At 46.6% G+C, this 57,671-nt stretch carries 45 protein-coding genes and 1 tRNA gene (1 of these 46 running past the window's edge); 35 read left to right on the top strand and 11 right to left on the bottom strand.

All coding sequences use genetic code 11. The annotated features are described in order from the left end of the window. The 17 genes from edeL to HP401_RS31660 all read left to right on the top strand — a co-directional run. On the top strand, nt 1-2,072 hold the 3' portion of the coding sequence (gene edeL, locus HP401_RS31740; RefSeq protein WP_173606381.1) for an edeine non-ribosomal peptide synthetase EdeL. 1,219 nt of this gene lie to the left of the window's left edge; 2,072 of the gene's 3,291 nt are visible here — the last part of the coding sequence; its start codon lies beyond the left edge, outside the window; it ends in the stop codon at nt 2,070-2,072. Between the two features lie 33 nt (nt 2,073-2,105). Further along, nucleotides 2,106-6,089: an edeine non-ribosomal peptide synthetase EdeK gene (edeK, locus tag HP401_RS31735; protein WP_173606380.1), complete on the top strand. Its 3,984-nt coding sequence runs from the start codon at nt 2,106-2,108 to the stop codon at nt 6,087-6,089. Between the two features lie 30 nt (nt 6,090-6,119). Next, a complete protein-coding gene (gene edeJ, locus HP401_RS31730) occupies nt 6,120-8,810 on the top strand; it encodes an edeine non-ribosomal peptide synthetase EdeJ (RefSeq protein WP_173606379.1) in 2,691 nt (896 codons plus the stop codon). A gap of 1 nt (nt 8,811) precedes the next feature. Further along, nucleotides 8,812-17,469, top strand: coding sequence for an edeine biosynthesis hybrid PKS-NRPS EdeI (gene edeI / locus HP401_RS31725; RefSeq protein ID WP_173606378.1), 8,658 nt, complete (start codon nt 8,812-8,814; stop codon nt 17,467-17,469). 16 nt (nt 17,470-17,485) lie between these two features. Beyond that, nucleotides 17,486-18,754: an ACP S-malonyltransferase gene (fabD, locus tag HP401_RS31720; RefSeq protein ID WP_173606377.1), complete on the top strand. Its 1,269-nt coding sequence runs from the start codon at nt 17,486-17,488 to the stop codon at nt 18,752-18,754. A 41-nt stretch (nt 18,755-18,795) separates the two neighbouring features. Next, nucleotides 18,796-22,164: an edeine polyketide synthase EdeG gene (gene edeG, locus HP401_RS31715; protein ID WP_173606376.1), complete on the top strand. Its 3,369-nt coding sequence runs from the start codon at nt 18,796-18,798 to the stop codon at nt 22,162-22,164. 43 nt (nt 22,165-22,207) lie between these two features. Then, nucleotides 22,208-23,251: a BtrH N-terminal domain-containing protein gene (locus HP401_RS31710; protein ID WP_173606375.1), complete on the top strand. Its 1,044-nt coding sequence runs from the start codon at nt 22,208-22,210 to the stop codon at nt 23,249-23,251. Nucleotides 23,252-23,275: 24 nt separating this feature from the next. Beyond that, nucleotides 23,276-23,512 carry a phosphopantetheine-binding protein gene (locus HP401_RS31705; RefSeq protein ID WP_064199219.1) on the top strand — a complete coding sequence of 79 codons (237 nt, stop codon included), beginning with the start codon at nt 23,276-23,278 and terminating at the stop codon, nt 23,510-23,512. Between the two features lie 65 nt (nt 23,513-23,577). Further along, the gene (gene sbnA / locus HP401_RS31700) at nt 23,578-24,546 is read left to right on the top strand and encodes a 2,3-diaminopropionate biosynthesis protein SbnA (protein ID WP_173606374.1); all 969 of its coding nucleotides are present in this window, start codon (nt 23,578-23,580) and stop codon (nt 24,544-24,546) included. Nucleotides 24,547-24,591: 45 nt separating this feature from the next. After that, nucleotides 24,592-25,560 carry a 2,3-diaminopropionate biosynthesis protein SbnB gene (gene sbnB / locus HP401_RS31695; RefSeq protein WP_173606373.1) on the top strand — a complete coding sequence of 323 codons (969 nt, stop codon included), beginning with the start codon at nt 24,592-24,594 and terminating at the stop codon, nt 25,558-25,560. Nucleotides 25,561-25,584: 24 nt separating this feature from the next. Beyond that, nucleotides 25,585-26,346 carry a ParB N-terminal domain-containing protein gene (locus HP401_RS31690; protein ID WP_309145146.1) on the top strand — a complete coding sequence of 254 codons (762 nt, stop codon included), beginning with the start codon at nt 25,585-25,587 and terminating at the stop codon, nt 26,344-26,346. A gap of 166 nt (nt 26,347-26,512) precedes the next feature. After that, nucleotides 26,513-29,572: a cyclic peptide edeine export ABC transporter EdeA gene (gene edeA, locus HP401_RS31685; protein ID WP_173606371.1), complete on the top strand. Its 3,060-nt coding sequence runs from the start codon at nt 26,513-26,515 to the stop codon at nt 29,570-29,572. Nucleotides 29,573-29,724: 152 nt separating this feature from the next. Next, nucleotides 29,725-29,798 (top strand) — tRNA-Gly (locus tag HP401_RS31680). 131 nt (nt 29,799-29,929) lie between these two features. After that, a complete protein-coding gene (locus HP401_RS31675; protein WP_173606370.1) occupies nt 29,930-30,916 on the top strand; it encodes a phosphotransferase in 987 nt (328 codons plus the stop codon). Between the two features lie 324 nt (nt 30,917-31,240). After that, nucleotides 31,241-31,708 (top strand): MarR family winged helix-turn-helix transcriptional regulator, encoded by a 468-nt coding sequence (locus tag HP401_RS31670; RefSeq protein WP_173606369.1) that lies wholly within the window; start codon nt 31,241-31,243, stop codon nt 31,706-31,708. Nucleotides 31,709-31,724: 16 nt separating this feature from the next. Continuing rightward, nucleotides 31,725-32,696, top strand: a complete 972-nt coding sequence (locus tag HP401_RS31665) for an acetyl-CoA carboxylase carboxyltransferase subunit alpha (protein ID WP_173606368.1) — start codon at nt 31,725-31,727, stop codon at nt 32,694-32,696. 289 nt (nt 32,697-32,985) lie between these two features. Beyond that, a complete protein-coding gene (locus HP401_RS31660) occupies nt 32,986-33,903 on the top strand; it encodes an aldo/keto reductase (protein WP_173606367.1) in 918 nt (305 codons plus the stop codon). A gap of 121 nt (nt 33,904-34,024) precedes the next feature. On the opposite strand, the gene HP401_RS31655 is transcribed toward HP401_RS31660, so the two are convergent. The 4 genes from HP401_RS31655 to HP401_RS31640 form a co-directional block, all read right to left on the bottom strand. Then, on the bottom strand, nt 34,025-34,417 hold the full coding sequence (locus HP401_RS31655) for a YkvA family protein (protein ID WP_173606366.1): 393 nt from the start codon (nt 34,415-34,417) through the stop codon (nt 34,025-34,027). 131 nt (nt 34,418-34,548) lie between these two features. After that, nucleotides 34,549-35,532, bottom strand: coding sequence for a zinc-dependent alcohol dehydrogenase family protein (locus tag HP401_RS31650; RefSeq protein ID WP_173606365.1), 984 nt, complete (start codon nt 35,530-35,532; stop codon nt 34,549-34,551). Between the two features lie 251 nt (nt 35,533-35,783). Then, complete coding sequence (locus HP401_RS31645; RefSeq protein ID WP_016743559.1) at nt 35,784-35,993, bottom strand: CDGSH iron-sulfur domain-containing protein; 210 nt, start codon at nt 35,991-35,993, stop codon at nt 35,784-35,786. 327 nt (nt 35,994-36,320) lie between these two features. Then, on the bottom strand, nt 36,321-36,677 hold the full coding sequence (locus HP401_RS31640; RefSeq protein WP_173606364.1) for a DoxX family protein: 357 nt from the start codon (nt 36,675-36,677) through the stop codon (nt 36,321-36,323). A gap of 220 nt (nt 36,678-36,897) precedes the next feature. Here HP401_RS31640 and HP401_RS31635 point away from each other — a divergent pair, with 220 nt between their 5' ends. Then, complete coding sequence (locus tag HP401_RS31635) at nt 36,898-37,227, top strand: winged helix-turn-helix transcriptional regulator (RefSeq protein WP_015891469.1); 330 nt, start codon at nt 36,898-36,900, stop codon at nt 37,225-37,227. Between the two features lie 84 nt (nt 37,228-37,311). Here the strand turns inward: HP401_RS31635 and HP401_RS31630 are convergent, their stop codons facing one another. Beyond that, nucleotides 37,312-37,839, bottom strand: coding sequence for an isochorismatase family protein (locus HP401_RS31630; protein ID WP_173606363.1), 528 nt, complete (start codon nt 37,837-37,839; stop codon nt 37,312-37,314). Nucleotides 37,840-38,160: 321 nt separating this feature from the next. Here HP401_RS31630 and HP401_RS31625 point away from each other — a divergent pair, with 321 nt between their 5' ends. The 15 genes from HP401_RS31625 to HP401_RS31555 all read left to right on the top strand — a co-directional run bounded on the left by HP401_RS31625 (nt 38,161) and on the right by HP401_RS31555 (nt 51,713). Further along, the gene (locus HP401_RS31625) at nt 38,161-38,862 is read left to right on the top strand and encodes a YjjG family noncanonical pyrimidine nucleotidase (RefSeq protein ID WP_173606362.1); all 702 of its coding nucleotides are present in this window, start codon (nt 38,161-38,163) and stop codon (nt 38,860-38,862) included. A 73-nt stretch (nt 38,863-38,935) separates the two neighbouring features. After that, nucleotides 38,936-40,765, top strand: a complete 1,830-nt coding sequence (locus HP401_RS31620; RefSeq protein WP_173606361.1) for a UbiD family decarboxylase — start codon at nt 38,936-38,938, stop codon at nt 40,763-40,765. 151 nt (nt 40,766-40,916) lie between these two features. Then, nucleotides 40,917-41,966, top strand: coding sequence for a hypothetical protein (locus HP401_RS31615; RefSeq protein ID WP_254457137.1), 1,050 nt, complete (start codon nt 40,917-40,919; stop codon nt 41,964-41,966). A 184-nt stretch (nt 41,967-42,150) separates the two neighbouring features. Beyond that, entirely contained in the window at nt 42,151-44,121 is a 1,971-nt protein-coding gene (locus HP401_RS31610; RefSeq protein WP_173606359.1) for a BglG family transcription antiterminator, read from the top strand. Further along, on the top strand, nt 44,081-45,226 hold the full coding sequence (locus HP401_RS31605; protein WP_173606358.1) for an amidohydrolase/deacetylase family metallohydrolase: 1,146 nt from the start codon (nt 44,081-44,083) through the stop codon (nt 45,224-45,226). Before HP401_RS31610 ends, HP401_RS31605 begins: the two co-directional genes overlap by 41 nt. Next, nucleotides 45,217-45,588 (top strand): hypothetical protein, encoded by a 372-nt coding sequence (locus HP401_RS31600; RefSeq protein WP_173606357.1) that lies wholly within the window; start codon nt 45,217-45,219, stop codon nt 45,586-45,588. Before HP401_RS31605 ends, HP401_RS31600 begins: the two co-directional genes overlap by 10 nt. Before the next feature lie 32 nt (nt 45,589-45,620). After that, entirely contained in the window at nt 45,621-45,983 is a 363-nt protein-coding gene (locus HP401_RS31595; protein ID WP_173606356.1) for a glycine-rich SFCGS family protein, read from the top strand. Between the two features lie 3 nt (nt 45,984-45,986). Further along, nucleotides 45,987-46,325 (top strand): DUF4312 family protein, encoded by a 339-nt coding sequence (locus HP401_RS31590; RefSeq protein WP_173606355.1) that lies wholly within the window; start codon nt 45,987-45,989, stop codon nt 46,323-46,325. 21 nt (nt 46,326-46,346) lie between these two features. Continuing rightward, nucleotides 46,347-47,135 carry a DUF4311 domain-containing protein gene (locus tag HP401_RS31585; protein WP_015891458.1) on the top strand — a complete coding sequence of 263 codons (789 nt, stop codon included), beginning with the start codon at nt 46,347-46,349 and terminating at the stop codon, nt 47,133-47,135. Beyond that, complete coding sequence (locus tag HP401_RS31580) at nt 47,135-47,785, top strand: DUF4310 family protein (RefSeq protein ID WP_041749462.1); 651 nt, start codon at nt 47,135-47,137, stop codon at nt 47,783-47,785. The genes HP401_RS31585 and HP401_RS31580 overlap by 1 nt, the downstream gene beginning before the upstream one ends. A 40-nt stretch (nt 47,786-47,825) precedes the next feature. After that, nucleotides 47,826-48,941 (top strand): DgaE family pyridoxal phosphate-dependent ammonia lyase, encoded by a 1,116-nt coding sequence (locus HP401_RS31575; protein ID WP_173606354.1) that lies wholly within the window; start codon nt 47,826-47,828, stop codon nt 48,939-48,941. A gap of 5 nt (nt 48,942-48,946) precedes the next feature. Next, a complete protein-coding gene (locus tag HP401_RS31570; protein WP_173606353.1) occupies nt 48,947-49,669 on the top strand; it encodes a KDGP aldolase in 723 nt (240 codons plus the stop codon). A gap of 33 nt (nt 49,670-49,702) precedes the next feature. Then, the gene (locus HP401_RS31565) at nt 49,703-49,960 is read left to right on the top strand and encodes an HPr family phosphocarrier protein (RefSeq protein ID WP_173606352.1); all 258 of its coding nucleotides are present in this window, start codon (nt 49,703-49,705) and stop codon (nt 49,958-49,960) included. 314 nt (nt 49,961-50,274) lie between these two features. Then, nucleotides 50,275-51,279, top strand: coding sequence for an aldo/keto reductase (locus tag HP401_RS31560; protein ID WP_173606351.1), 1,005 nt, complete (start codon nt 50,275-50,277; stop codon nt 51,277-51,279). Between the two features lie 20 nt (nt 51,280-51,299). Continuing rightward, nucleotides 51,300-51,713: an SRPBCC family protein gene (locus HP401_RS31555; protein WP_173606350.1), complete on the top strand. Its 414-nt coding sequence runs from the start codon at nt 51,300-51,302 to the stop codon at nt 51,711-51,713. A 124-nt stretch (nt 51,714-51,837) separates the two neighbouring features. On the opposite strand, the gene HP401_RS31550 is transcribed toward HP401_RS31555, so the two are convergent. From HP401_RS31550 to HP401_RS31530, 5 genes are all read right to left on the bottom strand, one after another. Beyond that, nucleotides 51,838-52,533: a DUF4386 domain-containing protein gene (locus HP401_RS31550; protein ID WP_173606349.1), complete on the bottom strand. Its 696-nt coding sequence runs from the start codon at nt 52,531-52,533 to the stop codon at nt 51,838-51,840. Nucleotides 52,534-52,696: 163 nt separating this feature from the next. Then, nucleotides 52,697-53,041, bottom strand: coding sequence for a YkgJ family cysteine cluster protein (locus HP401_RS31545; RefSeq protein WP_173606348.1), 345 nt, complete (start codon nt 53,039-53,041; stop codon nt 52,697-52,699). Nucleotides 53,042-53,328: 287 nt separating this feature from the next. Beyond that, nucleotides 53,329-53,619 carry a GNAT family N-acetyltransferase gene (locus HP401_RS31540; protein ID WP_254457136.1) on the bottom strand — a complete coding sequence of 97 codons (291 nt, stop codon included), beginning with the start codon at nt 53,617-53,619 and terminating at the stop codon, nt 53,329-53,331. A gap of 80 nt (nt 53,620-53,699) precedes the next feature. Continuing rightward, entirely contained in the window at nt 53,700-54,191 is a 492-nt protein-coding gene (locus HP401_RS31535) for a GNAT family N-acetyltransferase (protein ID WP_173606347.1), read from the bottom strand. Nucleotides 54,192-54,362: 171 nt separating this feature from the next. Further along, nucleotides 54,363-55,037: an O-methyltransferase gene (locus tag HP401_RS31530; RefSeq protein ID WP_015891446.1), complete on the bottom strand. Its 675-nt coding sequence runs from the start codon at nt 55,035-55,037 to the stop codon at nt 54,363-54,365. Nucleotides 55,038-55,647: 610 nt separating this feature from the next. Here HP401_RS31530 and HP401_RS31525 point away from each other — a divergent pair. Then, the gene (locus HP401_RS31525) at nt 55,648-56,121 is read left to right on the top strand and encodes a YhcN/YlaJ family sporulation lipoprotein (RefSeq protein ID WP_087349986.1); all 474 of its coding nucleotides are present in this window, start codon (nt 55,648-55,650) and stop codon (nt 56,119-56,121) included. A gap of 135 nt (nt 56,122-56,256) precedes the next feature. Here the strand turns inward: HP401_RS31525 and HP401_RS31520 are convergent, their stop codons facing one another. After that, nucleotides 56,257-56,493, bottom strand: coding sequence for a hypothetical protein (locus tag HP401_RS31520; protein WP_016743588.1), 237 nt, complete (start codon nt 56,491-56,493; stop codon nt 56,257-56,259). A gap of 179 nt (nt 56,494-56,672) precedes the next feature. Between HP401_RS31520 and HP401_RS31515 the strand changes: the two genes are divergently transcribed. Next, a complete protein-coding gene (locus HP401_RS31515) occupies nt 56,673-57,647 on the top strand; it encodes a bile acid:sodium symporter family protein (RefSeq protein ID WP_173606346.1) in 975 nt (324 codons plus the stop codon). The last annotated feature ends 24 nt before the right edge of the window (nt 57,648-57,671 follow it).

Here is a 57,671-nt window from a genome sequence, read left to right as displayed (position 1 = left end):
GAATTGGCATCACCGATGGATATTTGGGCAAGCCTGATTTGACTGAGAAAGCTTTTACGTATCATCCCATTACCGGCGAGCGCCTGTACCGTACTGGAGATGTCGGCTTGCTCAGTGAAACGGGAGTTTTTGAATATCTGGGGCGGATGGACGATCAGGTTCAAGTGCGCGGCTATCGTGTGGAACTAAAAGAAGTTGAACGCGCCGTCCTTCAGCATCCCGCTGTAAATCAAGTAGCTGTTTTGGCTATGACTGATCAAATGGGGCTAACCGAACTGGCTTGCTACTATGTTGTGCAAATGGACGGTGTTCAGCCGGATGAGCTTCGCGTGCACCTGCAGGAGTGGCTCCCCGAATATATGATCCCGAGTTACTTTATGGAATTGTCGGAGATGCCGCTTACTCCGCATGGAAAGATCGATCGTAAAGCTTTGCCTGCTGTAAAGCCAAGTGCCAACAGTGAATACGTACCTCCAGCAAATCCTATCGAACAAAAGCTGGCTGAGTTGTGGGCGGATGTCTTACAGCTCCCATCCCCTGGTGTACTTGATCACTTTGTCGGACAGGGAGGACATTCGCTTAAGGCCATTCAGCTTTTATCCAGGATTGAAAGTGACTTTCAAGTGAAGCTTTCCATGCGTGACCTGTTTGATGCTCCAACAATTCGTGGTTTGGCGAATCGGATCACAGGCAACCTCCAAGAGATGGAGCAAAAACCGATTGTCATGCTTTCTAATCAGGAATATTACCCTGTCACACGTGCCCAAGAGCGGCTCTACCTGTTGTGGCAGTTGGAAGAAGATGCTACCAGCTATCATACACCGGGAGTTATGCGGATCACCGGTTCCCTTGATTCAGGGCGTCTCCAAGTCGTTGCAGATCAACTCGTGGCACGACATGAGGCCCTGCGCACCTCGTTTCATCTGATGGAAGGTCAGGTGAAGCAAAAAGTACACAGTGATCTTTCTGTACAGATCGAATCATGGAAAGCAGACGAGGAAGCTGTGGAAAAGACAATCGAAAGCTTTTTCAGGCCATTCGATTTAAAACAAGCTCCTTTACTTCGTATCGGTTTAATTAAGCTTTCATCAGAAGATCATCTGCTGATTTTCGACATGCATCATATCATTTCCGATGGCATTTCCAAGTCCATCTTGCTTGAGGAATTTTGTTCTCTCTACCAAGGACAGGTCTTGCCGGAATTGTCGGTACAGGCCAAGGAATTCGCTTGGTGGCAATCAGAACAAGCTACCGAAATAGGTTGGGCCGAGCATGAAGCCTACTGGTTGGAGGCATTTTCCAAGCAGCCGCAACCGCTGGCAATCCCGACCGATTATCCTCGCCCACAAACCATGACATTTGATGGAGACGAGTTGGTGACTGAGCTGTCTAGGGAATGGGTGGAAAAGCTCGACGCGTTTACCCGTCAGAGTTCTACGACGCTCTACATGCTTCTGCTGGCCGTCTATTCTGTTTTGTTATCGAAATACAGCAATCAGGAAGACATCGTCGTCGGCTGCGACATGGATGGTAGACAACGTGCGGAGTTTGCCCCTGTTGTCGGAATGTTTGTTAATACCTTGGCCTTGCGAAACTGGCCGAAGAAAGAATTGACCGTCGAAGAGTATATCGGGCAGGTACGCCAAAACGTGCTTAGCGGTTTTGAGCATGGAGACTATCCATTCGATCAACTTGTAAGCCAGATTCAATTGACTCGCGATCCAGCAAGGAACCCGTTGTTTGACGCCATGCTGACCCTGCATCATGCAGCAGAGCAGCAAAAAGTCAGCCTCGATCAAATCGAATTTGTACCGTACGAGTTCAGACGCAAAGCTGCCATGCTCGATCTGGCTTTGGAAGTGGTTAAGGCTGAGGATCACCTATGCATGCATTGGCAATACAACACGAACTTGTATCAAAGAAGAACAATCGAGAGGATGGCTCAAGATTTTGTCATTCTTCTTGAGCAAATGGTAGCCCACCCGAACCGAACCATCGGACAACTTCAGATCGGTCATGGAGTAGTACAAGTAGCACAGGGACAAGTGGACGACGATGACTTTGCTTTTTAAGAAATACATGACGGACAGAAAAGAGGGATTGGCTTGACAACGATAACGGCACAAAACATCTTGCTGGCCAGTGGGCAGTTTGATCGCGAAAAAGACTATTGGATGGAGAACCTCTCTCGAGAGTTTCATTCACTCGACCTTCCAACAGACTCTCGGGCCTCGTTTCAGCGTCAGTCTGAGCTTCGTGAGCTGACCATCGTGTTTCCGGACGAGCTGAGCAAGGCGCTGATTCATTTGAGCAATGGCTCGGATCAACGTTTGTTCATGGCTTTGCTGAGTGGATTTGGCATCCTGTTGTCCAAATACACTGGACATCAGGACATATGCGTTGGAACGGCTATCTTTCGTCAAACAGAGCCGGGTGAGTTCTTGAATAAAGTGCTGCCTCTGCGTCATCAGGTACTCCCGGAATGGAGCATCAAGGAGCTGCTTCAAGAAGTTCGGCAGACCTTAAAGGCCGCTGTGGAACATCAGAACTACCCAATCTTGCGGTTGATCGAGGAACTGCAAGTACCGCAGCAGGGGAACAGCACACCGTTCCTTGAGGCAACTTGCTTGTTGGACGTTCTTCATGATCAGGACAGCCTGGAACAGGTCTCGAGTGAGTTGCAGCTCCTTTTTTCTAAAAAGGGGAACTCGCTCGAATTACTTGTGCGTTACGTCGGGCAAAGATACCAACTCCCCATGATGGAACGGATGATAGAGCATTTGGTCCGTATCTATCAAGTTATCGTAACCCAACCAGATCAGAAGATCGCAGAGATCGCGTGCTTATCTGAGGCAGAGGTACGGGAGCTAGTTCTTTCATTCAACGACAACCGGATTGATTTTCCACGCGATCAGAGCTTTGATCGCCTCTTTGAGGAGCAGGTAAAAAAGACGCCTCATCGCAAAGCGGTGACAGACGGTAAATCAACGTTAACCTATCAGGAATTAAACGAGCGATCCAACCGACTTGCGCGCCATTTTATCCAGCAAGGATTACGACCTGGCACGAAAATCGGTATCTATATGAAGCGTAACGTGGATACGCTTGTTGCGATTCTTGCCGTGTTCAAGGCAGGAGGAGCCTACGTACCGATTGATCCAGACTATCCGCAGCATCGGATCCTGTACATCGTGCAGAAGAGCGAGATTGCAGGGTTAATCACTCAGCCTGACTTGCTAGATGGATTGGAACCGATTCGAGCATCCTCACCTGAACTGAAGTATTTCTATGTTTTTGGTCAAACTGATCAATCAATAGAGTCACTTTCGGGAGAGGAAATCGATCGGGAGAGTGCGGGAACAGACTTGGCATATATCATCTTCACATCGGGTACGACTGGACAACCGAAAGGCGTAATGGTGCACCATCGCGGAATGATTAACCACATTTTCGCTAAAATCAACGATCTATCCCTCTGCGAGGATGATCTTGTCACACAAACAGCTTCTCTTTGCTTCGACATATCCGTTTGGCAATACCTGGCTGTTCTGCTAGTGGGTGGCTCTGTGCTGGTGATCGATACAGAGACGGTAATGGATACGCAGGCTCTTCATAACGTACTCCGTTCCAACCACGTCACCGTCGCAGAAGTGGTACCGTCTCTGCTCTCCGTGCTGCTTGATCTCGTTCAAGAATGGCCCAACTCCGAACGTAGCTTGCCTGATCTGCGGTGGATGGCCGTGACAGGAGAGGAGTTGCCTGCTCCTCTGGTGCGACGCTGGTTTGCCTGCTATTCGGAAATTCCTTTGGTGAATATGTACGGGCCAACGGAAGCATCTGATGATATTACGCACCACATTATTCGGGAAATGCCCAGTGATCAGCAGATTGTAGTTCCTATCGGTATACCGATCCAGAATACTCATATTTACATACTCGATCAAAATCAGTGTATCTGCCCGCGAGGCGTAAAAGGAGAAATAGGTGTGGCCGGTCCGGGGGTAGGTTACGGCTACTACAAAGATGACGAACGGACTCAAAAAGTCTTTGTAGCAAATCCGTATGCCAGCTGGATAGATGACCCAGACTACCAAGTCCTCTACCGAACGGGTGATGTAGGCCGGATCACGGAGGACGGATTTATTGAGTACTTCGGGAGAATGGACAATCAAGTCAAGATTCGGGGTTACCGAATCGAATTGAGTGAGATTGAACAGGTGATGCGCAGACATCCAGCGGTTAAGGATGCAGTGGTCTTGGCGCTTTCTGAGGAAACGGGTGCAAAGTACTTATGTGCCTATGTCGTTCCCCAAGAGGAATTTTCCGCACGAGATGTGCGTGAGTATCTGTTTACTGTGCTTCCGGAATACATGGTGCCGATGCACTATGTAAAACAAAACGTATTGCCACTTACCCCGAACGGAAAAGTGGATAGAGGGGCTTTGCCGAAGCCTGGCATACAGGATCGCATAGACACATCTATTTTGGTGTCAGCCACAACCGAGACGGAAAAAGCTCTCACGCACATCTGGGCGCATGTGTTACAGCTCGATCCAAACACAATCAGCACTCGGGACAATTTCTTCGCTCTAGGGGGGCACTCGTTAAAAATCAACGCGGTGGCTGCGCAGGTTGCACAGCAGTTTGGTGTACAGCTTCCACTGCGAACCATGTTTAATCACCCAACGATTCAGGAGCTTGGAAACGTGATTGATGGATCAGACAAGACGATTATGAAAAGACGATTCTCAGTCGAAGCCAGATCGTACTATCCTGTTACGGCTGCCCAGCGTAAGTTCTTTATTCTTCAGCAGTTAAACCCGGCTGACACAAGCCTTCACATTACGGCTGCCCGTTCCATCGAGGGCGAGTTGAGCCGTGAAAAGGTAGAACATGCGTTTCAAGGATTACTTGACCGCCATGAATCTCTTCGTACCTCATTTGATTATAGAGATGGGCAAGTCGTTCAAATTGTACATGATTCCTTAGTCTTCCGTTTGGAAGTGAGCGAAGCAAGTGAAGAGCAGTTGGAGGCCAGTCTGGCAACGTTTGTACGGCCATTCGACTTGCGTCAAGCACCTTTGCTGCGCGCGGGGCTAATCAGGATTGCACCAGAAAAGCATCTATTGTTGTTCGATATGCATCATATCATTTCAGACGGTGTATCCATGGATATTCTCGTAGAGGACTTTGTTCGTCTCTATGCAGGCGTGACACTTCCTGCATTGGAAGTTCAGCAAAAAGAGTTTGCTGTATGGCAGGAATCTGCACTTGAGTCAGGGGAGCTTCAAGCTGACTATTGGGCAGACTTGTTTACCAGCCCCGCTCCACTTCTATCGATTCCGACTGATTATGAAAGACCAGAAGCTCTTACGTATCCTGGTGCAACGATTGAGTTCGAGATATCGGCAGAGGAGAGGCAGCAGTTGCAGGAGCTGGCAACGCAGGAACATGCGACACTTTACATGGTGCTGTTGTCGGTTTACAACATATTGCTTGCAAAATACAGCGGCCAGGAGGATATCGTTGTCGGAACTCCTGTAGCTGGGCGTAAATTTGCAGAGTTTGATGAAGTCATTGGGATGTTTATCAATACCATTCCCCTCCGCAATTATCCAAAAGGCGAGAAAACCTATCGCGAGTTTCTTGCGGAGGTCCGCGAGCATACGCTAGCCTCTTTTGAACAAGCGGATTACCCGATTGATCTGTTTGTCCAGACTCTTGGTCTTGAGCCAAATACAGGTCGTCAACCCCTTTTCGATACGATTTTCGTCCTACAAAACATGGACAATCCGGAAGGGGAACTAGAGCTTGAGGACATGATCGTCAAAAACTATCCACTGCAAAACAATACGGCTAAACTTGATCTTCATCTGGCGGCTTATCCCGTTTTCGACAGACTTATATGTAAGCTGGATTACCGCAGTGATCTGTTCCGAAGAGATACGATGGAACAGTTTGTGAGTGACTTCAAAAGCTTGTTGCAGCAGGTGATGGAAGATCCGCAGCGCCTCCTGCAAGACTTTGAATTGACCCGGGAGGTAGCCCTTATTCAAGCACAGGGCGTCGATTGGGATTTTGAATTTTAGAGCAAGCGGTGAGTAAGAGGGGGAGGGCATATGGAGACTACTATTTCGCAAAACATTCTGCTAACCAGTCGGAAATTTAGCCGGGAGGAGCAGTACTGGCAAGAGAAGTTACAGGGGGAGTGGACGCTCTCCCTCCTTCCAACCGAAGGAACGGAGAAGGAAGGCGATGGGGAGGAGGAGACAAAAGAAATATCGTTTGTCTTTCCAGATGATTTGAACGCTGCCGTTGCGGCCCATTGCGATCATCATCCGATGAAGCTCTACCTGTTCCTTCTGTCGACGTTTCAAATCATGCTGAATCGGTATAAGCAGACAGACGACATGATCATTCTCACGCCCGTCTTTCAAAATCCGCTTCCCCCTAACGCTTGGAATCGGGTGCTGCCGCTGCGTGTACGGATGCATCAAGAAGCTACTTTTGCAGAAGTGGCGAAAGAGGGTAAGCAGCTAGTCAAAGAGGCAATGGAACATCAGAACTATCCGTTTTCGCAAATGATGCAATGGCTTGATCTACCCGACACGGATCGGATGGCACTGCTGGATACAGCCTTCGTACTAGAAAACATGCAAGATATTACTGCTTTAGAAGGCCTGTCCCTACAAATGGTATTCGCATGCAAGCAAACAGAAGCTGGAATTACCGGACGCGTACGGTATAAGGGCGAGCAGTTCAAAGAGGCTGTCATCGAACGAATGATCAGCCATTATCAACAAATTCTTCGTGAAGTCGTCGTCGATCCTAAACGCTTCGTTCACACAATTGAAATGTTGACAGAAGCAGAGCGGACAGATCTGTTGTACACCCGCAATCAGACGGATGTTGCTCATCCTGCTCCAAAGCCGATCCATCAACTGATCGAGGAGCAGGCAGCGCGGACGCCTCATCTAACAGCTGCTGTGCTTGGCAACAAAACCCTTACCTACGCTCAACTTAATGGCAAAGCCAATTGCCTTGCACGTATGTTGAAGGAAAGTGGCATTGGAAGAGGAAGCTATGTTCCGGTCTTGATGAATCGTAGCTTGAATTTGGTCATTTCCTTGCTAGCTGTGATGAAAACAGGTGCGGCATTTGTCCCGCTAGACGTGCAAAGTCCAAGCGAACGGAAAAAGCAGCTACTGGATGAATTGAATTGTCCCGTGACGCTGATCGGACCAGAAATACGCCAGGAGCCGTCATTCGTGCAATGGACACGTGCTGTAATCGTTGATGCGGATGATATCCGGGAAGAAGGGGACTTGAATGTCCAGGTAGATATGGACGATCCGATCTATGTGATCTATACATCTGGTTCTACTGGTAAACCAAAAGGGGCAGTCGTTCCTCATATCGGTATTTTCAATCGGTTTCGCTGGATGGATGAACACTACGGTTGTACAGAGCAGGACGCCATTTTCCAGACGACTCCCCATCACTACGACAGTTCGGTCTGGCAACTCTTCTGGCCGCTCTTGCATGGTGGCCGTACGGTATTGCCGATTCCTGAATTCGAGATGACGCTCGATCAAGTGTTGCAAGCCATTTCAACCTATCAGATTACAATTACAGACTTTGTGCCGTCGGTGTTCAATCTGCTGGTGGATCAAATGGAAACACGGATGGACATACACGATTCACTTTCTTCGATTCGCCACCTGATCTTGGGGGGAGAGGAAATCACCGCTCACACTGTGCATCTGTTTCTTCAGCGGTTTTCCCACGTTCGTATCACGAATCTGTACGGTCCGACGGAGACGTCTATTGGTGTCATCTACTTTGAGATCGACCATACCCATGAGGGACCGATCCCGATTGGAAAACCGATAGCCAATACGAAAATTTTGCTGCTGGATTCAAATCGCAAACTTGTTCCGGCCGGACATCAAGGGGAGATATATATAACAGGCTTGTGCTTGGGGCACGGTTACTTGCACGATCCCGAGAAAACAGCAGCCAGCTTTGTTGACAACCCTTATCCGGAAATTGGTTATCAAAAGCTTTATCGGACAGGAGACCTTGGGCGTTATCTGCCGAATGGCAATATCAAGTTCTGCGGTCGCATCGATCATCAAGTGAAAGTACGCGGGCACAGAATTGAGCTGGGCGAGATTGATGAGGTGCTATTGTCCCACCCGCTAGTAAAAGAGTGTGCCGTGCTTTTTCAAGAAGAGAAGGCTCGATTGTGCGCGTACTACGTGGCAAATGCCGAGGAATTGACCGCAAGTGACCTGCGCGGTTATCTTAGCGAACGACTTCCCGATCACATGATCCCATCCTTTTTTGTCAGCATTGAAAAAATGCCTTTGACAGCAGGGGGCAAGATCAATCGCAAGCTATTGCCTGAAGTGGATGAACAACAGGCGTCCGATGCTGAATATGTAGCCCCACGAAACGAGAAGGAAGAACAGCTGGTTACGATCTGGAAAGAAATCTTGGGAATCGAAAAAGTGGGGGTACACGACAGCTTCTTCCAGCTGGGAGGAAATTCCCTGCTGTTGCTCAAAATGCATGCACAAATTGTAAAACTAGTGGATAGCGAGATTAGCGTCGCGCATTTGTTTTCCTACTATACGATTGCCATGTTTGTGGATTTTCTCGAACAAAGAAAACAGGATCAGTTTGCATCGATGGAAGATCAAAGCGATGATGATGAATCCCTTCTGGAATTGCTGAGGGAGGTCAAGGAGGGAGTTCTCTCCGTAGACATGGGTGCCGAGCTAATCGACAAAAGGAAGGGGAATTAAGATGAGTTTGCTTAAAAAATACATCTTGGAGCAAGTGGCAGCTCATCGACTGCATGAAAAGGAAGCACTTCCTTTGCTGAAAGAATTGTCCTCTGCCAACGTAAATACGCGCCAAGATATCGCAATCATCGGTATGGCTTGTCGTTTTCCTGGAGCCAACAGCCTCGAAGAATACTGGAACAATTTGAAACAGGGGCACGATTCAATCAGTGATATCCCGGCTGCAAGGCGTCCAGATGTCGAGAGGGTCGCGAGAGAATTTTTTAACGGCACAGATTTTCAGTATGAGCGGATGGGTTATCTCGAACACGTGGATTTATTTGATCACGCGTTTTTCGAGATATCACCTGCTGAGGCTCGAACCATGGATCCTTATCAACGGATGTTTCTCGAGTTGGCTTGGGAAACATTTGAACATGCCGGGTATAGCGAGAAGATGATCAGCGGTTCTCCTACCGGCGTATTTCTGGGATATTGTGACAATGAATCACAATACCAGCGTGTGCTGAAAAACGTTGATTCAACTTCGCTGGCTGGCAACGTTGCAGCAATTATCGCTTCCCGGATTTCCTATTTGCTGAATTTATCAGGTCCGAGCCAACTGATTAATACATCTTGCTCTTCCTCCTTGGTCGCTCTGCACCAAGCTTGTCAGGCCATTGGAAATAACGATTGTCGAATGGCTCTCGTAGGTGGAGTTAACCTTTCCCTGTTTCCGATTCAACAAGATACGGACTTTGGCATTGTTTCTGTAGATCGCAAAACCAAAGCTTTTGATGACTTTGCTGATGGAACCGTGTGGGGAGAAGGTCTTGGGGCTGTTCTTTTGAAGTCATACGATCAAGCAGTTAGAGACAATGACTATATCCATGCCGTGATCAAAAGCACAGCGGTCAATTGTGACGGCCGTTCTACCAGCATTACTGCGCCCAATGCGATTTCTCAGTCTGCTTTGTTGCGAACAACATGGGAGCGGGCGCGAATCAATCCGGAGAGCATCTCCTATATTGAGGCACATGGGACCGGGACTAGATTAGGCGACCCTGTCGAGATTGAGGGGATCATGCATGCCTTTCAGAAAGTTTCAAAACGCAAGCAATTTTGCGCAATAGGCTCGGTTAAAAGTAATATCGGGCACACGATAGCGGCATCAGGTGTGGCTGGGATCATTAAAACGGTTCTGATGATGAAGCATCGCCAGATTCCGCCGACGCTACATGTGAAACGACCGAATACCTTAATTCCTTTTATTGATTCGCCTGTTTATATAAATGATGTGTTAAAGGCTTGGGATGTAGAGGCGGACCAACCTGTGAGGAGAGCCGGGATAAGTGCATTCGGCCTGAGTGGGACAAACGCCCACGTCATCTTGGAAGAGCCTCCTGGGCGCGAGGCGACAGCCGGTTCAGAATCTGGCAATTACCTTATTACGTTATCTGCCAAAACAAGTGAGTCGCTCTGGGATTTGCTCGAGAAATACCAAACATTTTTATCAGGACCTTCTGAGCATTCCCTTTTGGATATGTGCGCTACTGCCAATATGGGGCGCGGACATTATCGGTATCGCCTTGCCTTCGTTATCAACAGCAAAGAGGACTTTTTGCAGAAGATCCATCGCCTGTGCGCGGGAGAACGGATGGAGGACGGTGCTCCGCTTGTTGATGGGAACCAGGTGATCTACGGAGTACTGAATTCCCGTGGGGAAAGTTCATCGCCGATCAGCATGCAAATAGACAGCTCTGACCCTGTAGAAATGGCAAAACAGTACGTACGAGGAGTGCCGATCAATTGGCTTGAATACTACCGTCCAGCCAAATGGAAAAAGGTACCTTTACCAACCTATAGCTTTGCCAAAACCCGTCACTGGGTACAAACGGATCAACCTGCAATCAACATGGTTGAGCAGTCCGATGCTGTAGCATCTGTAGCGGCTCATGAGAACGAAACTGCTGATGTGCATAAAATTGCTTCCACCTTCTTTACTTTTGGAGAAATGTTACTGACTCAGGTGAATGTCCAAAAGCAAACGAGTTTGGAAGAGGATGAAACTTTTTATTCCGGTTTGTTATCGCTTGAATGCTTCAAGCAACTAGGCGCTTTCCACAAGCAGACGCAAACGTATTCGCTGGAAGAATTGCGTGAAGCTGTAAGGTTTGATGGAAAAAATAAACACTTCTTCCAACTCATGCTTGAACTTGTCGTTAAAGCCTCCCTGGTTGAACACGTTGAAGGAACGTACCGTCTAACTGCACATGCAGAGGGTCTTGATGCAGAAGCGTTTTATCAGGATTGTCTGGATCGTTATCCAAATGAGCATGATACGTTCTCTCAATTGAAAGCGTGTTTTGCCCATTACTCAACGAGCATGACGGGGCAAGACGTATTCGTGACGAACGACGGTTCTTCTGACTTATATAAGTCGTATGCAGATCGCATTACTCTTGGAAACCCTTCTGGACTTATGGCAGTGGAAACCATTGCTCAATACATCCATTCGTTTAGCCGTCCCGTTCGAATTCTGGAGCTCGGAGGCGGTTCCAGCGGTCTTACTCGCTTATTGCTGCCGAAAATTGAGAAACAAGATGTCACCTATCTGTTTACGGACGGTGAGCAATCGTCGCTCGCAGAGGCAGAAAAAGAGTTCCAAGAAGTATACCCGTTTGTGCAGTTCCGCCTGTTCAACATGGAGCAGGCCCCAGCCGAACAAGGCTTCGATCTGCATGCTTACGATGTGATTATCGCGAATAATGCTATACACAGGACGAAGGATGTTCGGGCATCCTTATCGATTGTGCATCAGTTGCTTGCAGAGCAAGGTGTGCTGTTTGCAATCGAGCTCGTGAAAAATCGCTTAACGGCAAATGTGATCGGGGGGCTTGCCGCAGACTGGTGGCAGCACGAAGACACCGAGCTGCGATCCCAAGCCAGACTGATGGATCCCTTACGTTGGGAAAAGGCGCTTCGGGACACGAACTATCAATCGGTTGCCATTTATCCGTCGTCAACAGCGATGGGTGATCTGTCTGATTCAGCGGTATTAATCGGACATTCAGCGTATACGCCACAAGAGTATCGGGAGTGGCTCTACCAGATCCATTGGCAAACGAAAGAGTTGACAACCAATCAGCAGACCCAGCGTCCAGGGATTTGGCTCGTACTTCAAGATGAAGGCGGTGTAGGAGAAACCTTGGCTGACGCGATGTCATCGGACGGACATGAAGTGTTCAGACTTCGCAGCGGTGAGGCTTTTGCCGCCGTTTCTTCCCACGAGTTTATCCTAGACCCTAGCCAGCCGGCAGATCTGCGGAGTGTGTTCGAGAGCCTCGGAGACAAAAAGGAAAAACTGACAGGAATTATCCATTTATGGAGCTTGACCCCAGGCTCTCAACAGCCAAATGATCTTAGACAGCTTGAAGCTCTTGAGTCTGCGCAACATCCGGGAGTTTATAGTCTGTATCATTTGACACAAGCTTTGCTTGAGCTGGATTTGAAGCAGGTGCTTGATTTACGGATCGTTTCGAACTACGCACAAGCAGTAGATGACAACGGACCTGTTTTTCCAGAAAAAGCTCCCTTGTTCGGTCTAGCCAAGGTGATTTCGCAGGAAAATCCAAAACTGCAGTGCTTTAGCCTGGATCTCGCAACAGAGGGGCGTTCAACATCGCAGTTGGTAGGCCAGCTTCTAGCGGAAATTCGCTGCAATCGAGATGACACATTGGTTGCCTATAGAGGAAATCGTATCGTACCTGAAATGAATCGCTGCGATATCGATAAAGTTCCGAAACGGCCTGTAGAGATACGTGAAAATGGTGTTTACTTGATCGCCGGAGGTACCGGAAAACTGGGCCTGGCATTTAGTAAGTATCTGGCCGCTCAAAAAAATGTGACGCTCGTGCTGATTAATCGTTCGCCACTTCCACCTAACCACGTGTGGCAAGCGCGTTTACAGCATCCAGACTGCAGTGCTGCTGAGGCACGAAAGCTGAAAGCCCTGCTGGAGCTAGAGGAAATGGGAGCGCAGGTAGTCTGCTACGCAGCCGACGTGTCAGACCGTCAGCAAATGGAGGATATTTCCAAGCAAGTCCGTGCTCGTTACGGACCGATCAACGGCATTATCCAATCCGCTGCGCATATCACCTTTGAGACGATTCAGAAGAAGAAGTTTTCCGATTTTCAAAATGGTTTGAAAGCAAAGATGGCGGGCACAGTCATACTCGATCAGATAGCTGAACCGGAGCATTTGGATTTCTTTGTGATCTTCTCATCACTTGCTTCGATTTGGGGTGGGGCGACTGGAAGTGACTATGTCTCGTCCAACTGCTTCTTGGATGCCTATAGTGCAGCTCGCAGTCGAACAGGAAGACCAACGATAGCTTTGAACTGGTATGCGTTTGAAGGGATAACAGGTCCTGGTTTTATCGGATACATGCCGATGGATGGCGCAATCCAAGCCTTCGCTGCTTCGTTGTCTTACCAAACTGAGCACCTGATCATTGGACAGTTTGATTTGCAAGTTCTGAAGGAATGGGCACCGTCTCTGAAAGTAAAGCTCGGAGATTCGATATTTGCAAGCGAAAAGTCTCGTAAAGAACGCGAAGTACCTACAGAAGTGACCATGCAAAACCGTGTTGTTTTGTCTGGTAGGGAGGAAGGCGATCACTACACTTCGCTGGAGCTTGCCTTAGGCCAGATTTGGTCTGATGTTCTGGGTTACACCGAATTGAGCATCGACGACGACTTTTTCAGACTGGGTGGCGATTCTCTTTTGGCAATTGGCATCGTTTCCCGTGTCTCCAAGCAGATGCAAAAAGAGATAACGATCACCAACCTGTTTCAGACACCGACGATCCGTCAATTGGCTATGTTAATGGCTCCGAATGAAGAAACAGCCGTGTCAGCGATTCCTGTAGCGGAGTATCGGGAAGCTTACCCAGCCACCTCGTCTCAGCAGAGAATTTATGTGCTGGAACAAATGCAGGAAGGGGCAGTCGCCTACAACATCCCTACAGTCATGATGCTTGAAGGAGAACTGGACAAAGAGGCTTTCGAACGTGCATTTATCTCGCTGGTGCAACGTCATGAGTCGTTGCGCACCTCGTTTTCCATCGTGGATGGAGCATTGATGCAAACCGTTCAACCGAGCGTAGATTTTACGTTGGCGTATAGTGAAGTCGACGAGAACGATGCCAAGAGAACGGTCGAACAATTCATTCGACCATTTGACTTGTCAAAAGCTCCCCTTGTTCGCGGGATGCTCATTCGCATAGATGTCGACAAACACTTGTTGCTGTTCGACATGCATCACATTATTTCCGATGGTGTATCCATCAACATTTTGATCCGCGAGTTCTTCCAGTTGTATCAGGGACTCGAGTTGCCCGAGCTGCGAATTCAATATAAAGACTACAGCGTGTGGCAAACCGAACAACTTGGCAATGGGGTATTGGCCGCTCAGGAGAAATTCTGGCAGGGAGAGTTGGATGGAGAACTTCCTGTGCTTAATCTGCCTACGGACTACCCTCGACCGTCCGTCCAGAGCTTTGAGGGAGATGTCCTAACCTTTGAGATTCCTCAAGAGATGACTGAGAAGATACTGGCACTGGCAAAAAACAATGGGGCAACCTTGTACATGACGCTACTGGGTGCGCTCAGCATTATGTTGTCGAAATACGCTGGCGAAGAAGACATTATCATCGGATCGCCAGTGGCTGGTCGTCATCATGCAGACCTGGAAAACATCGTGGGTGTCTTTCTGAACACACTGGCGATGAGAAATTTCCCGCGAAGCGATCGAACCGTGTCAGATTTCCTTCAGGAAGTAAAAGAACGGGCACTGGCGGCGCTCTCTCATGCCGACTATCCGTTCGAAATGCTGGTGGATCGTCTGACACTGCCTAAAGATACAGCGCGTAACCCATTGTTTGATGTGATGTTCATTTTGCAAAATACCGGCGACGCGAAGGGAAGCATGAGTGCAAATGGGCTGACGCTCTCACCTTATCCTTTTGAACAGCGCTCTGCCCAGTTTGATCTGACCTTTGACATCATTGAACGAGAACAGCGCCTGATTGTCGATATCGAGTACAGCAACAAGCTATTCAGCAAAGAGACGATCGCGTCAATGTCCACACACTTCCAGAAGATTCTGGAGCAAATGGTGGAGGATCCTGAACAGTTGATCGGCAAGATGTCCATGCTGGCAGCAGAAGAACGCATGCTGCTGATTGACCAATGGAATGACACGAGTTTGGAATACTCTCGTGAAAAAACGGTCGTCCAGCTCTTTGAAGAAGTAGCGGAAAAACAGCCGAACGCGTTAGCTGTAACATGCGGAGATGAGAAAGTTACTTATGCGGAATTAAATAAGCGAGCCAATCAAGTTGCCCGTTTGATGAAGCAACACGGCGTCACTGCTGATACTTGCGTGGGCCTTCTGACGAATCGCTCCGTGGAAATGATGGTCGGACTCATGGCGATCTTGAAAGCGGGGGCTGCGTTTGTTCCGATTGATCCGCACTATCCAGAAGAACGAATCTCCTATGTTTTGGAAAACAGCATGACTCCCCTTGTGTTAACCCACGATTCTCTGGCAGAGAAGCAGTGGGGAAGTGTTGTCCGAGTGGACGTAAACGATCCCCGGATAGAGACGGAAGACGACTCCAATCTTCCGCCACAGGCTACACCTGGTGATCTCGCCTATGTCATTTACACATCGGGTTCAACAGGCAAGCCTAAAGGTGTCATGGTTGAACACGGCAATTTGATGAGCTTCAACGCAGGGATCGGAGAACACATCGATTTTGCCAGCGCAGACAAAATACTGGCTGTGACAACGATTTCGTTTGATATATTTCTGCTTGAAACGATTGTGCCGCTGACGAAAGGGATGACTGTAGTCATTGCAACCGAGCAGCAGCAAGCAGACCCGCAGGTGCTCAAGGAGTTGATTTTGCAGGAAGAAATCACATTCCTTCAACTGACTCCATCCCGGCTGCAGCTCATGCTGGAAGAGAAGAGCAACTTGCATGCACTTGACAGCCTGAAAGCGATCCTGATTGGAGGAGAGGCCCTTTCAAAGTCTTTGTTCCAAAGGCTTCGCACACAAACGAAGGCGAGACTTTACAATCTGTACGGTCCGACTGAAACAACGATTTGGTCTACGGTGCAGGACTTGACCGACGCAGAGGAAGTAACGATTGGTGCGCCGTTGCCCAATACACAAGTCTACATCCTCGATGAGCATCTCCAAGTGCAGCCGATGAAGATCAATGGCGATCTTTATATTGCAGGAGATGGGGTAACGAGAGGGTACTTTGGCCAGCCAACGCTGACGGCTGAGCGCTATATTCCTAATCCGTTTCAACCTGGTCAACGCATGTACAAAACAGGTGATCTCGCGAGATGGATGCCAGACGGGCGTATTGAATACGTGGGACGATCTGACTTTCAGTGCAAAGTGCGCGGTTATCGCATCGAATTGGGTGAGATAGAAACTGCCCTCTCTCAGCATCCGGATATTACGGAAGCAGTGGTCAGTGTGCGAGATACCGCCAGCAATCCTTACCTGGCTGCCTACTATATGGCGAAGCGAACGTTGGACAGTGATGAATTGCGTGCGATGCTGAGCAAAAGTTTACCCGATTACATGATTCCACATTTCTATACGCATATGAATATGTGGCCGCTGACACCAAACGGAAAGTTGGATCGCAAATCATTGCCAGAGCCTGATTCACTCCAAGACAAGCACATCGAATATCAAGCCCCGGCTACCAGACTGGAAGAACAGGTGGCGGGCATCTGGCAGGAAGTGCTTAAACGTGAAACGGTCGGAATGCATGATAACTTCTTCCAAATAGGCGGTAATTCGCTCTTACTGGTACAAGTTCATGCCAAGCTTGAACAGCTTTACCCTGGACGGGTTCGAATTGCCGATTTGTTCGCTCATCCTACGCTGTCTAGCCTGACCAACTTTTTGAAGAATACCGCTTTAGACCTGGCAGATGAACAAGGGGAATCTGATACGGCTACCTATTGGTTGAAGGAGCTGGATCGTGTCTCGCTGATAGAGTTGTCGCCTGAGTATTGGGCTAGTGGAGAAGCGAATGTGGACACAGACTGGGTCCAATTCTCACTTACTGATGATCTGTTTGAAAATGTTCAGCAGGTAAGTCAAATGGAAGCAGTTGAGGTACGAGACGTTCTGCTTTCGATGTACCTATACCTCATGGCGGAATTGACAGGACAGCAGGATCTTTATATGGAAGTGGCTGTCGCCAGGGAGCTGCAGATGAATGTCTATCCATTCCGGGTGAACATGTCAGAGGTCAATACCTTCTTCGATCTATTTAAGCAGGTGCAGCACAAACGACAGTTCATCGAGAAATGGACGGGAGACGCCTCGTTGTGGCTTGAAAAATTGCGGATAGAACGCAACGACGGAACGATTATTCCATTATTTGGCGGTGTCAATGCGTTTACAGATGCATCGTTTACACACCATGAACATGAGCTTGCCTTCTGGATCAAGGAAGGAAACAACGTGATTGATATCGTGTGTGCGTTCGACCCTAAATGCCTCCGGGCAGAAAAAGTCACGGAGATGACTCAGGATTACCAGCAATTGCTCAAGATGCTAGTGAATGAATACATGACATAGAGAAGGGTGATCAAACATGGACAAAATCGCACTCTTATTCCCGGGACAAGGTTCGCAATATGTTGGAATGGGCCAAGCATTATGTGAGGCCCATCCCATTGCGGCGAGCACCTTTGAAGAAGCAAGTGATGCACTTGGATTTAACCTGCAAACACTTTGTTTTGCAGGGGATGCACAAGAATTGACAAAAACAGAGCACGCACAGCCTGCAATCCTGACAGCAAGTGTCGCAGCCTTCCGCGTTTATTCACAGGAAATGGACATCGAACCGAAGTGGGTGGCTGGTCACAGTCTGGGCGAGTTTACGGCCCTGACTTGTGCCGGTGCCATCCAATTTGCAGATGCCGTCCGCCTTGTCTATCGGCGAGGTCAGTTCATGCAGGCGGCTACGCCGCAGGGTGTCGGAGCCATGTCAGCAATCTTCGGGTTGGATGCTCAACTTGTCGAGGAGATTTGTCGGGAACATTCTCGTGATGGTGCGATCGTTGTGGTCGCCAACCATAACTCCGCTGATCAGATCGTCATCTCCGGACATGCACATGCGGTGCGGCAAGTAGAAGAAGCGTGCAAGCAGCAAGGCTCTACTTCCGTTGTCACTCTCAAGGTGAGTGCGCCTTTCCATTCGCCTCTCATGGTGCAAGCAGCCGAACAATTAAATGAAGAACTGAAGCGGTACACGTACTGCGATCCCAAATGGCCTGTCATTTCCAATGTGACAGCACAACCATATGACCATGCTAATCAGCTTGTCGATTTGCTCACAGCCCAGACAACCAGCCCTGTTCGCTGGCAAGCTACAATGGATTACTTGGTAAAACAGGGAGCGAATACCGTAATTGAGCTCGGACCAAAAAGTGTGCTGACAAATTTGGCCAAAAAATATCCGCTTCGCGCCTTTGCCTTTGACAAGCTGGGGGAGATCGATCGTTATCAGCAAGAGCTTCAAGATGCTAAAACGCGTAATCAAGCAGCAATTGCCCAATTCGTCGATTCTTGCATTGCGATTGCCGTTTGCACGAAAAACCGCGGTCTCGATGAAGAAGCGTACCAGCAAGGGGTGATTACGCCCTATCAAGCTCTTCAACAACTGAGGCAACAGCTGGAACAAGGGGAAAAAGAGGGGGGCTATGGGGATGTACGCGAAGCTTTTTCTCTGCTTCGTTTGATCTTGCAAACCAAAAAAGCTCCTGACGTGGAACAAGCCATGCGCTTTGAACAGCTGACCAGCAAACCAGAACTGCAACAGCGATTTCCCGAGATCAGCAACGAATGGCAAGCAAGCTAAGCCGAACCAGGTAAGCAGAGGACTCAAGGAGGAAGAATGCAGTGAGCAAGCCATTAGGACTGAACCGAGTCAAACTGAATAAACAGCAGACGGATGCTCATTCAACTGACAGCAAAGCCAATCAACACGATATTGCGGTGATTGGTGCTGCTTGCCGATTCGGAAGCGCAGAAAACCCGGAAGACTTTTGGCGTCTGTTACAAGCTGGTCAAGATTGCGTCCGAGAGCTTCCCAAAGAGCGCCAGAACGATTTGATTCCATTGTTACTCGCCAAAGGGTTGACGATGGAGCAAATTCAATTTCGAGAGGCTGCCTACCTGAATGAAATTGATAAATTCGATCCGCAGCTCTTCGGTCTTTCTCCTAAGGAAGCCAGCCAGATGGATCCGAACCAGCGCTTATTTTTGCTGACATGCTGGGAGGCGATTGAGGACGCAGGATATGGTGGAACAATGCTCGCGGGCAGCCGTACGGGTGTATATTTGGGATTTAGCAGTGATTTTGGTGAGGAGTATAGACGAATGATTCGAGAGCTGGAACCAGAAGCGTTGTCCACCTCAATCATTGGCAATATGAAATCGGTGATCGCTTCTCGCGTCTCCTACCTGTTGGATCTCAAAGGTCCGAGCATGCTTGTAGATACATCCTGCTCCTCGTCGTTGATGGCAGTTCATCTGGCGTGCCAAGCGATTCGTCGAGGAGAATGCGAGATGGCGCTGGCTGGCGGTGTCAAGCTCATCTTGCTGTCTTTACAAGATGGAAGCAATGATTTGGGAATTTTATCGCAATCCGGCCGTACTCGCCCTTTTGACAATGATTCAGACGGTACGGGTGTCGGTGAAGGCGTTGGCGCCGTTTTGCTGAAACCGTTGGCAAAGGCTCTTGCAGACGGGGATTCGATTTATGCGGTGATCAAGGGAAGCGCCGCCAATCAAGACGGCCATTCGTTCGGGCTTACGGCGCCAAATTCACTGGCTCAAGCAGAAGTGATCCAGCAGGCATGGAAAGACGCGCAAATTGATCCCGAAACCCTTTCCTATATCGAGGTGCACAGCATAGGTACCAAGCTGGGTGATCCTATGGAGATGGACGGGCTGGAGAGAGCGTTTCGCCCATACACAAATCGGCGCCAATTTTGCGGGATCGGCTCTGTAAAGACGAACATCGGTCACACCGACCACGTAGCGGGGATGGCTGGTCTTTTCAAAGTGATCCTGTCTCTGAAACAAAAACAGATACCTCCGCATTTGCACTTTCAGCGCGCGAATCGGATGATTCCTTTTGAACAATCTCCCATTTACATCCATGACACGTTGACAGAGTGGGAACCAGAGAAAAGCGTGCGACGGGCTGGAATCAGTTCGTTTGGGATGAGTGGAACGAATGTGCACCTCGTAGTAGAGGAAGCACCGGGATTCATGCCACCTGCCAAGCAAGAAGAAGGGACTCAGGCTATTGCGTTATCCGCTAAAAGCAAGGAGAGCTTGCTCAACCTGTTGCTCCGCTTTCAGAAGTGGACCAGCAAGCCAGTGGAGGAACTGCCGACATTGGAAAGTCTCAGCTTTACGGCAAATACGGGGCGTAGTCACTACGGCTACCGATTGTTACTGATTTGCAGGGACATGGACGATTTTGCCGCAAAAATCTCCAAGTTGTGCGCAAGCGACTGGACAACACTTTCTGAACCAGATATTTTCTTTGGCTGGCACAAGGTTATCTCCCAGGAAAAAGCGGATAGAGAGCCTGGAATACTGACCGAGGCCGAACAACAAGCGATGAATAAGGAGGCTAATGCTCTTTTGCAAAAGCTTTTGTTGGCGCAAAGCAAAGAGTTATCTGATCTGAAAGAGCTTGGCGAATTGTATGTGAGCGGGGCAGATGTACGCTGGAGTGCCATGTATACGTTTAAAAAGCCGCGCCGCGTGCACCTCCCTGTTTATCCATTTGAGCGTAAGCGTTGTTGGCTGGACATCTCTTCTCTTCCTTCTCTTGACAAGGATGCCGGGAGAGAAAAAGACAAGGTCGCACCGCAAAAATCTGGAGAAGCGAAGCTGCCAAACGTGGTAGTACGTGGGAGAAAACATGATACCTACACCACTTTAGAGCAAGAGCTGGCTCACATTTGGGGATATGTTCTGGGGCTTGAAGAAGTAGATGTCCACGACAATTTTTACGAGCTGGGCGGGGACTCGATCATCGCGATTAAAATGATTAGCGAAATCTCCAAGCGGATGAATCGAGAAGTAGAAGTACAAGACCTGCTTACCCATTTGACGATTTCCGATTTTGCTGCCTTTCTTGATGCGACTGGGCATGTAGAAGAACAGGTTGCGAAAGCAGAGGCAGCTGCTACTGCAGTCCAAGCTGTTCAACAACGAAACGCAAAATCAAGGCAGGGTACGCAAATCAAACGCAGCTCGTATGCCGATGTCAGTCATTTATCCTGGCGTCAATGGAATTGTTATGATCGCGGTCTCGCTTTATTAATGGAGGAGCAGGATGCCCATCTGATCCCTTATTTTAAGCTTTTTCTCGGGTTGAAGCGCGGCTATCAGCTTGATGCTGAGGGGTACCCCTATTCGTATCGGGAACATGCTGAGGTTATGGGGTACTTGTCGGATGAGGAGATGCTTTATAAATTTGGCTATCGGGTCCAGCTCGTGCCTGTCACACATTTGGATGAATTGCATGAGTCGATCATTCGCCAACTGGATCATGGCAAGCCCGTAATGGTTGCGTTTGACGAGTACTATACCTTTTACACACCGCAATACCAGAAGGAACATACCGATCATCTCACCGTCATCACTGGCTATGACCATGAAAAGCAGGTCTATACGATCATCAATCACAATCATTTGACTCGCGGGCAAGCGCAGCGAATCCAATACGATAAATTTTCCACAACGTACCAAACGCTTGAGGAGATTTATGCAAATGTAGATCCGCATTCCCGGCTGATCATGGTGCTCGATCGCGTTACAGATGACGAGGCAAGCTTGCGTGCGAGCGCGGATGAGGAGTTGCTGCGATTACTAAAAGCGGTCGAGACTAAACAGCAAGTTGGCCGTGAGCTTACGCTGTTGCTGTCACTTACGGAGCAGCCAGACACCTATTTTCATGAAGCTAATCTAAACGAGCTCTACGTTCAATTAGGCGGGAAAGAACTGTGGATGGAAACATTATTGGACTGGTACATTCCACAGGCGGATCAGTCTGTACGCGAACTGGCGGAGGAGATTTTGCAGACATCCAATAACGCGGTGAATCGTTATGCCCTTAGCTTATACAAAGAAAAAATGTTGAAGCGATCCGATGTGGAAGCTGCTGTCGACAAGTTGAAGTCACTTACTAGTCAATTTCTGCAACAAGTATTTGCCTTGCGAGAACGTGATTCGGATATCCGATAGTCGCATGTGTTTACCATTACGATAGACAGGAAGGAGAGTGCTCATGTCACTCACCGAGATTCAACCGAGCAAGCATCCGAACCTGGATTGCATCGGCGCTTCTATCTACACGGTTCTGAAATACTTGAACTTTTCCGCTTTGGAAACAGCTTGGAAGCAGTGCGGTGCCATCTATCTTAAAACGCAAGATTCCCCTTATGGAGATGTAAACGGTCAATACATGAGAACAGTTGCAGAACTGACGTGGATTCACAATATCCGCGTAGAGGGACAGGCTGAACCGGAAAACGACCTGTTTTTGGCAAATATTCAAGAACGTTTGGAACGGGACATACCGACAATCGTCCTCTGCAATATGGCAGAACTCCCGTATAACCCTTATTATCAGGACCTGCCTGAAATGCATAGCATCATTGTCACCGGTAGAGAAGGTAACCAGCTGCTGATCGTCGATGATTACTACCGCTATAAAGGTCTGTTGCCCATCGAGCAATTCTTACTGGCGAGCAACTCTTCCTATCGGGATGCAGGTACAGGTGAATGGTATCCACTCCACAATCGTTCATTTGAATTGGTACTTTCAGATTCCCTGCATCCGACTCACGATCAGCTGCTGGAAGCGGTCAGGAGCAATCTCAGCGTACTTGAGGGTCGTTGCGACATCAATCAAATCAAGCGGGAGTTGGATGTACCCGATGATGTCAACATCGAGGTAGGGCTAAAATCCCTTGATCCTTTTATGAAAGACGTAGAGGCTTTTCTCGCTAGTGGAGTGGAGATTACTGACGATCATCTCGATATCCTTAACCATAGCTTGATCAGCATGGCACAAACACGAGCGATGTATGCCGATGTCTTGCAGGTGATCAGTGAGAAGTACGAAAGCTTTGCAGATCTTGCCGAGCTGTATCGTAGTATCGGACATCAATGGAAAATTACGACCAATATGATTTTAAAGGCTTTTGATAGTAATCGCAGTGACATGGTTCATCGTGTTCTGCAAAAAATCAGCAGCATAAAAACGCAGGAATTTGAAGCGGTCACAAGCACAAGAGAAGTACTGGAACGAGTTGGCGTTGTTGTGTAAGCATCTAGCACATGGAGGTACTCTATGGAAAAGGAAAACGAAGTATACGAGACGCTCCTACAGTTGTTTTCTGAGTACGTGAACGAAAGCGGAGAACTTACGGAGTACATTGATTCATTGACCTTTATCAAGTCGGTCGTAAAGGTTGAAAAAGAGTTTGGTATTGAATTCGATGATGACATGCTTCATTTGGAAAACTTTCAAGATATGAAAACATTGGCAGGTTACATTCAGCAAAAAATGGATGCAAAGACTGCCTGATCAAGGGCCGAGATAGATTCATTCGATCGGACGAAGACGGGAAAAAACGGGAGAGAGGGCTCACCATGCTAACGAAAATGATGACCATTAGTCACATGATTGGCAATACGCCTTTAATCAAACTTGAGCATGAGCACATCAATCTGTTTTGCAAGCTGGAGTACAACAACCTCATGGGAAGTGTAAAAGTGAGGCCCGCCTTTTATATATTACAGGAGGCGATCAAAAGAGGAGAGATTACGCAGGAAACTACCGTAATCGAGTCATCTTCGGGAAATTTTGCTATCGCTTTAGCAACTTTGTGCAAGCAAATCGGAATTAAATTTATTCCAGTCATTGACCCCAATATTAATCCTGTATATGAGAATTTGCTCAGGGTATTTTCTCATGAGGTCGTAAAAGTAACGGACCGTGACGAGACAGGAGGATTTCTCCTAACGCGCATCCAAACGGTCAATCGTTTACTCAATGAGACGAAGAACTCGTTTTGGACCAACCAGTATGGAAATCCGGATAGCGCTCGCGCCCATTACTTCGGACTGGGAGCCGAGATCGCAGACAGCTTCGAGACGTTGGACTATGCGTTTATCGGTGTCAGCTCAGGCGGCACGATTACTGGAATCTCGCAGCGATTGAAGGAACGATATCCGAATGTAAAAATCATTGCGGTCGACACGGCAGGATCCGTGATTTTCGGACAAGAGCCACAAAAACGATACATCCCGGGAATTGGATCAAGCATGCGGCCTGACATACTCAAGGGCGCGATCATTGATGAGGTCGTTCATGTTTCGGAGGAGGACACAGTCGAGGCTTGCTATCAGCTTTACACTGAGCATGGCATTTTTGCTGGAGGATCTTCTGGGACATCCTACTGGGCGATAAAAAACTATTTCAAAGATCAAAAGCATGTAGTCAAGCCGAATGTCGTCTTTTTATGTCCAGACGGTGGTATGCCATATGTCAATACCGTATACAACCAGGAATGGGTTCAGTGGTTGCATCAGCAAAAGCATTCTTTCGTTGGCAATTAAGCAGTGTCCAATAAATCTACTACGATAAGCAGGGTGGGATGTACAATGTTATATCTAAATACGAGTGATATTGAAAAGGTCGGCAAGAATTGGAAGGAAACCATTGATGTCATTGAACATGCTGTGCATTCCTTATACAAGGAAGATTATGCACAGCCAGTTAAACCTTACTTGCGATATCATGACATGGCAAACCGCATTATTGCCATGCCAGCATTTGTAGGTGGAGATACTTACATGGCGGGAATCAAGTGGATTGCCAGTTTCCCGAAAAACCTCCAAGAGGGCATCCAACGCGCGCATTCGATTACGATCCTCAACGAAGCCAGAACGGGTAAGCCTGTGGCAACGATTAATACTGCCCTGGTGAGCGGGATTCGAACGGCTTCTGTTTCCGGTCTTCTCCTCAAGCATTACGAACAAGTACGTCCCCTGCAAAATGTAACGGTCGGAATTATCGGATTTGGTCCGATTGGCAGACTTCATCTACAAATGGTAACGGCCATGTTAAGTGAGAAAATCGACAAGGTGGTTCTCTATGACATTGCGGGTATCCAGCAGGAGCATATTCCGGCTGAGATAAAAGAGAAAACGGTTATCGCGCAAACGTGGGAAGAGGCATACTGCGAGGCAGATGTGTTCATTACGTGCACGGTATCGCCGCATGGTTTTATTGACAAGCAACCCAAACGTCACTCTTTGTTGTTAAATGTGTCGTTACGCGATTTTACACCAAAAATTCTCGATTATACCCGCTCCATTATCGTAGATGACTGGACGGAAGTTTGCCGTGAGAACACAGACATCGAGATTATGCATCTGGAGAGAGGATTGCAAAAAGAAGATACCAAATCCATTACAGATATCGTCTGCCTGGACCAGATGAAAGAATTTCCACAAGATGAGCCCATCATGTTTAATCCGATGGGGATGGCGATTTTTGATATCGCCATTGCTGCCTACTACTACAAACAAGCGCTCTCGCAGGGGATCGGAACTCACTTGCAAGACTAACTGGAGGTTACCATTTTGTACGATGTGCTAGCAAATCTAAAACTGGTAGAGTCATCTCGTATTTGTTTGCACGAGTCACATGAAAACAAGCGACTACACAAGACCAGACAGATCATTGAGGAGGAAGGAATTTTGCGACATCCTCCGCTGGCGATTCTCATGCAAAACGGCCAGTATTTGATCATTGATGGTGCACATCGGACCTTTGCTCTTCAAGCGCTTGGGTGCAAACATATCCCCGTGCAGGTAGTGGAGCATGAGGATTTTCACTTGGATATGTGGGATCATATTGTGCCAGTCGCTACATGGTTGCAATCAGTGGAGCAAGATTCTGTGTTTCGATGGGAAACAGAGCGTTTACGAGAAACACCTGTGGCAGAAATGAAGATAGGGAACAACGAACGTTTCTATCTGTATCCAAATGAGAATCTGCAGGATGATGAGTGGCGAATGAAGCTATGGCGTCAACTAGTAGATAGTTACAACTATAGCCATCCGGTGCATCGGCTGCCCACAGGAATGCTCGAATGGCCGGACACAGGAGCTGCCTTGATACGATTCCCGCAAATCAGTCTGGCTGAATTGGAGCGTATCGTATCGGAAGGGCATGTTTTGCCTGCGGGAGTTACCCGTTTTGAGATAGACGGGCGTCTATTAAACTTGTGTATTCCGATTAGCCTATTGAAACAAGAGCAAATCGAGCAAGAACAGTGGGAGCGATTGGTTAAAAAATGGAGAGAAACCTTGCGCCTCTACTCGAAACCCGTGTATATGTGCGATGCGTAATAAGAAACCGTGGCGAGTTTGATTCGCCACGGTTTCTATCCAATCCCAATTGACATCATGTGCTCGTTTTCTTGCGGTTACGGTCTTTCCCACAGACGCAGTGCCTATAAAGGAGTGGATCATTCTGCAAAAGATCATAGAGGCGTCGAGACGAAAATTAGCGTTTTTGCTAATAAGTTTGGTTCTCGTACTATCTGGCAGTATGCCCGTGTACGCCGAAACAAGCGTTCGACAGGATACGGAAATCGGAACGGCAATCGAACAGCTGGTCAATCAGACCATGGAGTCGGAAAAAATCCCGGGTGCAGCCGTTGTGGTCGTCAAAGAGGGGAAAACCATTTACAAGCAATCGTTTGGTTTCTCTGACACCGAAAAGCAAGAGCCGGTGACTTCTGACACATTGTTTGAAATCGGATCGAACTCCAAAGCATTTACAGCGTTAGCCGTTCACCAGCTTGTCGAGCAAAAACGACTTTCGCTGGACGACCCGGTTCAGAACTATATTCCGTGGTTCAGTGTTACATATAAAGGACAACAGGAAACGATCCTGATTAAGCATTTGCTGTACCATACCAGCGGGATTCCGTTTGAAAGCATTGGCTCCATCCCTATTTCTTCTAGCGAAAATGCGATCGAAGAAACTGTGCGAGCCATCAATCATTCTGAACTGGTACGCAAACCGGGGACCGAGTATGAATACGCCACCATTAATTACGATATCCTGGGCTATATTGTTGAGAAAGTCACCGGAGAAACGTATGAGCAATATGTACAGCAACAGGTCATTGCCAAATTGGGACTAACCCAAACCTTTTTGAAGGCACAGGCACCCATGGAGGGGATGGCAAGAGGGCATAAAATCGAGTTCTTTTCCCCAAAAGTGTATGATGCGCCTGATTATCGTGGAAATACGCCAGCGGGTTATGTCGTTTCCAATGTAAACGATATGGAACGATGGTTGCAGATTCAGCTGGGGTTGGAGGCATCGGCGTTTCGTCCCGAGTTGGTGCGTGCTTCCCAGCTTCCTGATCGTTCGGTAGCTCCTGCTGCAGACGGTTTCTCGTATGCGTCAGGCTGGATGATTTATCAGGATGGTGGAGGACAAATTTCGCACGGCGGAAATAACCCTGCCTTTTCTTCGTATATGGTATTTCGTCCAGAAGAAAAGCTGGGCGCCGTCGTTTTGACCAATCTCAATTCGTTGAACGCATCTGTTATCGCCGAAGGGGCCGTCAATCTCGTACTAGGCAAAGAAGCTCCCGTAGTCGTGTCCGACACCAATCTTCAAGCGGATCGCCTAGCAAGCATTTCTCTTGTGATCCTTGGCATCCTTTTGTTGCTACTTGTTGGGGGGATCGTGCAGATTTTCGTACAAATTTACCGAGGCGAACGAAAACTCGCCGCGAATGCGGGGCGAATCTGTTTTGCATCCTTTGTTGCATTTGTTGTCATGGGCAGTGTTTTGACAGCCGCCTTATACTATTTGCCGGACGTTTTTTTTATGGGCTTACCGTGGACATTCATTGAGGTCTGGCTTCCCATCACCATTTTTTACGCCATGTACGCATTGGTGACAGGACTCGCTCTGTTTAATGTCTACATCACACTCATCCGCTTGTTCCCGAAATCGCAAGAAAACTCCATGACGTCTATTGTTATACAGGGGCTTATCAGCGGATTTGGAAATGCGTTGATTATTTTTATGATCAATCTGGCGCTTACTTCTACGAACAAGTTTCACGCATCCATTTTCCTGTATTTTCTCCTTGGTATCTTGTTGTATATCGTTGGGGAGAAAATGATGCGTAGCCGGCTGATTGTCATCACAAATGAAATCGTATACGAAAAAAGAATGGAACTGATCCGCAGAATTTTTCGGACCCCCTATCAAAAGTACGAGACACTTGATAACGGTGAAATATATGCGGGGTTAAATAACGATACGGAAACGATTAGTACGTTCGCCAATAGTGTCGTCGTGGCACTGACGAGTGCGGTTACACTCGTGTTTTGCTTCATTTATCTGGGCTCGCTGGATCTATACGGATTTTTGTTTTGTTTGGCGGTCATTTTTGTGGCAGTTGGCTTGTATACGTTGGCAGGTCGCTTTGCAAACAAAGTATGGGAGGAAACCCGAGACATCCAAAATGTATTTTTCTCCTATATTACCGATATGATCGGAGGCTTCAAGGAGCTGTATCTGACGCAGGCGCAACGAAAAGAATTTGAAGAAGATATGGAAAAAAGCTGCTCTGACTATCGACATAAGAAATCAGCGGGCCAATTTAAATTTGTGAACGTGTATTTGATTGGGGAATTGCTTTTCGTTGTGGTAATCGGCACGGTTGCCTTTTTATTCCCGGTCCTATTCCCTTCGCTTCAAAAAGAGATGCTGATTAGTTATGTGTTTGTCTTTCTGTATATGACAGGGCCTGTTCACGGTATTTTGAATGCAGTACCGGAGCTGATTCGGATCAAGATCAGCTGGCAGCGACTGAATGCGTTGCTTGATTCCTTATCAGTGGAAACGAGAAGAGAAGAGGAGAGCTTAGCTGAGCGGAACGCGCAAGATTTTGAGTCGTTTTCAACGGAACAGGTGCGTTTCCGATACAAAAACAAGGAGGGAGAAGAGTTTTCCGTAGGGCCGCTTGACTTCTCCTGCCAAAAAGGGGAAATCGTCTTCATTGTTGGTGGGAACGGCAGTGGGAAATCAACATTTGCCAAGCTAATCACCGGATTGTATGAGCAGGATGAGGGCGAGTTTTTCATGAATGGCCAAAAAGTGAATGCTGATCAACGCTGCGAATTCTTTTCTGCGATTTTCAGTGATTTCTACCTATTTGAGAAGATGTACGGAATCGATTACCAAGCGAAGCAAGAAGAAGTGAACAAATATTTAGAGGTGCTTCGCATCGCTGACAAAGTAGAAGTGGATGAAACGGGAACGTTTAGCACGACGAAGCTGTCTACGGGTCAGCGTAAACGTCTTGCCTTAATGCTCAGTCTGGTAAGAAACCGACCTATTTTCCTCTTTGACGAGTGGGCAGCAGACCAAGATCCTGAGTATCGTCAATTCTTTTATGAATCCTTGCTGCCAGAAATGAAAAGACAGGGGAAATGTGTCATCGCGATCACACACGACGATCGCTACTTCCATCTTGCTGATCAGGTAGTGAAAATGGAGAGTGGACGAATTATTTCGCAGCAAACGTTTGCGCATGCCTGATGGAAAAACAAGCAGAGAAGACCGGACGGGGATGATACCCGGCGGTCTTTTCTTGTAGGAGTGGCACGGCTCCCTTCGATTGGAGATACTAGACAAATAATTCAGACAGGTTTATAATTGGAAGCAGCTGGAATGGAATGCGGTAACATCATGCGGGTGTAGTTCAATGGTAGAACTCCGGCTTCCCAAGCCTGCGGCGTGGGTTCGATTCCCATCACCCGCTCCATACGAAATGGTAGAAAAGCCTTTGATATCAAGGGCTTTTCTTGTTTTTGTAGCAATGTTTGCAGAAAAACACGGTTGGAAGCGAAACTTTTAAGTAGTTCATACAATTAAACTGTAAGTAGAGGTGGTCAAATGGAGTCCATATTGACAGAGGAACTGATATTGGAAGACTTAATTAGAGCTTCCCATCATTTTTTCGGATTGGAAGTAATTGAATCCAGTCCAATAAAACGTGGTTGGTTAAACCTGAAATGGAGAGTCACGACTGAATCAGGGCAATTCTTACTTAAACAATACAATAAAGAACGATTTAAGCTGTATAATCCTGAGGATCTAAAGTTTGCATTCTCTCAACAGGTTAGATTAAACAATCAAGGCCTTGCATGTCCTAATCTTTTATCACACGATGAAAGTATACTGCTTGAATCAGATAAAGGAGAACTCTTTATTGTCATGGAATATTGCCAGGGCAAACTAATCTCGCCAGGTAAAGCTAATGCACATCAAGTATACAATCTAGGTCGAGCAACTGGAAAAATGCATCGATTGTTAAACGACGGGACACTTGGTTCTAAAGATACTCCACAATTTGTTCCTCCAAGCCGTGAAGAGCGTTTAGCACATTGGAAATCAGTTTTGAAAAAGGCGAGGGAAGCTGGGAAGATCGAATTGCTTGATGATATAGAGACACAACTTAAAGCAACTGAAGAAATGAATATTGAAAACCTTGAAATACTTTCTACTGGGTGGGCACATCGTGACCTCTGGGTCGATAATATTTTATTTGATCATAATCGATTAACTGCAATACTAGATTTTGATCGACTGAAATATGATTATCCTCAACTTGATGTTGCACGGGCAGTTATGTCATGTGCCTTAGATGATTATTTTGACGTTTCCCTGGCTTCAGCGTTTATTGAGGGATACAGTGAGGAACGTACCGTTATGGATGGTTACTTAACAAATTCATTGAAGTTGTTGTGGTATATGGAAAGCTCATGGTGGATTCATTCTGACATGGACCAACATAGTGTACCTCCGGCTCGTTTTGCAAAGGAAATGATTTGGCTTGCTAACAATCATAAAAATATGTCCACACTTTTAGGGAATATTTAGCTAAAGAAAGTGATCATGAAAAACGAACCGACTTTTTGCCGTTTTTAGCAAATGATCCGGGTAAATGGTTCAATAAACACAACAGTTAGCATTAATAATCTGTTGTGTTTATTTATTATCAAATACCCTACAAGTCTTTCATAAGTCAATAATGACCGCATATTATTTCGTGGGGTAAGAGACGGTCGACTGGTAATCCAAAATGGTTTTCTTTGGATGAAACAAGGCGGTAACTTGTTATTACATCAATTTCATGTATAATGCAATTAATGCATTGTACATATTATGCACAAGACACTAGTTGAGGGGAGTAATTAATTTCTTATGAATAGAGAAGAAGCCTTGAAACTAAGAACAGATATTAAAAAATTTATTAGAATGACTGGAATTCTCGAACCAGAAAGAATTCCAAAAGATCTGTTTGAAAAACCTTTGTCGGTTTCCCAAATGATGGCGTTAGAAGAACTAGAGCTTAAGAAATTAACTATTTGGGAATTAGCTAACAAGCTTACATTAGAACAATCATCGGTAAGTAGATTAGTAGACAAGTTGGTAAAAAATGAGCTTATTTGCCGTGAAGTAAATGAAAATAACAGAAGGGAGGTTTATCTACATCTCACAGAAAAAGGTAAAATAACGGTTGCTTCTTTACGGGAACAATCGATTCATTTTTATCAAGGAATTCTCAATGATTTATCAGAAGCTGAACGGAAAACAGTTGTCAATGGTTTTGAACTCTTAATCAACTCGATAGCTAAATCCGCTTCCTTAAAAAGGAATGGAAACTCGTAATAGAAGGAGGCCGTGAATGAGTTTAGATTTTGAAGGGCCAATTATAGAATTAAAAGAAAAAATCGATGAATTACAGAAGTATATGGAAAAAAATGATCTTGATTTATCTTCAGAAATTCATGCATTAAAAGAACGATTAAAAGTAATGCAATCTGAAATTTATACGAATATTTCACCATTTCAACGAGTTCAAATTGCTCGGCTTCGTAACCGGCCTACAACATTGGACTATATTCCGTTATTGTTTACAGATTTTATCGAACTTCATGGAGATCGACTATATGGAGATGATAAAGCAATAATCGGTGGAATTGCGAAATATAAAGGCATGCCTGTTACGATTATTGGTCACCAAAGAGGTAGGAACACTAAGGAAAGCATAGAAAGAAATTTTGGAATGGCACATCCAGAAGGTTATAGAAAAGCTTTACGCCTTATGAAGCAAGCTGAAAAGTTTAATCGCCCTATTATTACATTCATTGATACTTCAGGTGCTTATCCGGGGAGAGAATCTGAAGAACGTGGAATTTCTGAGGCAATAGCTCGTAATTTATTTGAAATGGTAACACTTAGAGTACCGATTGTTTGTATTGTAATAGGTGAAGCATCAAGTGGTGGAGCCCTTGGTATTAGTATCGGCAATCATATTCATATTCTAGATAACTCGTGGTACTCGGTTATTTCTCCGGAAGGAGCGGCATCGATATTATGGAAAGATGCTAAGTATGCCCCAAAAGCGGCTGAATACATGAAAATTACAGCAAAAGAATTGAAGGATTTAGGGATTATTGATCAAATCATTCCTGAAGTGAAAGGTGGAGCACAAAATGATATAAAATGGCAGGCGGAAATGGTTGAATCTGTCATCGAATCATCTCTAAAAGAATTGGTACGATTGTCTCCAGAAGAGCTTACGCAACACCGATATGAAAAGTATAGAGAGATGGGGAAAATTGGAATCATAAACGGAACTAATGAGGAAAAATAGTGAAGAATGAAAGGAAAGGTAAATGCGTTTTCTGGGAGGTGAAATACTTTATTTTCTCTGAACAGAAGAAACAAGGGTGTACAGGGAAGTTACACCAAACAAAGTCCTTCCATGGTAATTTGAGAAGGACTTTTTATTTGTACATTCACCTTATCCATCCCGAGCTCCATTCCCGCAGGATTCTCTGTCTTGTGAGTAGAATAAACCAATGAGCTCGCATGATAATCCGCTTTAACAAGCTATCCTTTCTTGATGGTACCAGTTGAAAAAATAGAATCGGAGGATTGACATGAGAACCATACCACTCGGAACGAGCACATTAGAGGTACCTGTTATCGCAATCGGTTGCATGAGAATAGGTTCACTAGACAAACTGCAAGCGGAGCGCTTCGTACAAACGGTGCTTGAAGAAGGGGCGAACTTCTTCGACCATGCAGATATTTATGGAAAAGGCAGTTGTGAGGAAGTATTTGCAGAAGCGATTCAGATGAGTCCTAGCGTTCGCGAGCGTATCCTGTTGCAATCGAAATGTGGTATTCGGCCCGGTATGTTCGACTTTTCCAAAGAGCATATTTTGAATGCGGTAGATGGCATTCTAAAGCGTCTAAAAACTGAATATTTGGATGTTTTGCTGTTGCACCGTCCTGACACGCTTGTCGAACCGGAAGAAGTAGCGGAAGCATTCGATCTTCTGGAAAGCACGGGTAAAGTACGCCACTTTGGTGTCTCCAATCAAAATCCGATGCAAATCCAGCTGTTACACAAGTATGTGAAGCACCCAATCGTCGCCAACCAGTTGCAGCTCAGCATTATGAACGCGACGATAATCTCGCAGGGCTTCAACGTCAATATGGAGAACAGCTCGGCTGTGAACCGAGATGGCAGTGTACTCGACTTCTGTAGGCTGCATGATATTACCATTCAGCCTTGGTCGCCATTCCAGTATGGATTTTTCGAGGGGTCTTTTCTTGGGAACGAGAAATTTCCTGAATTGAACAAGAAAATCGATGAAATTGCAGCTAGATATGAAGTATCCAACACGACAATCGCCATCGCTTGGCTACTACGGCACCCGGCGAACATGCAGCCTGTCATTGGCACGACGAATATCGACCGAATGAAAGATTGCGTGAAAGCTGCCCATATTCGTTTGACGCGAGAAGAGTGGTATGACATCTATCGATCTGCAGGAAATGTGTTGCCTTAACGGATTCCAATATCCCAGCTATAAAACAATGGTGGTCTAAGCATTAACATTGGAAATGTATGGTGTTAATACTCGTGAAACGTCATCAAAGCACCCCTCGATCTACTAGATTGGATTTTACCTATTCCTGTAAAAATTCTTTTTGTTTCCACTCTTTGTATAGAGTAAGGTCGCTGCTCACTTGTCGAAACACTAGTCCAATGATTGTCGCGTCATCTAGTAAACCAACAACGGGAATAAAATCTGTGATGGCGTCTACGGGTGAAACAAAGTACAAAATCCCGCCAATAATCATCAAGATAGATTTAACCGGGATTGTTCGGTATTTACCACTCGTCCAATCACCGAAAATACTAAAGAGTAGCTGTAAATTCTCCCAAACATCACCGATCGCTTTTTTATCAGCTTTTTTCATTGCTTTTTTTAGGAGATGAGAAGCTTTTTCTTTATCGTTCAGATAATCAGAGGCTTTGGATTCATAATTTTTAAGAAACCTCTTTTCATGTTTAGCCATAAGGCCCCCTATGTTTCGTTGAAGCCAAAAAGGGCGAGAACACGGTCATTTTTGGCTTCGGTGTTTTTGAAACCCCTTATAATCCTTGAGGTGCTGCATGATGGATCTTTCCCAGCGTCTTTTTCTGGTGTTTACACCAAGATGACTTTCCCCCTACGATGACGGCTCTCCGCAAATTGCACGGCCTCTTTTACATCCTGCAAAGCAAATTTTTCTCCAGGCGCAGCTATAAGGAGCTTACCATTCTGAACGAGCTCGATGACTTTCTCAAACGTTTCGTGCCAGGTAGACAAGGAAACGCGTTGATTCCAGTGGCGCAACAAAAACAATTGTGGGAGAACGCCAAGCTCTTTCGAGATGATCGACCAATCCACTTGAACTCCCGATAAAAGGCCTAATGACAAGAAAATCCCGCCAGCATGTGTAGACTTCGCCAGCTCTAAACCGTCAGGTCCGCCAATGGAATCAATAGACGCATGTGCACCTTGTCCGTTCGTGACACTCATGATGGCATCATAGATAGACACATGTGAACTGTCGATGACATGCCATGCCCCAAGCTGCATCAACTCCTCGGTATATCTTGCGTTTCGGACGATGGCGATTACCCGAAAACCAAAAAGAGCGGATAGCTGAATAAACAAGCGGCCAATGGCTGAGTTGGCTGCATTGACTAACAAAACCTGCTGAGAAGACAGTTGAAGGGTCTCCTTGCAGATGACCCACGCAGTAATGGGGTTGATATACAACCGACTGGCGATATCATCTGGGATCGAATCAGGAACCTCAATGGCTAGCTCGGCTGTCGTTTTGACGTAATCTTGCCATGTACCCTCTCCGCGCAAAGGCAGAACACGTTTCCCGATAAGAGAGCGGGGAGCAGAAGGACCTGTATCAATAACGGTACCAACCCCCTCATACCCGGGAATAGCGGGGAGGTTGATGCGATGCTTGTAAGCACCACGAATCGGGATGATGTCAGAAGGGTTAATAGGACGTGCGCTCATTTTCACCAAAATTTCATCTTGCTTCAGCGGTTCAATTAGCCGTTGTTCAACCTTCAATACTTTATGGGGCTCGCCAAATTGATCGTAACGTATAACTTGTGCATACATGTTTGTGTACTCCTAACTTTGTCAGCGATCAGTGACGAAGGAAAGTTCTTCCGTCATTACGTATGGATCGGATTGTCTTTATCATAGTGATAAAAAATAAACGCCGTCAATCAAAACGAGAATTTGGCATGCTGCTAAACAAAACCTTTTCAGGAATGCTTTTCAAAATTATACCAATTGTTCGGTTGGGAAACAATTTGACATAAAGTGAGATTGAAAAGAGAAAAAGAGCGCATCTGCGCTCTTTCGGATCATTCTTTTGCTCGTGGTGCACTTTCAAAGCCTACTTTTTTATGCGTGCCATCACAGAACGGTTTTTTCTCGGATTGACCGCATCGACAGAGCGAAAAAGATGAACCGACTTCATACTTGTCACCTGCTCCATCCAGTAACTCAACTGCACCGGTAACACGAATTGATCCATTGTCGTTAATCTTGATAGTTACTTTTTCTTGATCCACATGTCATCCCTCCTTTTTTACTATCTTTACCTACTATGATTTCGGGCAGAAGGGTATGTGGTAAATAATTATTCTCTACATGGGAAGAGCCTGTCACAGCCATAGTGAACTTGCTGGTGGAACAATGCAAATTGGTGTTGAAATCAGGACAAGTTACGGTTATTTTTAGCAGAAAAAGGGTTTTGTCTCATGACGATTTCAATGGATAACTTCGAGTCAGATCCTCCTACACTTTATAAAGAAGCATTTGTAAACGAGTGAGCTTGAAAAAAAAAGCGAGAGGCCGTCAGCTCCTCACCTGGTTACGGGTGGGAACTGGCGGCCTTTTTAGCGAGCAGAAGGATTAAATCGGCGTAGACCGATCAGCAAGAAAACTAAGAGTAAGACAAGCGGAATCACTACAGTAGATGTGTCACCATGTAAAAGCAGAGTGACTGTAGCACCAAGCATAATGACTGCGAGTGTATAGGCGGAGTAACGCGCATACTTTTTCATCAATAAGCCCAGTCCGCCGAGCACTTCTCCCAAACCGATCACAACTTGGAACCAAGGGGGAAACCCGAATCCTTGGAAGGCGAGTGTGGCCTCTGGATGACCAATTAGCTTGTAAATACCAGAGGAAACGAACATCAAGCACAATCCTACAATCATTACCCATTTTGCAAACATACGCAGACTTTTCACACTGAAATCCTCCAATCGTTTCGTTGTTGGATTCAGTATAAGCCGTCCATCATGACATCTTTTGTCATATAGCAATGACTGAACGTTTTGGATCGTAGTTGAAGGTAATTCCTCCATTTCGTAAGCTGATTTGAGTATAATAGGATGGAGATATAGCCGAAAAGTAGATAATTTCCGGGAACCAGGTGTACACAAAGGTACCAAACCATCGGGAAAAAGCATGGAGGAATGCGATATTCAAACGAAACAATATAACGTACCCGTTGAAGCGACATTGGAAGTAATTGGTGGGAAGTGGAAGGTTGTTATTCTTTGTTTGTTAAAAGAAGGTACGAAAAGATTCGGTGAGCTGCATCGATATATGCCAAGCGCATCGAAAAAGATGCTGACCCAACAGCTACGTGAACTCGAAGAAGATGGATTGGTCAACCGATCCGTCTATCATCAGGTTCCTTTAAAAGTGGAATATTCACTTACGGAGCAAGGAGAGAGCTTGCGGACGATCTTGAATCTGATGTGCGAGTGGGGCGAAGCACGTATTCATAAATAAAATGATACGTAGGAAAAGCCTTCCATTTCATCCGCAATGGAATATCGATGGTAAGCCCTTGTATAACAGATCATGCGCTACTCATCACTTGTATTTTTCGACGTACTCGGCGTAGTTTACTACTTCGATGACACTCGACCAACGAAGAACGGTTCCTACAAACCGTTTAATGTCTAATCCTTGCATGTCGTATGATTCGGCCGTATTTGTTGTTCCAGTTACGTCCTTAATGAACGTCACCTTATATCCGCGATCATAGGCAGCGATCGCCGTAAACATACAACAAAATTCCGTCTCAAAACCGATTATAAAAAGATGTTCGACCCCTAAGTTTTCTAAAGTTTGTGTGAGCTCTGTTTGGAAGAAGGAACTAGGGGTTTGCTTCTCGATCAAATAGTCGGAATAGCCTTTAAATTCAGGGCGTATTTCAGAACCGATAGAGTTTCTATTCAGTGGACTTTCTTCTGTAGCATCGATATGTCTGATAAAAATGACAGGACGATTGCTCTCTTTAAAATCCGTAATTACTTGTTCCATCAAAAAAAGTTCCTCTTTGTAATCCCCACCATTCACAATTCCGCTTTGCACATCAATGACTAAAAGTGCGTTCATTGCTTCACCTTCCTTCTATCATGTAAATAGATCATTCGGTAGGAAAGCGTGTACTTCCTGCAAAGTAAATACCGTGAGATAATGAAGGAAATTTAAGTACTACATCCGTGTTTCCCAATTTAGCCACACAAGGCTCTTCTTCCACGAGTGAAATACCGGAAATGGGAACGGTTTCCGTCTTGCTGTTGACCAGCTCGCCTTCACGGTCTCGACTAGTACAGTTCGAGGCTTTTTGTATGCAGTTTCGCCTTCTGTTTTTGATATGATAGAAAGGTCTAGTTTGTACGAATACTTGATCAATAAAGATTTCTGGAGGTTGCCATGCGCTATCAAGTCATATTATTCGATGTAGATGATACACTTCTTGATTTCAAAAAGACAGAAGCAAATGCTTTGCAAAAGACGTTTTCCCAGTTTGGACTTGCTACGGGATCGTCTGATTATGGAGCGACTTACAAAGAGATCAGTAAAGGATTGTGGGAGGATTTAGAAAAGGGGCGGATCACTCTAGCAGAGCTGGGCGTAGAAAGATTTCGGAGACTTTTCAAAGCTGTTCAGCTAGACGTCGATGCAGAGGCGTTCGGCAGTGCCTATCTCGAATCCTTGGGCAAAGAAGTGCATTTGGTACCGGGAGCGGTTGAGTTGTGCAACAGTTTGGAGGGTTGCCGTTTGGCGATCATTACGAATGGGTTCGCCTCTGTGCAAACGGCAAGAATCGCCGCTTCACCACTTTGCGACTCTTTTGAGCATCTGATTATTTCCGAAGAGGTCGGCTACAAAAAGCCCGATCGAGAAATTTTTGACTACGCGTTTTCCAAATTGCAATGGACGGAGAAGGCGAACGTATTGATGGTGGGAGATTCCCTGACCTCTGACATACAAGGGGGGGCCCAATACGGGATTGATACGTGCTGGTTCAATCCTCAGGGCAAGGAAAATCAGACGAGCATTCAGCCGACGTACGAAATCAGAGAATGGAGCGAGCTTCAAGAAATTGTGCGGAAGGGTATCGTGAATTTGTAGGATCTTTCCTGTATGATGAGAAGGTATTGATCTACAGGTAAATCTAGAATCTAGTGATTGGAGCCCTATAGATATGTATCAGAATTTAGAAGAGTGCATCCTTGACTTGGAAAGGCACGGACATTTGGTCCGTATACGCGAAGAAGTAGATCCCTATCTAGAAATGGCCGCGATTCACTTGAAGGTCTACGAAGCGGGCGGACCAGCATTGCTGTTTGAAAATGTAAAAGGCTCAAAATTTCGCGCGGTATCCAATCTATTTGGCACAATTGAGCGCAGTAAGTTTATTTTCAGAAGCACCTGGCAAGCCGCTGAAAATATCATCGCTATGCGCAATGATCCGATGAAAGCGCTAAAGCAGCCATTTAAAAATATCGAGAACGGCTTTGCTGCTCTGAAAGCATTGCCTGCAAAAAAGTCCACTAGCATGCCAGTAACGGCACAGGAAATCAGCATAACCGACCTTCCACTTATCCAAAGCTGGCCGATGGATGGCGGAGCTTTTGTCACGCTGCCCCAAATTTATTCGGAAGATCCGGACAAGCCTGGAATCATGAATTCCAATTTGGGTATGTACCGTGTGCAGTTGACTGGTAATGAGTATGAAGTAAACAAAGAAATTGGCTTGCACTATCAAATCCATCGTGGGATCGGTGTCCACCAAGCCAAAGCGACCAAAATGGGGATGCCGCTGAAAGTAAGCTGTTTCGTTGGCGGACCACCTGCCCATACTTTATCGGCTGTAATGCCGCTGCCAGAAGGCTTGAGCGAAATTACTTTTGCAGGTTTGCTATCTGGGCGTCGTTTTCACTACAGTTATATCGATGGTTACTGCATAAGCAATGATGCGGATTTTGTCATCACAGGAGATATTTATCCTGGAGATACGAAACCAGAAGGACCATTCGGCGACCATCTGGGCTATTACAGTCTGATCCATCCATTCCCTGTGATGAAGGTAAAGAAAGTGTACGCCAAGCCGAATGCCATCTGGCCATTCACGGTTGTAGGCCGTCCGCCACAAGAAGATACATCGTTTGGTCAGTTGATCCACGACTTAACGGGCGACGCAATCAAACAAGAAATCCCGGGTGTAAAAGAAGTCCACGCCGTAGATGCTGCCGGTGTACATCCGCTGCTGTTTGCCATCGGAAGCGAGCGCTATACGCCATATCAACAAGTCAAACAACCGACGGAGATGCTCACCATTGCCAACCGCATTTTAGGGACGGGTCAATTGAGCTTAGCCAAGTATTTATTCATTACCGCCGAAGAAAACCGACCGTTGACGACGCATGATGAAATTGATTTTATGACCTATATTTTGGAGAGAATCGATCTGCATCGCGATGTTCATTTTTATACAAACACGACTATTGATACGCTGGATTATTCGGGAACGGGCTTAAACAGCGGCAGTAAGGTTGTCCTCGCAGCTTACGGCGATCAAAAACGAGAGCTGTGCAAAGAGGTGCCAGACGAGCTGAAGGATTTGCGAGAGTTTGCGAATGCCCGCCTGATTATGCCAGGTGTGGTGTCGATCCAGGGTCCTGCTTTTACTGATTATGCAAACGCCCAGCAGCAATTACAGGATCTGTGTGACGCGATTCAAGCAAGAGGACCGATCCCGTCTTGCCCGATGATTATCCTTTGTGACGACAGTACCTTTATGAGCGCGTCGCTACAAAACTTCCTGTGGGCAACCTTCACACGAAGCAATCCATCCCACGACATTTATGGCGTGAACAGCTATTACGAGAACAAGCATTGGGGCTGCGATAATTTGATTATTGATGCTCGTACCAAGCCCCATCAAGCACCGCCATTGGTACCAGATCCAACTGTCGAGAAAAATATCGAACGACTGTTTGTCAAAGGTGCGAGCTTGGGAGGAATCCTGTAAGCTTCGCCTAAAAGTCGAGGTCCGTAACCTTTCGTTGCGGACCTTTTTCATGTAATGGTACTATTTGGATGGAGGTTTCACCAAAAAATGGTTGGAGGGGTACGGAATGTTTTTCATGAAGCGAAAGCAGCCTTCGAGGATTTATTTCCTCATGAGTTGGATTATTGCAGTAGCCTTGCTTGTCACATGGTCATGGTCACCCGCAGTCACCTTGGCATCCGAAGAAATAGAAGAGTCGATACCGGTTGAACTAAAAATAAGTCCAGAAAAAGACAGGTATTCTCCCAGAACGAAGATACAGGTGGAGGCAGTTACGAAAAAAGAGGGAAAATCATTCGAAGCGAAAATCGTGATTAAGGCAAAAATGGATAAAGAGCAGACCATAACCATTGAGCCCGAGACGAAAATAAAAGGAAAGAACTATGTGTCAAAGGCGACATTTACACCGGAGGATATTATCGGCGACAGAGTGGGAAGTTTGGGTATCGAGTTTGAGATTATGATGAGTGATACAGATAAAGTATGGGTTGGAAGAGCACATAAGGGGATCCGTGTAGACAACATGCCGGGAACGGAGCCTGTTGTAGATTCAGAATTTTTTATTTATCCTGAACAAACACTTAAAGTTGGTGAAAAAATAAAGTTCACTGTACATACTCCGTATATGGGAATGATTCGCGAAGAAGCGAAGTTTTTATTTTTCTCGTCTAATTCAGTAGATACGACTCAAAAGGTAGAAAAAGTAAGAACCACACTTGATCGCAAGAAGGGGAAGTACGTAACAACAGGTTACTTTACCCCACGTAAAGAGGGTACCTATACCCCTTTCTTTTTCTTGGAAATGTATGATAAAGAAAAAGATGAGGAGATAAGTGGAAGTGGAGTGGTAAAATTTGACGTGATCGCGAATCCCAAAATCGAAGCTTCTCTTAGCCCACAAACCGCTACAATTAAATTTGGTGATGAAATTTACTTGCTGCTAACCTATCAAGCAACCGGAATGGATCCAGCAAAATTTAGCAGAGAGTATAATTATGACGTGGCTGAAATCAATGATGAATATGACGAAGAAAATAAAACGCACAAAGTACTGCTAAAGTTCAAGCCGGAGCAAAAAAAGACACATAAGTTTGAGGCAACTGTGAAAAACATCGAAACCGATACAAAAGCAACTGCAAAAACGACAATCTATGTCAAATAGGTTATAAAGAGAGGATGGCTCCCAGTTTTAACCGGGGTCATCTTTTTCATTGCTGTCGAATCGAACTGATAATTGCAAAAATTGCACGATTGATGGGGAAAGGAATCGTTCTTTACCACCGAGAAAGCGTTTTCTATAATGAATCTCAAGCAAGGACACAGCTTTTTATGGAAAGGAGAAAGGAATGGTCTTTTTAACCACACGTTCCCATGCATTACTGAAGGTGATACTCGACAGCTACTATCCGCTGAAAATTAAGGACGTCGCGCGCGATTTCCAGGTAAGCGAACGTACAGTCAAGTACGATCTGGATAACGTCAGGCAATGGCTAAAGGAACGAAATGTCATCCTCCATTCTCAACCGAATAAAGGGCTGTGGATCACGGAAGAACAAGAGCATCGAAATGCTTTGAAGGAAAATTTGCAAAGGGATGACAGCAAAACACTCATTCTGCCGCAAAAGGATCGGGTCAAGCATTTTTTGTTCATTCTTCTACTGTCGGAAGGGTATCAGCGAATGAACGATTTGGCCGACCATATGGGTGTTAGTCGCAATACCGTCGTTGCCGATGTGAAGGACGCGGAAAAGCTGCTCGATGGCTGGCGTCTCGAGCTCGTCACGAAACAAAGGTATGGTGTGCGCGTAGACGGGAGTGAGCGGCACAAGCGGTATGCCCTCGAAAACTTGATTCACGATCTGTTGGATGGAATCGACATGTATCGGATGGTACAGGGGATGTTTTTGGAAAATGGACAAGAAGCGAGAACGGGTCCGTTATTGGAGAAGTGGCTGATCAGCCGTGCAGAATTAGGGGAGATTATTCACAGCATCAAAGCATGGATGAATGCTGCTGCGGAGACGCTGGCAGACCGAGCACTGATTAGTTTACTGATTCGCTTATGTATTGTCGTCCATCGTGTACAACGAGGTCAATTGGTCACGGCAGATGATGCCGAGCTGGGGGAAGCGAGGCATTGGAGCGGGTACGAGCTGTTTTCACACGAGGTTCGAGCATTATGTCAGCGATTGCACGTCGATATTCCCGAACACGAGATTGCGTATGCGTGCCTTCCGCTGTTAGGGACCGAACAGGTGCCAAGAGAGGCGCGAGCAGGGAGGATTGTTTTGGACGTTTTCCAGGCAACCAAAGAACTGACGGAAGCGGTTAGTAACCGGATGCTGGCACCGTTGCACGAGGATCAGGAGCTGATGAGACTGCTTTTTGCTCACCTGGATGACAGTTTGAACCGTTATCGCCAGGGAGTTCTTTTTGCGAATCCGCTGACAGAGGAAATTCGCCGTTCATACGCACGCATGTTTGATGCAGTCAAACGCTCTTGCGAAGAAGTGTTTTGGCAGCGCGGGGTCTATTGGCTCGATGCAGACATTGCTTACTTTGTCCTGCATTTCCAAGCGGGATATGATCGCTGGCTGGAGCAGAAAAAGGCAGATGCGCTCGTCGTTTGCGGAACAGGCAGAGGGACTTCTCGGTTTTTGAAAACATACCTCGAAAGCGAATTGCGTTCGCTTCGGGTCGTAGGCCTGTGTTCCAGCACAGAGGTAGAGAAGTATTTGGCGAGTCGTCGCGTGGATGTCATCATCAGTGTTCTGCCGATCAAAGCCGAGGTGCCTGTTGTGATTGTCAGTCCCCTTCCAACGCGCCAAGATATCAACCAGATTCAGAATTGTCTGGAAGCCTTGCAAGTGGAGGGAGGAAATCGACAGCAGACTGTGAATGGTCGCAAGGAAGCTTGGTTTCCCACGATGACTGCTGATCTCAATCCGTCAGATTTGCCAGTGGTGGAGAGGCTGTCTCAGGATGTCATCTGCAAAGGGTATGAGATCAGTCAAAAAATTGTGACTGCTTTTCGTGAGTACGTAACGGAACAAACGGCAAGCGGACTGACGCTGCACCTGCTGCTGATGGTGAATCGATTAGCTTTTGGCTCACCCTATCAGGAGGAGTGGGAATCGTTGGCTGAGGCAGAATCAAAAGAATGGAAGGCATGGCGTGAAAAGCTGAACCAATTGATGGCTGAGGCAAACCTCCAAGTTCCGTCTAGTGAGGTGACGGCCATTATGCGCTATTTTTCAGGAAAAGGGGCGGTAGAGAGTGAAAGTGGATCTACTCATACGCAACGGACGGGTCATTGATCCTTCCCAGAACCTGAACGGGCACTATGATCTTGCCATTCGGGAAGGGCGAATCGTTGGGTTGTATGAGAAAGGGAAGACTACCGATGATGAAGGGATGTATCTGGAAAGCAAGGAGACGATCGAGGCTGAGGGATATGTGGTGACGCCCGGTCTGATCGATCTGCACGCTCACGTTTTTCCGACAAAGACGAGTCTGGGCGTATCCGCGGATCGGGTCGGGGTCGAGCAAGGAGTGACAACCGTAGTAGATGCTGGCAGTGTCGGGCTATGGTCGTTTGATGCTTTTCTTGAAGAAGCAGTGTACCCTTCTCGTACTCGTGTTCTGGCATTTCTGAACATTTCAGGGGATGGCTTGTGTACAGGTGGTGGGGAGCTCGCAGACATGTCGCGGTTAACCCCGAGAGAAGCGGTAGCCCTTATAAGAAACCAGCCGATAATACGAGGAATAAAAGCCCGCATGAGCGGTTCTGTCGTCAAGCAAAACGGGCTTCAGCCCTTGCTCGTAGCCAAGGAAGCGGCGAGGGAAGCGGGCGTACCCATGATGGTGCACATCGGAAATGCTCCGCCAAAACTCACGGAAATATTGCCTCTGCTAGACCAAGGAGACGTGGTGACACATGCGTTTCATGGAAAAAAAGGAGGGATGTTCGACGAACGAGGCGAGTTGATTCCAGAGGCGCAAGACGCATTGGAGCGGGGAGTCTTACTCGACATCGGGCACGGCGAAGCGAGCTTTAGCTTCCAAACATTGCGTCATGCGCAGGCCCAGGGTATTACGCCACATGTCATTAGCACGGATGTTCACCAGCGTAATATCGATGGTCCTGTGCACAGCTTGACGCACACACTCACGAAGTTTCTCGCAATGGGCTACGAGCTCGATGAGGTGATAGCGGCGAGTACGTATGCGCCCGCACGAATTCTTGGGCTGGAAAACGAGATCGGGACGTTGAAAGTAGGGGCATGCGCGGACGTATCCATTTTGCAGCTCAAAAAAGAGCGGACAATGTTGACGGACAGTGAACAAGAAACGATGGAGACAATGCAAAGAGTCGTGGCTTATCAAGCAATTACTTCAGGAAAGGTACTGACATGCAAATGATTGATGACATTCTCAAGGAACTGGCTGAGACAAAACCGGAAAATATATCTGAAATTTCTGAATGCAAACGAATTCTCCAGAAAATTGAGCAGGAGTTTCGTTTCATGGAGATTCATATACCGCGAGATCGCTGGCTGGCCATCGGTGCTCATGTGCTGGCATTTGTACGCCGGATGACAAACGGTGAAAAGCTGCCTGTGATTGAAGCGGAGTTATTCGCCGAAATTCATCCTGATATGGTTACGCTCTCGCACAAAGTCCTCACGGAAGAAAAGGGTCCTTGGCAGGTAGATGATACAGAGGCGTTTCTATTGGCGGTTCATTTTGAAGCGATCCGTGTCATGCATATAGGGCCATCTTAAAACATTGCTGTGAATATAGGGAGGTTTTGCATATGTCTAAAGTAAAAATCGTGATTGGTGATCGTCTCGGAAAAGGACAGAACATCGCAAAAGGAATCGAAGCGGCTGGTGGAACCGCGATCGTCATTCCAGGTGTTGGTGCGGATATGAAGGTAGGAGATGTCATGGTCAGTGAGAGTGCAGATCTCGGGCTGTCCTTTTGCGGAAGTGGTGGGGCTGGGGCACTGACTGCCAAGACAAAGTATGGTTTTCCGGTCGAGTACGGCTTGCGCTCAGTAGAAGCTGGTATTACAGCTTTGCGTAGCGGCAACAAAGTGATTGGCTTTGGCTTCATGGATACAGAAGAGCTGGGCAGACGCATGGTGGAAGAATACATCAAGCTGGGAGGGAAGTAATCCATGTACACGGAGACGACGCAGACCTTGCGATTATCCGGTAGTGGCGATACGAAAGAAGGAGCCTTTAACAAGATTTTTTCCCAAATCAAGCATGTAGTGGCCAGACAAACGAATGATTTGGTCGTGCGAATCGAACCTGTAGGGGTTTCCATTGTGTCTGCGACAGAAATAGTGAAGCATGAGCGATTTTTGGGTTTGTTTTTCCCCCGTAAACGGACACGGTATGACATCACGGTAGATATTCAAGTGAGGCTGGGTCTGGTCCAGGTAGAAAACATAACGTTTCAGCAACAGACCGAGCCAACTGCAGGTATGGGGCAGTTGGTTCGTCAGCGATAGAAGCAGACAGGGGGTAGGTTCATGGTTACTTTGATGATTGTATTGAAGTCGATCGTCATCGGGGCATTGGTCGGCTTCGGTGTTGGTGCGGGGGCAGCGAGGATGTTTCATGCACCCAATGTCCAAGGCATGGGAGCATTCCGGACTTTTGGAGAGCTGAACGCGTGTGCGGGCGATCCCATTTCCCACTTTTCATTTGGTCTTGGCTTTTTGTTTAACGCATGGGCGTCTGTTGTTGGTGCTGGTGCATTGACGCAAGATGTCGATCATCGCGTCATCCCGAACTGGGCGGCGGCATTGTTGCTCTGGCGCAACAAGAATGTCGCAGAAACGTTGCACAATCCGAAACAAATGGCGATTGCCGGAGCAGCAGTCGGTGTCGTTGTGGTCACCGTGTTGAATTCCACTGCAACGGCAATTCCCGAATCGATGCAGCTCGTAGCGACGAAGGTACTGGTCCCGGCTGCGAACTGGTTGATCAACCCGATTATGCCGATTGTGTTCTGGATGGCGGCGATGGATGCAGGCAAACGGACGGGGATTTGGGGAACGGTCTTGGGAGGTTTGTCGCACTTGGTCATGGGGAATGCGGTGCCTGGAATCGTCTTGGGTATTTTGATCGGTAAAGGTTTGGATGACAGCGGTTGGAACAAAATTACCAAATCCATGTTTATTGCAGTCATTCTCTTGTTTGTATTCAGTGGCTTCTTCCGCGGTTTTGATGTCGCGCTCTTGAAGAGTATGTACGTGGAAATTCCACAGTGGTTGATAGAGCTACACGAAACATTCGGATCGGTGGTGAAAAAGTAATGGGTGAATTGCAGGCAAAAGGGTTTTGGTATTCAGAATGGGCATTTCCCCTCTTTGTGGCGTGTTTGGCTTCAGGAATCTTTGCAGGTACTCATCTTTACTATGTGTATCATGTCGGGGCCTTTAACGATATCGCCATCGTTGCGATGCTCGAGGCGGGGATCAAGGGTGGCGGATATGGTGCGGCTGCCGCGTTTGGTGCGAGCTTTTTGTTTGCTCGTATTTTGGAGGGACCGTTGGTTGGGATTCTCGATATTGGAGGCTCGTTGCAAACAGGTATTGGGATTGGCGTTCCAGCGTTGATGCTGGGAGCGGGCTTTACAGCTCCATTGACTTCTTTTCCTTTGGCGCTGGCGACAGGTGCGCTCTTGGGCTTTATCATTGGTACCGTGATTATTTTGATTCGGAAGTATACGATCAACGCATCGAACTCCACCTTTGGTGCCGATGTCATGATGGGAGCCGGAAACGCAGCAGGGCGTTACTTAGGTCCATTGATCATCATTTCAGCGATTATGGCTTCGATTCCAGTTGGACTTGGTGCAACAGTTGGAGCAGCGATTTTCTACTATTACAACAAACCAATTGCGGGTGGTGCGATTATCGGGGCCATGCTCCTCGGCGCCATTTTCCCGATCCCGACACAATGAGGGAATAGCGAAGCGTTTTCACAGGAGGGATGGGCAAACCATGGGATTCTATCAGCAGCTAGGGTTGAAGCAAGTCATTAACGCAAGTGGTAAGATGACGGCATTGGGTGCGAGTGCCGTCCATCCTTCTATTGCACAGGCCATGGGAGAAGCCGCCATGGATTATGTAGAAATCAGCGAGCTGATGATTGTGGCAGGTCGTCATATCGCAGAGGCGACCGGGGCAGAAGACGGTTGTCCTACCTCTGGAGCAGCTGCGGGCATTGCCATTAGTGTAGCGGCAGTCATAGCTGGTTGCCATCTAAGCTTGATCGAGCGGCTTCCTTTTTCCGAAGGGATGAATAACAAGATCATCATCCAAAAAGGACACGCGGTGCATTTCGGTGCTTCCGTTCAACAGATGATTGCGCTTGGCGGAGGGAAAGTTGTAGAGGTCGGGCATGCCAATCAGGTAGAAGCAGACCATTTGCGAGAAGCCATTGATGATCAGACCGCAGCACTGCTCTATGTCAAATCTCACCATGCGATTCAAAAAGGGATGCAGTCGTTAGACACGATGATTCAGCTCGGTCGGGAGTTTGGACTTCCTGTCATTGTAGACGCAGCAGCGGAGGAGGATTTGCGGCGTTACGTGGCGATGGGGGCCGATCTGGTCATTTACAGTGGCGGAAAAGCCATCGGCGGACCCACGTCTGGGTTTATCGCAGGTCGTGCCGATCTGGTTGCTGCATGTCGTGCGCAATATAAAGGCGTTGGTCGTGCGATGAAGGTAGGAAAGGAAGCCATTGCGGGTTTACTTGCAGCGCTGGGACAGTACGATCCCGAAAAGCAAAATGTTACCGAGCAGCGCAGGCGAGTGGAGTGGCTGGCAGGAGAACTGAACAGCTTGCACGGTGTGAAAGCAGGGATCGCACAGGATGAGGCAGGCAGGGAGATCTATCGTGTGCAAGTTCAGCTTGACGAACGAGTGACGGGAATGACGGCTCGCGAGCTTACACGCCAACTCGAGCAAGGAAATCCAGCTATTTTTACCCGTAACCATTATGTGAATACGGGTGTGATCGCCTTTGATCCACGACCGTTTCATGAAGGGCAAGAACACATCATTGCAGCACGAATGAAGGAACTGCTGCAAAAACAGGGAGAAGGAGAATAACAAAAGTGGGCACACAAAAAATTCGTTTAAACGTTTTGGCAAGGGATGTAGAAAACGCAAAACAAATATGTACCGTGGCTGAGGGCCGCGCTCTGATCGGGATCTTGGTCAAAGGATTTGCGTCCGTAGAAGCAGCAATAACGGCTGTTGAACAATACCAGCAAGCAGGTGTACCCGTATCTGTAGGGCTGGGCGCAGGTGATCCTACGCAATGGAAAAAGGTTGCTGAAGTCGCGGTGCAGACACAACCGGATCACGTCAATCAGGTATTTCCGGCGGCAGGCTATACGCTCGGCGGGCTACAGGCAGTCGGCAACTCACATACCATCGTGAATGCATTGATTGCCCCCGGTGGGCAACCAGGAAAGGTTCAAGTCACCACGGGACCAATGAGCAACAAAGTGCCAGAATTGCTCTCTTGTGATGCAGCCGCCGCGATGCTGGCGGAGATTGGCGTACACTCGGTCAAATTTTATCCAGTCGATGGGTTGGAAAGGCTGAATGAAATCAAGGCGATGGCAGAAGCAGCCGTACGTTACGGGATTCCCGTTTTTGAGCCGACTGGTGGGATCGATGCTGCTTCGATTCGGCCGATTGTGGAGGTATGCCTCGCAGCTGGTGCCAAGCAGGTCATTCCACACATTTATACATCGATCGTTGACAAGGAAACGGGATTGACTCGTTTGGATCAGGTAGAAGAACTGCTAACGGCTATAGAAGGCCTGTAACTATTTTACGAGAAAGGGGTAGGGGTGAATCAAATGAGAGAGAGACAGGTCATCGTCCAGTTGGCACAGGGATTACACGCGCGTCCGGCTACTTTGTTTGTGAAAGTAGCAGCATCTTTTTCCAGTGAAATCGGATTGAACAAGGAGGAGAAGAAGGTGAATGCCAAGAGTATCATCGGCGTCATGTCCCTCGCTGTGTCGAAAGGCCAATCAGTCGTCTTGACTGCGGATGGTACCGATGCAGAACAGGCGTTGGATGCGTTGGAGCGCGTTTTGGTAAGTGTGGAGTAAAGGGGAACGATAATAGGTAATGCAATCAGCGTCAGTGTAAGACTTTATTAGGTCTTACACTGACGCTTTTTCTTTTATTGGATCAGACTAAAACATGGTTATCACCAGAGATTTCGTTTCATTCGAACCTCAACCACCGTAGAAACTGGTTACTCCCAGGTTCCTACTGTACTAAAAAGTGCGTTCTTTTCTTTGATGAGGCTATACCACATAATGAGTCTCAAGATGATCATCACCTTTGAAGAAGACGATTGTATCGTTCAAGGGATGTCGTCGATAGGAAATATACTCACTTCTTTAGGAGGAATTCATATATGAAGAACATTCTGCAGAAGAAACAACTTGGTTTTGGTACGGCTCCGCTGGGCAATATGTTCCGCAACATCCCGGAAGAAGAAGCACTGGCTACTGTCGATGCTGCTTGGGAGAATGGCGTCCGTTACTTTGATTCTGCTCCATTCTATGGTGCCGGCTTGGCTGAGCTTCGCCTGGGAGAGGCCCTTGCGAAACGTCCGCGTGACGAGTATGTGTTGAGTACGAAAGTTGGGCGTATCATCCTGGATGAACTGGAAGATCCAACCTTGCGTGACTTGGGTGAAAAAGGCGGACTGTTTGAATATGGTCGCAAAAATAAGATCCACGTGGACTACAGTGAAGACGGTACGCTTCGCTCGATCGAGGACAGCCTGAAACGGTTGCAGACCGATCGCCTGGACATCGTCTACGTTCATGATATCGCTCAGGACTTCTATGGCGACGAGTGGCTTTCCCACTTTGAAAGTGCGCGAAAAGGTGCCTTTCGTGCCCTAACTCGGTTGCGTGAGGAAGGTGTCATTACGTCGTGGGGCCTCGGGGTAAACCGTGTAGAGCCAATCGAGATCGCGATGGCATTGGATGAAGTACAGCCGGATGCCTTCTTGATGGCTGGTCGCTACTCCCTGCTGGATCATGACCGAGCTTTGCAACGCGTGATGCCAAACGCCGCAAAAATGAATGCCAAGATTATTGCTGGAGGGCCGTACAGCTCAGGTGTCTTGGCCGGAGGTACCCACTTCGAGTATCAGAAAGCATCGCCTGAAATAATGGCAAAAGTCGATCGCATCAAAGCGATTGCCAATCGTCACAACATTAGCGTCAAGGCTGCTGCGCTGCAATTTGTGCTTGCAAACCCAGCAGTTGCTGCTGTCATCCCTGGTGCGAGTCGCCCGGATCGAATCACGGAGGACGTAGCTGCGATGAACGAAGTGATTCCTGCAGCCTTCTGGCAAGAAATGCGTGAACAGAAACTGGTGGCGCAAGACGCTCCACTTCCAATCTAACGATAAAAGGGGTAATCAACATGGCAAACACAATGGCAACCACCGAAATCTCTGCTTCTCCTGATCAAGTATGGAAATTGATCGGTGGATTTAACTCTCTACCGGACTGGCTTCCTTATATCCCAAGCAGCGAAATGAGCGAAGGGGGACGGGTGCGTCGGTTGGAAAACCCGGATGGTGATGTGATTATTGAGCGCCTGGTAGGCTTTAATGAAAAAGAGCGCCATTACACCTACTCCATTATGCAAGCACCCTTTCCAGTTACCAATTATGAATCGACGATCCACGTTCGTGAGAATGGTGACAAAGGAACGCTGGTGGAATGGTCTGGTCAATTTACACCGGTAGGAGTTAGCGACGATGAGGCTATCAAGCTGTTCCACGGAATTTATTCAGATGGTCTGGAAGCATTGAAAAAAGCATTTCAAGCTTAATCAGTTGGAACGGAAATAAAGCAAAAGGTCAACTTACAAAAATAGATACGGCAGCCGCGGTGTAGAACATATCAACGTGTTCTACACCGCGGCTGTTTTTTGGGGAAATTGCATTTCATTTTTATTAGGATACAGAATAACGTACCGATGGGGTGAATCCTTTTATGATTAGCCATATAGCCAAAACCAATTGTTGAAAGGCTATTGGAATGTTCAACATCATATAGGTTGCATCCAGACCGATGAAGCGAATCATAAATAATAAGCTAGCCAATATGGACAATGTAGATCCGATAAGACCCCAAACTGACAACCAACGTGGAACTAATTGTGTTTGATAAAGTACGCAGGTGAACAAGAGCATGGCCAACGCGAATGCCAGTGTCGTTGCCACATGGTTCACCAAATCACGTCCTTCCCGCAACAATCCACCCAGGGTCTGAAAATACGATACATGCAAAGTTCCGATTTTTGCAAACTCGTGGCTTACTGTCAAAAGCAACAGAAGAATGATTACACCGAGCATAATGAACACACCCGCAATGATGCCAAAAGCAACAGATCCTAGAGCTAACCCTTTATGGTGCTTACTTAACAACGGATACATCATAAGAGGAATACCAACATAGGCAACAATCATTAACAATTGGAAAAACGCTCCTAGTAGTACCTGGTTCTCATTTGGAGAAGCCATGACAAGGTAGTCTGCGCCATCTATTACAGGTACAACACTACATATACCTGTAATCAATCCGGCTATTAATAACACCCCAGTCACTATTGCAGACCTTCTACCTGCATTTGTTCTCTTCCTCAACATAATTAGCCTCCTTCTCATACACTACCTTTGGCGGATGAAGGGATGCTGCCTTCCTCGGCATTTTTTATCGCGTATCAAGTGTAGAGGGTAAAGAGGAATATAGTTCAATGAGGCAGTCTATAACATTATTATTCAGTTGAGATCCATGATTTGCTCCATATCTTTAAAAATGCTTCCAAGTAAAATCAATACTCAAGTACCCAATCGGTTTCTCCTTGAAGGTCAGTGCTTCTTTCGTCGCCAATTCCGGTTTGCGAAAACAGACAAGGTCTTTGTGATATCCAAAAGCGCGACACACTTCCGGTCGAACGCTATGAATGCCACACTGATCTTTTTGCGTGTCGTAGAAGATACAAGTCCCAAACATTCTCGGTTGATTTTTTAGATCGTCACGGAGTTTATTTGGAAGCGCTTTCAATTTCTTGTGTATCATTTTAACTTCCTTTTCTGTTAGGGGAACAGGCCCACAGCACAATCCTTTACATCCTTGGCAAGGCAAAGTATTCATATCATCTACAACCTTTCGTCATGTGATGTTTGCTAGAAAAAACAAAAAAGATGATCCTCATTAATTAAGGAGATCATCTTGGGAACTACCGCATTCAATTGTGTGGTTGATTCAAAAATTCGGTAAGAAAAAACTGTACTTCTATTATAGCACATGTAGGAAGATTTTGACGAATGCTTTTTGAAACAGTCGAGTTGGTTTCGAACTGTACGATGCTCCGGACGGGTCCATCATCGGTCATCCAAGTTCGGGGAAGTCATTGACGGAACAAGCCCCATTTTTCTTGTTTATCTCGTCAAAACATACAACCACTCACCATTGCACTCTTCATCGTCCCCAGTCAAGCCTTCTAAGACTCGTTCAAACGAGAAGCCGAGCCTCTCGATGATGCGCACCGATGCTTTATTGTCTGGGTGAGCTTTTGCGTACAATCGATCCAATCCGTAATCCCGTCCGATTAAAATAATAGAGCTCTTTTTCCGGAGCCAAAAAATCGAGAACGCCAACACCACACCAGCCAATGAACCTGCCAGTAGCCTTTTCGCGTATGGCCACAGAATATGTAAAAGGCTGGTCAAAAGGGTAGGATGTTCCTTTCGATTCTGAAATGATCGCTGGATATAAAGAAGGGAAGCGCTCACGGTAAGCGCTTCGAACCTCATGTGTGTTTGATCAGAATGAGTTCTTCCACTTCTTCGCTTCGTGCCTCCGAAAATGCCCGATCGACACCGAAAGGCTGAAAACCGTTCTTTTCTAACACACGAATGGATCCGATGTTGTCATGGGCGACACGTGCATATACAGGAAGTAGTCCGAGGTCCTCTAAAAAGAGAGTAAGTGCATTTGTCGCGATTCCTTTTCCCCAAAAGCTTTTGTCTATCCAGTATCCAATCGTAGGTAAGCCAAACAGCTCAAAGCACGAAACATTACCAACAATCTGCCCATTCAAGAGAATGGCTCTTTTTACAATCGAATCATTGTTCAAAATCCTCGTCCAATGAGCAATGAATCCGTCTCTATCTTCAGGGTCCTTGACAGTAAAAGCAGCCATCTCATGTGCGGATTTGTCCAATTGCTGGGTGAAAAATATAGGGAGATCTTCCTCTGTTACTTCTCGCAAAGTAAGGGACTGATTACATAATGGCTCCAAGGAAAAGCACCTCCAAATACATCAGCTACTCTCTCTTCACCAACACTTTGATAATCAACGACAGTACCGTGAGAACCAAAATGACATTAGCGATGAGCATAATGCTAGGTAAATCAAGCCTAAACAAGATGTACACACTCCTACTCGTTACAACCTTTGAAAGTGAAAAAACTAGTTCTCCTCAGTGACAAGCATGATCGCAAAGCCATCATAGCCCTTGCTGCCAACTGTCTGTACAACGGTTCCACTAACACGCTTTTCTTCAGCTACCAAATCGGTGAATTGACGTACGCCGACAATATTAGGATCCGTGCTTGTTTCGTCCACGACTTGACCACTTCGTACAACGTTATCCGTGATAATCACAGTACCTTTGCGAGAGAGCTTTAATGCCCATTGGAAATAGTCGGGGTTTCCTTTTTTATCTGCATCGATAAAAATAAGATCAAAAGGTCCCTGATTTTCTTTGTGCAGTTGGATGAGAGAATCAAGGGCAAGTCCGACCTTCACTTCTACGATTTGATCCAGTCCTGCGCGGGTAATGTTCGATTGTGCAACTTCTGCATGCTTTGGATCATATTCAAGAGTAATGAGACGACCGTCCGCAGGCAGTGCGCGGGCTAGCCAGATGGTACTGTATCCACCGAGAGTGCCAATTTCCAAAATCGAACGAGCGCCTTGAATCCGTGCTAACAGATGAAGGAATTTACCTTGATTGGGTGCTACATCAATAGCTGGAAGACCTGCAGCTGCGTTCTCTTGAAGGACTGTGTCTAGAACGGAATCGGCTTCCAGTAGTTTATCCGTAAAATAGTGATCGACCGCTGTCCATTGCTCTCTATTCATGATCTCAACTCCTCAAGAATTTACAGGGATATCATAACACGATTAGCAACTTCTGGCTGGCTTTTTTGTAACAATTAACACACTTCAGCGGAGGGATTCTATGGTCGATCAAGCTTTATAGGTAAGATTTTCACCTGTTACCATTATTTTCGCATAGCGTGAACGCCGAATTTTCATGATAATAGAAAAGTAATCCAAGCTAGCTAGTATAATCCAACCTTGGGGATTCTTTTTACGCGTCCGACTAATTGAGGCAGTCTAAGTCGGCGCCATTTTTTTGTTCCATCTATAGGTAAATGTACCTATTATTGTTCGTTGTCAACCGAAAACAAGTCCTATATGATTATATCATTCACGTATGACATACGCGTACTACCCCGTACGCCCCAACCACTTTTTGTTGGTTGGGATTTTTTTTGTTCCGATTCATATCCAGTTATCTCCTATCGCGTTTCGATGCGATTTTTAATATCCTTGTACATAGGACTTGAAATGTTCTTGGGGTCCGCGGTGACTCAAATTATGCAGAGGAGTCACCGCTTTTTTTTACATACTTCCTCCGTTCAAGGTCAAGCTAGTAACAGGTGATTTTGGTCAGGAGGTGTTTTGTGTGCGCGCAACTTTCGTGGTGCTGACACTGGCTTTTGCTTTAACCGTAACGGGATGTACAAAGCAATCTGGTACGGAAACGAAGAAATCTGGTACAGAAACGAAGCAAAAAGCGGAAGCGGAGCCGTTGTGCATGCCTGTTCCCGTCAGACATTATCAATGGGAAGAGCGAGCGAGATCGATTACGGCTAGCGTGAAGGGCATAGACAAAATCGTGGTTGTGCAAATCGATAAAGAGCTCGATGTGGCTATTCAAGTAACGAATTTTAATCGGTTCAAGCTGGAATCGATTCAAAAAGAAGTCGGAAAGAAATTAAAAGAGGCCTTCCCAGATGCCAATATTCATGTGACAGCTGACAAGCGATTGTTAAAAGATTTGCAAAGGTTGAGTGACGAACGGTGGCCAACCGATGTAAAAGAGGCATGCCAGAAGAAGAAATCCTTAAAAGAAATTGAAAAGAAAATGAAGGGCTAGCCGATTCCCAAACCTCACACACTGCATGGGTAGAGTGAGGTTTTTGTCGTTTGATTTGACAGAATGATGAATAGAAAATGAAGGTTCTGTGATCAATGAACAAAGAAGGACTCCCTGACTGGGAGTCTATATCAGCTAGTAGTGATCACGATCGTAATGATGAGCGCGCTCTCGATCTCGATGGAGATCGATGCCGCGTAATTCACCCTTGGCTTTTTCCACAAGGACTTGATAATCTCTTACCACTTCCGTCAAGGTCGTAATGGATTCCTTATAGTCGGGATCATTACAGATTCCATCTATCGCTCGATGGAGGTGATACATCTTATCTTCGGTTTTTCGGATAAATTCTACCCAATCCATTCCGTTCATAAAATACCTCCTTTCCGTCATAGGCTTTACTCCCATGCGCGAAAGTATGCAAGGTGAAAATGCGAATAAAATGATGTGTATGCAATCTAATAATGAACTTTGGTCTTGTAACAATAATCCGTTCATGATAACATACCTCACATCACTAGCATCAAAGGACGAGACTTGAGGTGTATCAAATGAATGGGTTAGCCAAACTGAATCGATTTCTTGAGAAAATCATGCCCATACTAACGCCGAGTAGTGTTGCTATTGGCGTAATAGCTGGGACACATTTGCAACCGTTTGCTTTTTTGTCTCCTTGGGTGTTTGCCTTCATGACATTTACTGGCAGTCTGGGTTCAGGATTTAAAGAATTTGCAAAGGTACTGACCAGACCACTCCCTTTAATTGTCAACTTGTTGATTCTTCATGCACTTATGCCGCTTGTTGCCTGGTCAATGGCTCGGTTGTTTTATCCAGATGATATCCATGTCATCACGGGCTTTTTGCTGGCGGCCTTAATTCCCACAGGGATCACGAGCTTTTTGTGGTCATCGATTTATTTCGGGAACATCGCCCTGACGCTATCCATTATATTGTTGGATACGATGCTCTCTCCATTGATTGTTCCGTTGGGAATGTCCTTGTTTTTAGGGGCAACCGTCGAGATGGATTTGGCAGAACTGATGAAGGGTTTATTTTATATGATCGTGTTGCCGTCGCTAGTTGGTATGCTGCTCAATCATTTGTCAAAAGGGAACGTCAAAAAAACGTTGGCACCAAAACTAGCGCCATTTTCGAAGATGGGAATGGGTGTTGTTGTCGCGATCAACAGCTCGATGGTTTCGTCTTACTTTCATATGATAGACGCTAAACTGGTGGGAATGGCTGTCCTCGTACTGGTAGTAGCCATTTTAGGTTATTTGATGGGGTGGGGGATCGCAAAGCTGTTCGGGTGGGAGCGCGATGTGATTGTCACGTTAACCTTTAACAGTGGAATGCGAAACATTAGTGCAGGGGCAGTGATGGCGATCACGTACTTTCCGGCGCCTGTTGCTCTCCCAGTTGTTCTCGGTATGCTTTTTCAACAAATACTCGCTTCTACCTTCGGAAAGTTTTTGGAGCTGGTCGAGAAAAGACCGCAAGCTCAACCACAGGAACTATCAAGCTAAAAGTAAGAGCCGTTTTCCAAAGCC

Origin of the sequence: Brevibacillus sp. HB2.2, from assembly GCF_013284275.1 — a bacterium.
GTDB lineage: Bacteria > Bacillota > Bacilli > Brevibacillales > Brevibacillaceae > Brevibacillus > Brevibacillus brevis_D.
This window is presented reverse-complemented; position numbering and strand designations above follow the sequence as displayed.

What these genes read in the sequence shown, in the direction of transcription:
- edeJ (WP_173606379.1), top strand. Translation starts at nt 6,120, where the DNA reads ATGGAGACTACTATTTCGCAAAACATTCTGCTAACCAGTCGGAAATTT.
- edeI (WP_173606378.1), top strand. Translation starts at nt 8,812, where the DNA reads ATGAGTTTGCTTAAAAAATACATCTTGGAGCAAGTGGCAGCTCATCGA.
- fabD (WP_173606377.1), top strand. Translation starts at nt 17,486, where the DNA reads ATGGACAAAATCGCACTCTTATTCCCGGGACAAGGTTCGCAATATGTT.
- HP401_RS31710 (WP_173606375.1), top strand. Translation starts at nt 22,208, where the DNA reads ATGTCACTCACCGAGATTCAACCGAGCAAGCATCCGAACCTGGATTGC.
- HP401_RS31705 (WP_064199219.1), top strand. Translation starts at nt 23,276, where the DNA reads ATGGAAAAGGAAAACGAAGTATACGAGACGCTCCTACAGTTGTTTTCT.
- sbnA (WP_173606374.1), top strand. Translation starts at nt 23,578, where the DNA reads ATGCTAACGAAAATGATGACCATTAGTCACATGATTGGCAATACGCCT.
- sbnB (WP_173606373.1), top strand. Translation starts at nt 24,592, where the DNA reads ATGTTATATCTAAATACGAGTGATATTGAAAAGGTCGGCAAGAATTGG.
- HP401_RS31675 (WP_173606370.1), top strand. Translation starts at nt 29,930, where the DNA reads ATGGAGTCCATATTGACAGAGGAACTGATATTGGAAGACTTAATTAGA.
- HP401_RS31670 (WP_173606369.1), top strand. Translation starts at nt 31,241, where the DNA reads ATGAATAGAGAAGAAGCCTTGAAACTAAGAACAGATATTAAAAAATTT.
- HP401_RS31665 (WP_173606368.1), top strand. Translation starts at nt 31,725, where the DNA reads ATGAGTTTAGATTTTGAAGGGCCAATTATAGAATTAAAAGAAAAAATC.
- HP401_RS31660 (WP_173606367.1), top strand. Translation starts at nt 32,986, where the DNA reads ATGAGAACCATACCACTCGGAACGAGCACATTAGAGGTACCTGTTATC.
- HP401_RS31655 (WP_173606366.1), bottom strand. Translation starts at nt 34,417, where the DNA reads ATGGCTAAACATGAAAAGAGGTTTCTTAAAAATTATGAATCCAAAGCC.
- HP401_RS31650 (WP_173606365.1), bottom strand. Translation starts at nt 35,532, where the DNA reads ATGTATGCACAAGTTATACGTTACGATCAATTTGGCGAGCCCCATAAA.
- HP401_RS31635 (WP_015891469.1), top strand. Translation starts at nt 36,898, where the DNA reads ATGGAGGAATGCGATATTCAAACGAAACAATATAACGTACCCGTTGAA.
- HP401_RS31630 (WP_173606363.1), bottom strand. Translation starts at nt 37,839, where the DNA reads ATGAACGCACTTTTAGTCATTGATGTGCAAAGCGGAATTGTGAATGGT.
- HP401_RS31625 (WP_173606362.1), top strand. Translation starts at nt 38,161, where the DNA reads ATGCGCTATCAAGTCATATTATTCGATGTAGATGATACACTTCTTGAT.
- HP401_RS31620 (WP_173606361.1), top strand. Translation starts at nt 38,936, where the DNA reads ATGTATCAGAATTTAGAAGAGTGCATCCTTGACTTGGAAAGGCACGGA.
- HP401_RS31615 (WP_254457137.1), top strand. Translation starts at nt 40,917, where the DNA reads ATGAGTTGGATTATTGCAGTAGCCTTGCTTGTCACATGGTCATGGTCA.
- HP401_RS31610 (WP_173606359.1), top strand. Translation starts at nt 42,151, where the DNA reads ATGGTCTTTTTAACCACACGTTCCCATGCATTACTGAAGGTGATACTC.
- HP401_RS31600 (WP_173606357.1), top strand. Translation starts at nt 45,217, where the DNA reads ATGCAAATGATTGATGACATTCTCAAGGAACTGGCTGAGACAAAACCG.
- HP401_RS31595 (WP_173606356.1), top strand. Translation starts at nt 45,621, where the DNA reads ATGTCTAAAGTAAAAATCGTGATTGGTGATCGTCTCGGAAAAGGACAG.
- HP401_RS31590 (WP_173606355.1), top strand. Translation starts at nt 45,987, where the DNA reads ATGTACACGGAGACGACGCAGACCTTGCGATTATCCGGTAGTGGCGAT.
- HP401_RS31585 (WP_015891458.1), top strand. Translation starts at nt 46,347, where the DNA reads ATGGTTACTTTGATGATTGTATTGAAGTCGATCGTCATCGGGGCATTG.
- HP401_RS31580 (WP_041749462.1), top strand. Translation starts at nt 47,135, where the DNA reads ATGGGTGAATTGCAGGCAAAAGGGTTTTGGTATTCAGAATGGGCATTT.
- HP401_RS31575 (WP_173606354.1), top strand. Translation starts at nt 47,826, where the DNA reads ATGGGATTCTATCAGCAGCTAGGGTTGAAGCAAGTCATTAACGCAAGT.
- HP401_RS31565 (WP_173606352.1), top strand. Translation starts at nt 49,703, where the DNA reads ATGAGAGAGAGACAGGTCATCGTCCAGTTGGCACAGGGATTACACGCG.
- HP401_RS31560 (WP_173606351.1), top strand. Translation starts at nt 50,275, where the DNA reads ATGAAGAACATTCTGCAGAAGAAACAACTTGGTTTTGGTACGGCTCCG.
- HP401_RS31555 (WP_173606350.1), top strand. Translation starts at nt 51,300, where the DNA reads ATGGCAAACACAATGGCAACCACCGAAATCTCTGCTTCTCCTGATCAA.
- HP401_RS31550 (WP_173606349.1), bottom strand. Translation starts at nt 52,533, where the DNA reads ATGTTGAGGAAGAGAACAAATGCAGGTAGAAGGTCTGCAATAGTGACT.
- HP401_RS31545 (WP_173606348.1), bottom strand. Translation starts at nt 53,041, where the DNA reads ATGAATACTTTGCCTTGCCAAGGATGTAAAGGATTGTGCTGTGGGCCT.
- HP401_RS31530 (WP_015891446.1), bottom strand. Translation starts at nt 55,037, where the DNA reads ATGAATAGAGAGCAATGGACAGCGGTCGATCACTATTTTACGGATAAA.
- HP401_RS31520 (WP_016743588.1), bottom strand. Translation starts at nt 56,493, where the DNA reads ATGAACGGAATGGATTGGGTAGAATTTATCCGAAAAACCGAAGATAAG.
- HP401_RS31515 (WP_173606346.1), top strand. Translation starts at nt 56,673, where the DNA reads ATGAATGGGTTAGCCAAACTGAATCGATTTCTTGAGAAAATCATGCCC.